We start from the raw sequence: 57,671 nt of genomic DNA on the forward strand, positions 1-57,671 counted from the left end.
ACACTTCTTCTCTTTTTTCTTTTTATTTTTAAAATCAATAGCTAATTTTTAATTAATTCAGAATTTTTCCATCATACCTTCTTAATCCATAATTTTTTATATTATTCCTAACTGGGTTGATAACAGGTAAATTCCTGCAATTACAATTATAATACCGGCTAACATCCTTATCCCTGATGAATATTTTATTATTTTTTCTAAATTCATTTTTGATAGTACAAATGCCAAGATCAGCAGGGTAAATGAGAATCCAAGGGAGAATAACAGCATATTAACAATACTGTAAATTATATCACCAGTAGATGCACTGTAAGCTGCTACTGCCACTATGTAAGGTCCAAAACAGGGAGACCAGGCTAAACATGTTATTAATCCTATGATAAATGAGCTTGAAACATTTTTATCCACAGGGGTGGAATGGCCGACGCTAAATCGGTTGGGATATAAAAGGATGACTACTCCCAGGATAATCAGAAAGATCGATGCTAATATTCTAAAGTAGAACAAGTAATGATTTATTGCCGCAGTAAAAAGTACCGTCAAAATGGTTATGATGGCAAATAACAAAAAAAATCCACCGACAAAGGAAATGGTGTAACTGAGCTCCTTTCTTAAAAGAGAATGCCCCACCACTATTGGGATCAGTGGTAAAACACAGGGAGATAGCACTGATACTATTCCGGCAGAGAAAGAAATTAAATAATCAAGCATCTTTTTAATCCTATATTCTGTTTACTTAGTTATATCATTTTTACGAAGTTTTCGGGACTTTGATATCCGGAAATGGTTTTTACCAGGTTTCCACTGGAGTCTAAGATTAGTATAGTGGGATAGCTGTAGATCTGATATCTTTTCATGAATTCTGGATTTTCATCACCGTTGATTTTTAAAAGCACATAGTTTGAAAGTTTCTGTGTTACCCTGGCATCCTGTAGGGTGTTTTTATCCATCTCCTTGCAGTAACCGCACCATGGAGCATGGACATCTACCATAATCAATTTATTGGTATTTTGGGCTGTATTTAAAGCCGAATTGAAATCTGTTTCCCATTTGAGGCCATCTGATGATGATGCATCATTATCAGTTGACGTCAACAGGTAAGCTCCCAGTACACCAGCCAGAATCACTGCAATTATGATAGCAATAAATCCAATCTTCATGATATCTCATTTAAAAATTAGTTTATAATATAGTTACTCTAATCATCTCTACTTTTTTATATCTATTACTTTAATCTAGATTATTTTACTTTTAATATCGTATTTCCTACATATCCTCTCAGATCTTTTGTGGAGAGCTGCTTGATAATCCCTGGAAGGGGCAAACGAATCCTTGAACATCCTTTTTGTCTTTTCTAAAACTTCAGGGAAGTATTCTTCCAGGATTTTGTAGTAGCGAACCTTACAGTCTTTTGGTTTGTCCCCAAATAATGTTAAACCAGCAACCAATACAAAATTAGCCCCATATTCCTTTATCTTACCAATCGCTTCATCCAGGTGCTCTTCTGAATCCGATAAAAATGGGAGCACTGGCATGAGATTGGCACCCACCAGGAACCCCTCATCACTGAACTTCTTCATGGCCCCGAACCTTTCTTCTACAGTAGAAGCCCCTGGTTCGAAGATATCAACCAGAACCGGATCTACCGTAGAAAATGAGAAAGAAACTATCATCCCGTGGTCCAATTTACCCTGGAATCTCTTAGGCAGAACCGCCTTTTCATCTATCTTTTTTAAAAGTTCCATATCTCTTAAGATCAGGGTGGATTTGGTGTTGACGTTTACTGGAAACTTGAAACGGTAAATTATCTTCAAAAGCTCCCGGGTAATCTCCAGTTCCTCTTCAATGGGAGGATAAGGATCGGTAGAAGATCCTAAACCTATAAAACCATACTCCCCCTTACGGGCCCGGTTTTTAAGCTGTTTATATAGAACCTCCGGTGCATTGGTCTTCACCTGCAGAACACTGGTCTCCTCACCACCATATACACTACCATGGATATAGCAATAGGTACAGTTTAAAGCACAGCCCATGAAAGGATTCACAGTATAATCTACTAAAAACCAGTCGTCATGACTTTTAAGCTTGTTTAGAACGGATTTAACCTTTACTTCTTTGAAAAAATTAAATCACCTACATTTCAAACGATACTTCTGGATATCCTACACCAGCTTCAGGTAATAGAATGTGTTGTGTATTCAGATATAAAGACCATTGATATGTATAGCTAAAGAATGTCATAATACATCCAAGCCACACAGTAAATCATTGGGTTCACATCCCCCTGAACGGTTTTTTTTATCGACATACTATTATCACTCATAGACCATAATTATATTAAATGAAATAATTTTTTTTTTGAACTCCCTGAGATCAAGTTCAGATGGATTAATAAATTATGAAACTAAACAGATAATTATAATTTTCCTATTGTAAACAAGAAATAGAGATAAAATGGTTAAAATAGAACCTTTTGAAAGTTATTCATTGAAATATGATGCCTGGTTTGACGAAAACATATTTACTTATAAATCAGAACTGCAGGCAGTTAAAGAGTTGTTACCTCAAAGTAAAAATGGTGTTGAAGTTGGTGTAGGTAGTGGGCGCTTTGCAGCACCACTTGGCATCAAATTAGGCCTCGATCCTTCCAAAGAATTAGGAAAAATCGCAACAAAAAGAGGTATAAAATTCGTTGAAGGAGTTGCTGAACTACTTCCATTTAAAGATTCACAATTTGATTTTGTTTTAATGGTTACTACAATATGTTTTCTGGATGATGTTGAAAAAGCCTTTAAAGAAGTTAATAGAGTTCTAAAATCTGGAGGCTGTCTAATAATCGGATTTATAGATGCTAATAGTCCACTAGGGCAATTTTATGAAAAACATAAAAATGAAAGTACCTTTTACAAGGATGCAACATTTTATTCAGTAGAAGAAGTCATATCCATTATGAAAAAAGCCAATTTTAAAGATTTTAGTTTTAGACAAACATTGTTCCAACCAAAGGAAAAATTAAAAAACATAGAATCTGTAAAAAAAGGATTTGGAGAAGGCTCCTTTGTAGTAGTTAAGGGGATTAAGCAGGAAAAAAGAAGATAAGAATAATATAAACTATTTAATACTCACTTGTCTTTCTATAAGTGGGGGGTGAAAAATTTATGAAAAAAAGGACATCAAACAGATCCTTTAACCTGGGTAACATAGGAAGCAAAATAATCACAGTAGACTGGGTCAACGGCCTCGCCACCGCGATCTTAAGGGGGTGATGAAGGACCAGGCATAGCCACGGTAACTGCATCAGATTACCAGACAGTACAGACCTTCGTAACCATCCTGGAAGCACCCACTGATGTCATAGGTATGAAAAACACAGGAACACCAGTAACCTACCTGTTAACGGCTTTAATACTGCTTATAGGTGGGTTAGGACTGGCGAGGAGGAAATAACCCCTCTTATTTTTTATTTCTTCAAGTGATCTTAAAAGAGGATAATATGACCAATATAGAATACTTTAAAGACAAGATTTGTATAGTAACCGGTGCTAATTCAGGTATCGGATATGCACTGACCGAAGAACTCTTAAAAAGGGGAGCCATAGTATATATGGCCGGGCGCAACCCAGAAAAGGTTTAAAAAGCTGCCGAACAGCTCTCCAATTACAGTGATCAAATCCACACCATCATCGTGGATGTTACAATCCAGAAACAGGTGCAAAAGGCTATAGAGGATACAGCAGAGGAAGCAGGTAGGCTGGATTTCTTATTTAACAATGCAGGAATAGGCGGTACCATGCCATTTGAGACAGCTACTCTGGATGATTGGAAAAGGATCATAGACGTCAACCTGTGGAGTGTTATCTACGGAGTACACACCGCCGTGCCCATCATGCTCAAACAGGGATCTGGCCATATAGTTAACACATCATCACTTGCGGGTTTAGTTCCTTATCCCATGCAGGTTATCTACGACGCTACTAAGTATGCTGTGGTAGGTCTTTCTGAAAGTTTACGATACGAGTATGCTGAGAAAGGGATCAGTTTTTCCGTGATATGCCCTGGTGACATCGCCACCCCCATATTCAGTAAGATAGTTGGTAGTGAGGGTGGTGGTGCGGAAATCCCGGAAGGAGCATATCCTGTGGATGAAGCAGTAGCTTACAGTCTTGATAAGGTTAGTGAAGGTCACGGGCGGATAATAGTACCTGAACAGCCTAATAGCGATATATATGGGGGATACATCCTGGGAAATGAGCAGGTGGAAGAATTCCTCCTAAAACATGCCCACGACCACCGGATAAAATTTGAAAAAGAGGGCCGGTTTATTTAACTTTCTAAAATTTATTAGCTCTCTGAAAAAATCCAAATCATAATTTAGAAAAAATATAGGTGTCTTAAGCAAGCTTACAATTGTTGGGAGTAAAAATTAATAATATTGATAATAGGGGAATATTTCCGTGGAAAGCTTAGAAGTAGTGAAATTATTATTCAGGGATTGGAAGGGTTCCTATAGGTGGCTGGTTTTTTCATTGTTTTTAGTGGTGATAAGTGTCTCTGGAACACTTTTAATACCTTACTTCAGTTCCTTTTTGATAAATGATGGTATAACAGCGGGGAACAGTGATGTCATGGTAAGGTATGGTATTTATATGCTTATCATGGCGGTTATCGTAGGGATCTGTGAATTTTTAAATGTAGCTATTGCCGTTTCCTTTTCAGAGAGAAGCTGCCATGGACTGCGAAGTGGAGCATTTGCCCATATTCAATCATTCTCCTTCGGTGGTCTGGATAAATACAGTTCCAGTGATCTTCTGGTACGTTTAACCACCGATATCCAGAACATAAAAATCGGGATCCAGCAGACATTACTCAACGTGTTCAAGTCCCCTCTACTCTTAATAGTGTCACTGTTTTTCCTTTATATTACAGCTCCCGGGCTTATGTGGGTAGCTGCGATTTTAGTTGTTGTAGAATGTCTAATACTGGTAGTATACTTATGGTTTTCCACTAAAGCTTATGAAAAAAAACAGGTTAAATATGACAGGCTCAATGAGGTTCTGAGGGAAAGTATGTCTGGTGTAAGAGTGGTGAAGGCCTTTGTAAGACAGGATCTTGAAAATCAGCGTTTCCAACAAGCATCAGAGGAACTTCGTGAATCTGCCTTAAAACCTCAATATTACTATGCTTTCATTACACCCACCCTTATGATGCTGGTTTACCTGGGTTCAGCGGGAATATTATATATTGGAGGAACAGGATTGCTTCAAGGCACTGGTTTAACCCTGGGTGGTGTAACCGCTGCCATGACATATTTAATCATGGCATTAATTCCCATTACAACTTTAGGATACATGATCCCCTTCCTCACCGCTGCCATATCTTCTCTAGGACGTGTTTACGAAATAATAAATGAAGAAACTGATATTGTAAACGTAGAAAACGTAAACCCAGTTGACACCGATAAGTAAAGGGTGGTGTAACCTTCAAAAACGTGAGTTTTAGATATCCTGTTAAAGATGAAAATCAACCCACCATGGCCTTAAAAAATATAAATCTTAACATCGAACCAGGAGAGGTTGTTGGAATTTTAGGGGCAACCGGTTCTGGAAAATCAACACTGGTGAATCTTATACCACGTTTTTATGATGTAACCGAGGGTGAAATAACAATAGATGGGATTGATGTGCGTGAAATGCCACTGGAAACCCTCCGTTACGTTGCCGCTGTTTGCCTCCAGGGCAGTAACTTCTTCTCGGGTACCATCCGTGACAATTTAATTTCAGGAGTTATGGATGTCGATGCCGTGGCACAGGCTGCTCTAGATTTTGGTGTCCATATCAATCGTGACAATCTATTTCCAGGACCTATAGATTCCAGTTATGATGCCATGGTACGGGCAGCTGAAGCTGCAGATGCCCATGAATTTGTAAACGCCATGCCTCAAAAATATGATAGCGTTATAGCTCGAGGAGGCGCAGACTTATCTGGTGGACAGCGTCAAAGACTTTCCATAGCCAGGACCCTTATGATAAATCCTAAAATTCTTATCTTAGATGATTCTACCAGTGCCGTTGATGTGGCCACCGAAGCCCGCATCCAGGACTCTATACGGGACTTAATGAAGGGCACAACCCAGATCATAGTGGCCCAGCGTATAAGTGCAGTTATCACCGCAGACAAAATAGTGTTAATGGATAACGGTGAAATAACTGCCGTAGGAAGTCATGAAGAACTTTTAGAGTCTAACAAACTCTATCATGACATATATGCTTCTCAGTTTGGTGTTGAAGTTCAGGGACAGGGGGTGGTAGGATGAACAACAATAACAAAGAAGCAAAACCTAAAGGCATGATGACCAATTTAAAGAGACTTCTAGGTTATCTCACCCGTTACAAGGTTCGTTTCACGTTGATGATTGCCATTATGCTGGGATATTCCATCATGCTAGCCATCATCCCCACCATATCCGGAGTACTTATGAACATTCTTTCCGGAAGTTCAGGGTCACTAACAGAGCTTCAAAATACAATCCTCGTCTTAATTGGTGTTGTAATATTGTTCTGGGTTTTTGGAAATGTATCTCAGAGGATACTGGCAGTTATAGCTCAGAAATCACTTTATAATCTAAGAACGGAACTTTTCAGTAAGATACAAAAGTCCTCCCTCAACTTTTTCGATAAACGACCGATAGGGGAATTAATGAGCAATGTAACCAACGATTTAGACTTAGTGGACCAGTTCTTAAGTGTAAGCTTTATGAACGTGCTTCAGGGGATGATTACCATCATCATAGCCACCATCTTCATGATACTCATAAACCCCTACTTCACCATCCTAACTTTTATAACTATCCTGGGTATGCTGGCCATTTCAGGGCTTCTGGCCAGGATAGCTGGAGAAGCCTTCGGACTCTTGCAGGAGCAGATGGCCGAACTTAACGGATATGCCGAGGAAAGGATGTCCGGCCAGAAAACAGTGGTGGCCTTCAATCAACAGTGGCCATTCATACAAAAATTTGATAAGATGAGCCAAAATGCAGATGAAATAGGTGAAAAGGCACAGCTTTCTTCCATGGCCAATACCGCGGTTGCCCTGGTTTTCCAAAACCTGCAGAACATCATAATATTCGTAGTGGGCGGATACCTGGTGCTCCAGCAACAGGCCGCCTTCGGGGATTTAGTAGCCTTTATCGGTTTTAGCTCAGTTTTGATGCAGCCTTTAACTCAGATATTCGCCTTCTACAACCAGATCATATCAGCAGTAGTAGGTGCCGGCAGAGTGTTCCAGATAATGGATGAAGAAACAGAATTACCTGATAAAGAAGACGGCCCACCAATGCCCCCAGTAGAAGGCCATGTGGAATTTATAGATGTTGATTTCAGCTACGTGTCCGGCCATAAGATACTTAAAAACAACAGCTTCACTGCCAACCCCGGCCAAATCATAGGCCTCTGCGGACCCACCGGGGCAGGAAAAAGTACCATCATGAACATCCTCACCAGGTACTACGACATAGATTCCGGCGAAATAAGGGTAGACGACCACCGCGTCGATGAAGTCCAGCAGGACACCCTCCGGATCCAGATAGCACAGGTACTCCAGGAACCATTCCTCTTCACCGATACCATCATGAACAACCTCAGGTACGCCAGAGAAGGAGCCACCGATGAGGAATGTATCCACGCGGCAAAACAGGCCAACGCCCACGACTTCATAATGAGACAGCCCCAGGGATATGATACCATACTACGGGCTGGGGGAGCTGACTTAAGCCAGGGACAGCGACAGATGCTCACAATCGCCCGGGCAATGGTAGCCGACCCACGCATGCTCATCTTAGACGAGGCCACGAGTAACGTAGACACCCGGACCGAGAAACTCATCCAAGAAGGCCTACTCAAACTACAAGAAGGCAAAACATCGTTTATAATCGCCCACCGACTATCAACCATACAAAACTCTGACCAGATACTCGTGATCAACGATGGAGAGATAATAGAAAGAGGCAGCCACCAGGAACTACTGGATATGAAGGGGTTCTACTACGACCTTTATATGAGTCAGTTCCGGGGTAAAATAGATGACATATGTGCAAGTAAATAAAATACCACTGTAATAATATAGTTTATTGAGTCTAATCCATGGTATATCTTATTATTTTCTTTCCTTTTGTTTTAATAAGTCCAATTCTAGCCAGGTCTTTAATAATAAGCTCTACAAAGTCAGAATCAAGACTGAATTCAACATCAAGTTCATCATAATTAAAAATTTTATCGTTAAACAGTTCAGTTGCATCAAAAATAAATTTCCTGTATTTAACTTTCCTATGCTTCTCAAGGGTTGACAGAATTCCATCTGCAATTACTGAAACCATCTGAATCTCTTCAATAACATCCTCATTTACCACAGGTAATTCGGAAAGAGAATCTATTAAATCATTCTTCTGTAAAATGAATTCCAAGCCCAAATTTAAATTATATGTTACATAGATATTGGATGCAAATTTCAATCTGAAATCAGCACCAAAAAATAGATCCTCCGCGTGAGTAACATTCAGATACACGCCATACATAAATCTGGCATAGGGATCCTCAGAATCGCTGTGAAAATTAACACTTTCTATTATAGGAGTGATTAAGAACTGTCTTTTCCAGTTGAAATCAAGCAATTTAGCAAAGTTATCTCCGGGATACTTAGAGTTTACAATATCATTAGGATCATCAGAATCTCCTTGAAATGAATCATCAGGTCCATGTTCATCTGGTTTATTTGATATTGGCAAATCTGACTCTTTTGTATCGTTTTCATCATCCGGCTTTTGAAATATTTCAGAATCTAAAACTTTTTGAAATATTTCATTGGTTTCTTCCTTTAATACCTTTATATCTCTAAATTTTTCATTTAAATCCATTTCTGCGTCAATTTCGAAAAGTCTATCCTCAGCTTCACTGGGATTTTTATTTACCAGTTCTTTAAATTTTCCACTTTCAAAAAGCTTTTTTAAAACAGTTAATGCGATGTACAAATAATCCGCAGGATTTTCTTCAACATATACATTATTTCTATATTCCTTATTAGTTTCAAATATCTTTTCAGCATTTTTTAATTCATCCAAAGCCTTTTCATATGCTGAATTTAGATAATAATGCTTTGAAACATCATGGTGAATTTTTTTTTCTATTTTAGCCCTTCCCAAATAGTGAAGTTCCCTCACAGCCTCTGTTGCGTCTTCTACTGAATCAAATTCTATTTCGATCATATATCCACCTGATATAAAAGTAGGGTTTCAAAGATATCAATCTATCTATTTGTTTAAAAACCAGATTATTTTCATTTTTTAAATAACTCCAACCAATATCAACTGGCACTCATTATATTTTTTTATCCAGTAATTTTTATAGTTATACAACTATAGCTTATAACAAGATTTACTAATTTTTTACAGGACTAAATCATGAAAATTAAAGAACTGACCCATGAAATCCGGGAAAAATCCCTGAGAAAGATAGATAAAAAATCACCACGAGAACTATCAGCCAGTTGGTTCGGAGAAGACCTGCTTTACTCCGGGAAAGGAAACGCCATTTTTATTATTTTACCAACTACGGGATGTGCCCATGCACTTTCTGAGTCTGGTGGGTGCACTATGTGCAGTTATATCGCTGATTCGCCCCTTGAAAAGGTTTCTTCTGATGAATTAATTGATATATTTAAAAATTCAATTGAAAGGCATGAAATTAAACCTAAAACCGTGGTTAAAATCTTTGTCTCGGGGAGTTTCCTCAACGAAGATGAAATTCCCCGGGAAGCCCGGGATGAAATCCTGAAACTCCTAAATAAGGAAGAAAACGTGGAGGAAGTGGTGGTTGAATCCAGGCCAGAATACGTTAATGAAGAGGTAATGAAAGCCTGCTGCAGCCTGATACCAGATAAGATATTTGAAGTAAGTATTGGACTCGAGAGCAGCAGCGATTACATCAAAGAATATAAGATAAACAAGGGATTTTCCAATGAAGACTTTGAAAGGGCTGTTAATGTAGTTAAAAGTCTGAAATCAGATTATAAAGTAACATCTAAGGCATACTTATTTGTTAAACCAATTCTAACCTCTGAAAAAGATGCTATTGAAGATGCTGTTGCCTCTGCTGAATACGCTGTAGAAGTTGGTGTTGATCGGATATCTTTTTGTCCTGCCACTATTCATAAGGGAACTTTGATGGAAGTTCTCTGGCGCAGAGGTTCATACCAGCCTCCGTGGATTTGGAGTATTCTAGAGATAATTAAAAGAGTCCGAAGTTCCATTAAAATCCCAGTGATAATGGATACCTCTGGTTTTGGGACAAGGAGAGGGCCTTTTAATTGTAAGAAATGTAATAAGAAACTTAAAAATTTAATAATCGAGTCTAACCTTGATCAGTCTATTCCTGATGAGTTTGATTGTGAATGTAAGGTGAAATGGGAAGCAGATGTTGAATATTCTGATTTATCAAGATCAAACACCCTTTTAAGTGATAAAATCTAATTTTAATCTCAAAAATATGATTGGAATAAGCGCAGACTTCGACCCGGTCCACAAAGGCCATGCGAAGTTGATAGAAAAAGCCCGTGAGCTAGCAGATAAAAAGGGAAGTGAAGTTGTAATCTACCTCAACAAAGGTTACAGTGCCAACCACGCCCCATTCTTTTCTAGTTTTGAAGCCAGATCCCGGATGGCCTTGGAAGCTGGTGCCGATAAGATAGTTCCCATTGAAGGTCTGCACCACAGATTAACTCTGGCATACACCGTGCCCATCAGGATAGCCATGATGATCGAAGACGGGGTAAGGGATTATGTTGATGCAGCTGATATTTCAACCCCCCGGGTGGAAAAACTCTCAGCAGAATACGCCAGGAAGGGGATATTCAGTGGTATTCCCCGTAACCTGCCAAACAGGAATGTAATCAGATGGTTTGCAGTGAACGATTTCCTTTACAAGAAATATCACAGGAAGATGAAGTTTCACATAATCCCCGAGTATAAGATGGATGGGGAGAAGATCTCTGGACGGAATATCCGCCAGGAGATACTGAGAAATCAGTTAACAATACCTAAAAATATTAAACGTCTTTTACCGGATTCTACTGTGGAAATCCTGGAGCAAGAATTTGAAAACCACCATCTACCTGGTGAAAGGAATATGGATGTCCTTACACAGAGATTAAATAATTATTCACGGTCTAAACTTCTAAATATTGCCCATATCAATGCTGATGCAGCTGATGAACTGGTTAAAGGCAGGAAGTACAGACTGGAAAACCAGATCTGGGCATCTCTAAGGAAAGCAGGTTACGGTCCTGTTTTAAGCAGACTGGCCACAAGTGCCGCGGAAGAAGATGTAACCAAACAGGAAGTCTTCCAGTTAATCAGGGATTACGAGAAGGAAGGAATCATCCCCCCGGACATGACCACTGGTAAAGTAATTGAAAGGGCCTGGTTCGTTGCTTCAAAGGCCAATGAAGGCCTAGCATCTTCAGAGGCCCATAAGATGTTCCGGAAGGGTAAAACTATAAGAGATCCCCCACTTTACACCCTTGATGGGGGTTTGCACCTTAGAACCTTTGAGGTGGATTCCATTAAAGCAGGTATGGAGGCGGAATTATTCGTGGACAAGCGGGGTGCGATTGCCTGCCAGATCCGGGCTCCGGATCGTAAGATAAAAAGCCCCCTCAAACTTCCAGCTAAATTTGCAACATATCTACGTCTTCTTGTTGATTCTCAATTCATTCCCTTAAAGGCCCAGATTGTAAAGAAAAAGGAAGGTTTCAGGGTTAGAATATCCATTACAAAGTAGTTTTTCTTATTCTGAAATTTTCTTTAAAAACAAGTCTGGATGGCTAAAAATTTCACCCTTGTATAGACCAGTAAAAACCATTCTGCATGATGGCCTGCTCACAGAAGCTCTTAAAATAAATTTTATGGATATATTAGCTGATAAAGGGATAAAATTGCCAAAGAAATTGAGAAGAGCAAGATGATCATGAAGTACTAGTTATCAGCGACTTAGATATTTATTTTTGTATCATTTTTCTTTTTTTTATAAATTTATATACCTTCTTTTGGAGATATTCCCGCCCAATTAATGGTCGGTCTAATTTTAGACAAAAAATTCTATTTCTGTACTACTTTCAGAATTTAAAACCGAAAATATTAAATATGAAAGAATTTAATTAATCGATAGAATTATTAATAATATTTAGGCGGGATTAAGTGTTAAACAAGTCAAGAACTGGTTGGATGGCCCTTTTTGTCATTTCTTTATCTTTATTTATCATCGGTTTGGATAGCACTTTTATGAATGTAGCTATGATTTACCTGGTAAAAGACTTGAACACCACCCTAGGATCTGTACAATCCATAATAGCCATCTACACCCTAATAATGGGTTGTTTCGTACTTTTCGGAGCAAAATTGCAGGATGTGATGGGTAGAAAAAAGACATTCCTTACTGGAGCTATAATCTATGGAATAGGGACCATAATAGCTGCTACCAGTATTACCAGCAGTATGCTGTTACTGGGATGGTCTGTGATCGAGGGATTTGGAGCCGCATTAATGCTACCTGCTACAACAGCAATAACCACTGCAACCTACTCTGGTAAACAGCGGACCTTTGCACTGGGAATTATAGCAACAATTTTCACCATATCAGTGGCCATAGGGCCATTATTAGGTGGTTTCCTTACCACATTTTACTCCTGGAGATGGGGTTTTGCACTGGAAGCTATAATTGTTCTCATCATACTTCTTTTATCAAAGAACATCCTGGAATCAAAGCCCACCTTAAAATGGTCTGATATAAATATTAAAGGGGTTATTCTCTCTGCATTTGGAATTTTACTGATAGTTATCGGATTATTACAGTTGAATACTCCGGCTGCATGGGTTAATTATGCAGGAACAATCATAAATCCTGTAGGATTTACAGTAGCCATAGCCATGATATTAACTGGGTTTTTACTTCTAATAATATTCTTTTTCTATCAAAGAAAGCTTATTAAACAAAATAAAAAATCATTTATGGATGTTAATATTTTAAAGGTTCGTCCATTCACACTGGGTGTTATCTCCGTTCTAATTACATCTTTGATTATGGCGGGAGTATTCTACATTACGCCCCTCTATGTGCAGACCAGATATGATGCCAATGCTCTGATGACGGGTTTATTGCTACTGGCAGCCGCTGGAGGAAGTTTGATCTTTGCACTAAGTGGAAGTAAACTAGCCCAGTACATTAAACAAAATCACCTGGTATCCTTAGGATTTATAGTTTCTATTATTGGTATTTTAATGTTGTATTTCTCATTCTTAAACTATATAAACTTGAATATGTATGATTTGATTCCCGGGTTGTTCATTTTAGGCGCAGGCCTGGGATTGGCTCTTCCCAACCTTAACAATATTGTTCTCAACAGTTTAAAAGAGACCCAGTATGCTGACGGTTCTGGTATACAAAGCACCTTTAATAATGTGGGTTCTTCACTTGGAACTGTTCTAATTGGATTGATTTACTTTATAGCCGTTTATTTCAGTATAATATCTTCACTTCCTGTTGAATATCCCCAATATCAAAATCAACAGGCTTTGAACCAGGATATATATTCCTGGGTGGATAAAATATTACATCCTAACATGAGCACCCTTAAGGATGATCCTAATCTTGCTGTTATAACATTACATTCCAGTGCTCAGGGAATGCAGATGGCATTTTTAGTTTCAGCCCTCCTGCTGTTTGTAGGACTATTAATGTCCATTTTCATCAAACCGCCCCCATTACAGTAAATTATTTAAATTTGTCGATCTATTTTTATTAATTTTATAATGTGTTTTGTTGTAGCTATATCAGGATGTTCTTTCAGTAATACAGCTTACAATGTTACCAATAGTCCATATGGTGGGCTACTGCAGTTGCCTCGACATTCGAGAAATTCATAAAATTTTTATCAATTCTTCATATTTCTCTCTGTCTTGATTATCCATCTTTTGAAAAATTTCTTTAAAAGCTGCCCTTTTATATTCTGACATTTGACGTACAAAACTTTCTGCTTCTGGCCTATTAAGGACATAACATTTCCATAAGTTCTCATAAGGTTCCTTTGGTATAACTATAATGCCCTTATGCTCTGCAACAGCATTTAAAATATCTACCGCTGCTTTGTCAGCAGGGTAAGCATTATCAGGGATTTTAAGATCTCCAATGGGTTTGCCGTCCAGTCCTTTATTAAAGATGGGTGTTGCAACATTAGCTGGGCATATTGTTGAGAAGTAGAGGCCATTATCTCTATACTCATATCTTAAACTTTCAGTGAGGCCAGTGACCCCAAATTTTGTAAGAACATAAGGTGACTCAAAAGGAGTTGGAAAAATACCTGCAAAGGAGCCTGTGTTAACAATATGACCAGATCCCTGTTTTAACATAATAGGCACAGCAGCATGGACGCCATAAATAACACTCCAAAGATTGGTATCAATTATTGTTTTCCAATCCTCGAGGGTGGCAGCTGTAAATGGAAAACCAAAACCTACTCCTGCATTGTTGAATAAAAAGTCAATCCTACCACTTTCTTCGGCAGTATCTTCGATTGCCTTTTGTACCTGATCCTGTTTAGTTACATCCACTATAACAGTATGAATGCGATCTTCATAATCAGAAAGATGTATTGAAGCTTTTTGAACTTTTTCAGGATTACGCCCTGCCATATAAACAATACTTCCCCTTTTTAGAAGCTCTTCAGTTAACGCATATCCAATACCGGAATTTGCACCAGTTACAATACAAATCTTATCCTTATAATACTTTGATTCTACCATTTTCTCCCTCCAATTATTAAATATTATTTTATTAAAAAATATTATATATCTTTCCAAAATAGTGCTGACAGTACTCCTACATCCTGTGAATCTAAAACTACTAAAAATCTATTAAATTTCAATTTGAAAGAAATAATTTTTAATTATGCTATGTGCTGGATTTCTTAAAATACCCTGAAAATAGAAATTGATTTATATTAAAATATTTTATTTTTTACTATCGTACATTTTTAACTTCGTTATGAATGAAATAAAAATTACTAAAAACGATATTTTTGTAAAAAAAGAGAGAAACAAGTGGGGAGATTAAAAATGAAAGTTATTGTTCATGATCTGGATCCGGAAGAATTTCTTAAGGCATTTCCTAGTTTAAAAGATAGAGGGGATGTTAGGATAATAGCCGAAACAAAGGGTCCAATTAGAAAATGTATCGGTTGTTTCAGTTGCTGGATTAAAACCCCGATGCATTGCATCATGAAAGACGGCTACCAAGATATGTCAACGCAATTTATCGGAGAAGAAATTATTGTCATCAGCAGATGTGTATATGGTGGCTATAGCCGGTTTGTAAAAAACGTCTTTGACCGCTCAATCGGTAACGGTACCCCTTTTTTTGAGATACGTAACGGTGAATTAAAACATGTCTCAAGGGAGAATGGATCTCCTAATTTTGATGTATACATTTACGGGGAAAAAATCACTGATCTGGAAAAAGAAATGATGAAGGGGCTTTATATTGCAAATAAAGCAAACATGGGACAGAATACAACTGGTGAATTGCACTTCGTCAACGACATCTTTAAGGAGGTTATATTATAAATCTCGCCATGATTATGGGTAGTCCTAAAAAGAAGGGAAGCATCTCCGCTTACCTGATTGAAGAAATGGTAGAAGCAATCAGGGACAAAGGGGAAGTTTTTGTCTTCAATGCAGTGAAACCTGAGAAATTTGAACAAATCCTTTCCTGTGACCGCCTGGTGTTTGTGTTCCCCCTCTACTTCGACAGTCTACCTTCACATGTAGTCTCGTACTTGGAAGAGTTGAATGAGTTTATCAAAGACCATCCCCCCAAAAAGAAGCCATCGGTGTACGCAGTCTGCAATCTGGGATTCTATGAAGGATACCAAACCAAATGGGCACTCGGGAGAATCCGGTGCTGGGCTGAGGCAGTTGGTCTTCCCTGGAAAGCAGGTCTTGGTATAGGCGCAGGTCCTTTTACCCCCCACCTACCGCCAGAGGCACGGAATAAAACTGATAAAGGAAAAGAACAGTTCATGCAGCTGCTTCTTTCAGATACCGCCAGTGATAACATCTTTACTGAACCAGATATTCCCAAGGAGATGTATGTAGAAATTGCCAATGCCCAATGGATACCTAAGCTTGAAGCAAACGGTCTCACTGTGGATGATATCATGCATCCCTAGCAACGTTCAATGCATAGCTGGGCACATTACTTTCTCTCAACCTTTTTTAATATTAAAAATACATTTTAAAACTATTCTTAGATGTTAAATTTCATAAAAAAATGGAATATTATAATTAATTTAGATGTAGACAAAATCAATATGAACAGGTTTAATAAATATATTTATTTAATGATCAATCTGAATTTTTTTATTTTGGTTTCCTGTATTCAACTACAGGACAGGGCCAATCCCTGCAGAATGTCATGACTATCCTTCCCTGATCTGTATCTATGTGCATTCTCCAGCAGTCCTCATTATAAGATTTGAATCTTACGCTAATGATTTTTTTACCAATGAGTTTCTCTAAATCCTCTTGACAGATTTTCTCCAGGTCCGGCTTAGCCATTGGAAACCTCCTTAATGAAGCCCTATATATAATTTGATTTACAAGCAGATAATTCTTACTAATTTCTCAATCCTCAATTGATTTGAAGAGCTCTTTTAAACTATCTGGTTTTTTATCAAGCTCTATTATCCTGGAAATATATTTAAAATATTCACCTGAAGCTTCTATCATGGAAGGATGTTCATCTTCCTCTGTTGATCCCAACTGACTTTGTTCCTTCATGAATTTTAGAACTTCTTCCATCTCCTGTGATTTTCTCTGGGCATGATAGGCGCTGTTTTTTACTCGGGAAAGGGTGGATTCTCTAAAACCCGGACACTCGGTGCTCTCTAAGCATTTCATTAATTCTTCATCCAAACCCATCTGGTAGGCTAAATAGAGTGATTCAAATAACAGTGCAGAAACGCCCTTGGTATAGGAACTTCTAAACATCTTCAGGGTTTTGGCCTTACCTAAATCCGGAGATATCACTTTTATATTCAGTCCATACTGTTTCAGACTGGAAAACTGTTCCGCGTAACTTCCTGACGCTACAATCTGCACTTGTATTCCTTCCTTCTTTATACCCCCTATTATGGCTGCATCAACGGTTTTACCATTTTCAATGTAGCCCAGTGCCTCCTTAGCTGTCCCGGGTGAGATGTTATTTACATCTACGTAGATTCCCTTCACATGTTTACCCACTTCCCTAGCCACATTTACAGCTTCAGCCGGTGTAACAGCTGATATCAAAATATCAGAAATCTCTGCCAGGGTTTTATTATCTTTACACGTATTAACCCCACAATCTTCTGCCAGGACCTGTGTTTTGACGCTTCTATTTTTCAGGGAGGTGTAAACTTCCACCCCTGCATCTTTAAGCCATCCGGAAAGGGTCGATGCCACTTCTCCAAAACCTAAAAACCCTACTTTCATATTTCACCCACCATTTTGTTTAGATTAAAGTTTTAACACAACGTTATCTCCAACTTCCACGCCAATATTCAGGGCTATTGGCCGGCATTTGGCATTTAAAAGACAGAATATTGGTTTAGCACCCGGTTCTATTTCGCCCAGCCCTTCATAGTTACCCAGTCCCTTGGCAATTACCAGATCCGCTTCCTGGAATCTCTCCACAAATTCTGGTGAAAAGTCCTCGTAAATAACTCCTATGGAGTCTGTACCTATGGTTGTTAACTCAGCAACTTCATCTAAACCTATTTCCAGGGCATCAGGGATGCAGGCGTCGTTGAGTATGGGTTTTTCCTTCACCGCCACCGTAACTTCCACCTGATAGTCCTCCCTGAGTTTCTCGATTAGTAACTTGTCAAAGACGATTTCCCCAATGTTATCCACCAAGTACAGGACCTTCCCTGCTTTCTGTAACTCTTCTTCCAGTAGATCAGAGTGATCCACTGCCAGGTCCTTCTGCATGGTCTCGGTGATCAGGGCTTCTATATCCCTATCGAGTCCCAACGCACCGAAATCTATTATATTACCAGTGATAGCTGCCTTAAGATAGTTTATAAGGGAGTTATCTTCTTCCAGGAGCTTTTCGATTGCCGGTAAGAATTGCTGGGCTATCTGGTTACACTTTTCCTTCTGGATCAGGTAGGGATCCTCATTTCCAGTCCTCTCCTTTATAGTTCGGTGGATTCTGGTTCCTATCTTATTGGAAACTGCTCCTTTACGGAAATTCTTCCCTACAATACTGGTTAGCTCTTCCATTATCTCCAGTTTCAGTTCATCATCTGTTGTCGCCATATCCAGGGCCTCCCGGGCCTGCCGGAGGAAACACGGTGCGCATTCGTAGTAAACTTTCATTAAAACGTGCCTCTATTAACTTTTTAAACATTCTTTAGATTTCAAATTTTAAATTGACTACCATATATTATATATATGAAGGGGCTGGTGCCAGGCATAACAGTAAAACCAGCACCAGTGCCACAGATAATATTTTACGGTTTCTGCTTAATTTTCCCACGTTGTCCATGGCTCCGGGGTGTTCCCGGGACAGGAACAATATGATGGCCATTAAGACGGCCATGGGTATCCAGCCTAAAATCACAGTCACTATTATACCTGCAACGGAGACGATTTTATGGAATTTCCGTTTGAAAATTGACCGGGAGATGTGTCCACCATCTAAAAAGGAGACAGGCATCAGGTTGAGCATGGTAATCACTATGCCCACCCAGCCGGCGAAGGCCACTGGATGGATGCTGAGCATATACCCCTCAGGGACCACCGGGGCTGCGATGTAGGCTATAATACTCATTAGCAAGGGTGGGTTGAATATGACTGACCCGGCCTGTAAGGGCTCCACTGTGGAGAGGTATATCCCAATAAATAATACAGGGATGGTGATGATAAGCCCTGCCAGGGGACCGCTAGCCCCCAGGTCAAAGAGGGCGTTTTTATTGGGTATGGGTGATTTAACATTTATCACCGCTCCAAAGGTCCCGATGAGTGTGGGTGCCGGTATGAAGTAGGGTAGAGTGGCTTCTACATCATATTTCCTGGCGGCGAAGTAATGGGCGAGCTCATGGGTACCGAGTATGGCCATGATGGCAGCTGAGAAGGCTATTCCGTCTATGATACTGCCACTGCCAAAGTAATACCCAGCGAAAATGGTGGTTGCTATGGTGACGATGAAGAGTATAATCTGGACATGGTACCTTGATTTCCCCCTGGGGGGTGATTTACCTAATCGGAGATAGTAGTTTCCTTCAACTTCCCCCAGCCATGGTGTGTATCCTATCCCTTCCAGTTCCCTGGTTAGCTGGGCAAATCTGTCTGTATCATAATCTCCCAGTATAAAATAAGGATTTTTTGGGTCTGTTGAGTAGTTTATTATGGTGAAATACCGGGATATATGTTCTTCTAAGATTTCTGTGTTTTCCATTTACGCCCTACCCTACGTTTTCATCTACGGTTATTCCAGGCACTGTATCCTAGGCTTTCAACCACCGAATATAACCTTTATAATCTCCAGGGTGTCTCCTTCCTGGATCAACTCTTCCTCGATGACGATCGCTTCATTTTTCTTAACCACCACTGTTTCTGATGGTATCTCCAATTTCTTCAGGAACTCTTTTATGGTGTAATCCTCAGGAACATCTTCTGTTAAGTTCTCTTCTCCAAATATTACCTTGACCTGCATATTATTGTCCTCAAATTTACCAAATTAATCCCCTATTACTAAAATATTTATTTATTATAATTTATTCCCATCCCTCTAAGAAGCTGCACGCTTTACACAGTTCTCCTGCCGACGGCTCTCCGCATCTTCTACATTCACCCGTGTTTCCTTTGGGAGTTAATTCCTTCTTTAGGATAGGTTTTATCTTATCGAATCCCCGTAGAGTGGAATACATGATGGTGGGATGATCTCGAGACAGTTCCTTTATAAACTCACCTATTTCTCTCCGGAATGACTCGCCTGCATAGGGACATCCGGCAAGGTGCACATTTAAGTCGGCTGCTATGGCATAAAGCCCTATCTCCTTTTCAGGTATCTCCCGTAATGGTTTGATTTTCACGGTGAACCTTTCATCCCGGGACTCTGATTTGGGTCCGATGCGGATGAGGTTGTTGATGTTCCCTTCCAGGTAGTTCATGAGTATGGACTGGGTCTCATCGTCCAGGTTATGGCCGGTTGCTATCTTGGTGGCCCCTTCTTCCTGGGCCACCCGGTTTAAGATCCAACGGCGGAATACTCCGCAGTAGGTGCAGGCGTGCCTTGGCTCAGTATCACCCTGGCGTCTTGTATCATCCTGCCTTGTATCATCCTGCCTTGTATCATCCTGGCCCATCATCTCATCCAAGGTCCGGCCGAAGTATTCCTTGAAACTCACAACTCTATGCTTTATTCCCAGCGTTCTGGTATTAGCTTTGGCGATTTCTATTCCTTCCTCACGGTAACCCTTTATTCCTTCATCTATGGTTACCGCGACTATGTCGATGATGTTCTTCTCCCGGAGGGAGTTCAGGATATGTAAAGCCACGACACTGTCCTTTCCACCGGATAGGGCCATTAAAACCTTGTCGCCTTTTTCTAGAAGCTTGTACTTCCTTGTGTCTTTTAGAACCTTTTCGTTGATGGATTCTATGAAGCATTCCTGGCAAAGATTCTGGCCGGAATGTTTTTTTTGGATTATGATCTGCTGGTTACCGCATTTACTGCATGTGTTCATTTTAAACTCCGTGAAGATATGACATATGATTTTTTTTTATTGATACAATGGAGGTTTATTAATAAATGAATATGTTGTACTTAAATAGACAACCAATTAATATCTATATAATATAGAAGAACTTCATTGTGTTTATGTATATATTACGATACTTCGAATTACTAAAATCAGTTTAAGTTAACAAATGATAGATATTAATATAGATAGTAATCAATATAATTACTCAATAAATTATATAACAAAAGGGGATTTTCATGGCAACTCCAATAGCTACAACCCCAATACTTAAAGGTAAGGATGCTCTAAGATTTTTAAAGAAAATGGAAGAACCTCCCACTAAAGAAGAGGTTGAATTCCTGAAAAAAGCCATAGAAACCTATAAAAAACATCCTTTCTAATTTACTAGATAGTACTTAAGATTTCTCTAATTTAAGTATATCTAAATACATTGGGACAGTTTTTCTTCTTTTATCATGTATAAATTCAGCGAAATATTTCTTTTTATAAAAACCTACTGAATGTTTATACGCATCCACTGAAACATAACGTATACCAATTTTTTTACTTAATCTGACGGCCTGGCCAATTATAAGAAGTATAAGATGGGTACCTATATTTCTTCCCTGATAAGGATTACAAACACCTAAACGGCCAATCTTTAAAGCTGGAAAATCTTTATAATGAATGTCTTTATCTTTAAATTTCTCCAAATCATCGAGGTTTATTTTTATAGCATCAGCTGATAATGTAAAAAATGCTACAATTGCTCTTTTATACTGGCATAGATAAGTCACACTTATTTTTGCATTCATCTGATTGAGAGCATCTTCCCTTATAAATTCATTTAGATCTTCATCTTCACAGTCAAAATATCCTATATCATCATCAGGAGTCATCTTGTGAATATCAATATCAGATAAGTTAATTGCTTTCATCTGTGGATAATTATTAAATTAAGTAATTTAAAAATATTACTATTTATTAAATAATTATTATAAAATAATTTTCACTTCAAAACAAGGGAAAATCCTGGGTATAATTTTTACCCAGTTTGGCTGCTATCTCGGCCTTCTGGAGTTCTGCCCCCAAGTAGGTGGCGTGTTCTATTCTGCTGATTAATCCCTCTTTTATGATCATGTCATATAGGGCTTTTGCTGTTTTTCCCTGGACAGATACAGTTGGCTTCATTTTCTTGTAGTGGACTGCGTTTATCATGCCGTCTTTTACTATTATCTTGAAGCTGCCGAGGGGATCCTGGGTGAATGCGTAGTCCTCCACCCCATCTATTATGGGGACGTCGATATCTTCCTCCACTATTTCGCCCTTCCGCTTATCCTTCAGTACCAGTAAGTTGATCCCCAGATCCTTGGGGATGGAACCTCTGCTTTTAGCGAGGAACATCATCTTGGAGGAGACGTTGAGTTCATGCACACTTCCCAGTGTCTTCCCGCTTTCTTCAACGGTGAACAGTACGCTTGCTCCTAATTCCATGGCTATTCCGGATAGTAGTGCGTTTGCTCCTACTGAATCTGTGTCCAGGAGTTCTGTGACGTTGCCCACTCCCATGAAGAGGGGTATCCTGTTCCTTTTTTTGAAGTCGTGGCAGGCTATCACTGAATCCACTATGCTCTTACTGTTTATAGGGTCCAGTATTAAATCGGCTATGACGTCGATGCCCTTACATTTTATCATCAGATTTTCCAGGGAGTTGATCCTCTCTTCAATGGTGGCTGGTGTCCAGTTTCTGCTGAAATCCGTGGGGAGTATCACCGCGGGTATTTTATGATCCTGTATTGAAGGTAAAACTTCATACAAGTTACCGTGGTCCAAGCTTAAAACCAGGTCAACCCCGGATTCAATGGCCACTTTTAACTCCTTAGAGTTCAGACTGTCTATGCTCACCGGTACGTCTCCCAGGTTGTCCTTCAACAACCTAACCATACCCGGTATTTTCTCTTCCAGGGATTCTCCGGCTATCATCCCGATGTCGATCATGTGCGCCCCGTTTTCCAGGTAGTACTGGGCTCTTTTGAGGAGTTCCTCCTCTGTTAGCAGGGGGGCGTTGGCTATCTCGGCGAGCACCCTCATGGGGAAGTCTTTCCCCACGGGCAGGTTTCCCACCCGGATATTTTCCGGCTTTTTCAAGAGCTTTTTAACATTACTTTTATCATTTTCGAAGTCTTCTATAAATTGTAAAGCCCTTTTTCTAAGTTCGTCCTCGATGAGTTTGTCAGCGGGGATTTTTGGACTTAATTCCAGTTTTTCAATCATCTCCAGGACCACCGGGAGATCTGCAGCGTCTTTAGGACCTTTATATGTGGGAATACCTGTTTTCTCCTCCACGGGACTTACGTCTTTTCTTATAAGCCCGGGGGTGATTATCATTTCAAAGGAGGTGAGATATTCCAGTTCAAGCTTCTCCAGTTCCTGGATGATTCTTTTGGGCGTTAGAAAGGCAGCTATGGGTGTGTTTATGGTCAGTGTATGGACCTGGTGTTCAGATTCGGATGTTACTCTCCCCACTATTCCGCTTGCCAGTTTTCCAGTGAGAATTAAGATTTTCATCTTTTTACCTCTGATCTTTACATTGACCATCACGTATAAATTAAGATTTTCATCTTTTTACCTTAAACTTCACATTGACCATCACGTATATATATTACAATTTATAATGATTAAATATGATTACTATTTATAATGATTAACTATGAGGAATGAGTTGATCGTACTATAATATATAGATCAGTATAGGAATGGAGGAATAAAAAAAATGATCGAAATTCGTTTTCACGGACGTGGCGGACAAGGTGCCGTAACAGCTGCTGAGATACTTGCAAAGGCAGCTTTTGAAGATGGAAAATACTGCCAAGCATTCCCATTCTTCGGTGCTGAGCGAAAAGGCGCCCCAGTTATGGCTTTCTCAAGAATATCTGATAAACCCATAAGAAGAAGGTATCAAGTTTATAATCCCGATTATGTTGTTGTTTTAGATGAAACACTTCTAGAAGCTGTAGATGTATTATCTGGACTTAAAGAAGATGGAAAAGTAATAATAAATTCCACTGATGATGTTGATCTTATAAAAGACGTGGAATCCTATAACATCGATGCCACTGGAATTGCCCTGAACATATTGGGCGTTCCCATAGTAAACACGGTTATGCTAGGGGCGCTTGCCGGTGTCAGCGGTATAGTTTCAGTGGATTCCATTGAAAAGGTTACTAAAGAAACATTCCCTGGTAAAATAGGTGAAAAGAACGCCAAAGCCATCCAAGTTGCATATGAAAAAGTTAAAAAGTAAGGTGATCACATGACATCCGTAGGAGCTACTGTTAAAGAACCTGGAAACAGTGTAAAAAATAAAACAGGTAGCTGGAGAACATTCAAACCCATTTTAGACAAAGAAAAATGTATAGATTGTGGAAATTGTATTTTATTTTGTCCAGAAGGCTGCATAAATAAAGATTACGATATAGACTATGATTACTGTAAAGGCTGCGGTATCTGTGCCGAAGAATGCCCGGTAGAAGCGATTAAAATGGAGAGGGAATGAATATGATTAAGGTTATCTCTGCAAACAGGGCCATTGCCGAAGCAGTTAAAATGTGCAAACCGGAAGTAGTCCCGGTTTTCCCCATAACACCCCAGACAACCATCTCAGAATACCTGGCCCAATTCGTGGCCGACGGAGATCTTAGAGCCGAGTATATAATGGTAGAATCAGAGCACAGCTCCATAAGTGCCGCGGTAGGCGCCTCAGGCGCTGGAGTGCGAACCTTCACCGCCACATCATCCCAGGGCCTGGCCCTGATGCATGAAATATTATTCGTGGCCGCCGGTATGAGAACACCCATAGTAATGGGAAACGCTAACCGGGCATTATCTGCACCGTTAAGTATCTGGAACGACCAGCAGGACTCCATCTCTGAAAGAGATACTGGGTGGATGCAGTTTTTCGCTGAAAATGCCCAGGAAGCCCTGGACTTTGTAATTCAAGCTTATAAAATATCTGAAGACCATGAAGTACTCCTTCCCAGTATGGTCTGTGTAGACGGTTTCATATTAACCCATACGGTTGAACCGGTGGACATCCCCTCACAGGAAGATGTGGATAAATTTTTACCCCCATACGAACCGATATCCTACCTGGATCCCAAGGATCCCATGTCCCTGGGAACCTTCACCGACCCGGACTACTACATGGAAGCCAGACACGACATGGAAGTGGCCATGGAAGGAGCCAAAGACATTATTAGAAGAGTTAATAAAGAATTTGAAGAAGTTTTCGGACGAAAATACAACCTGGTTGAAAAGTACAAGACCGAAGACGCTGAAATCATCCTGGTAGCCATGGGATCCATCTGCGGAACCATAAAAACCGTGATAGACCGCCTCAGGGAAAAGGGAGAAAAAGTAGGTCTCCTAAAGGTTATCTCCTACCGGCCCTTCCCCCAGGAGGATATATACGAAGCAGTTAAAGGAGCCCGTAGAATAGCCGTTTTAGATAAAAACATCTCCTTCGGAATTGGAGGAGTCCTGTTCAACGAGATTAAAGCCAAAATGGATGTAGATGCATCTGGATTCATCCTAGGACTGGGAGGACGTGAAGTCTCCCCCGACGATATAATCGGCATAGTCGAGAAAACCAGAAATCCAACGACCGAGACTAACCAGATCAACTGGATCGGATTAAAGGAGGAGGAATAAACATGGATATACCAGAAAAAGAATTTCTAGCACCAGGACACAGAGCATGCGCTGGATGCGGTGCCACCATAGGGGTTAGACTGGCCCTGAAGATGCTGGGAGAAAACACAGTAGCCGTATCGGCCACCGGTTGCCTGGAAGTTATAACCACCCCCTATCCAGAAACTTCCTGGAAGATTCCCTGGATACACGTTGCCTTTGAAAATGCCGGTGCAGTAGCCAGTGGAGTTGAAAAGGCTCTTAAAGCACAGGGAAAAGATGATGTTACTGTAGTGGCCTTTGCCGGAGACGGTGGAACCGCGGATATCGGTTTACAATCCCTCTCAGGAGCTATGGAGCGAGGTCACAATTTAATATACATCTGTTACGATAACGAAGCATACATGAACACCGGGGTCCAGAGAAGTGGAGCCACCCCCTATGGTGCGTCAACCACTACATCACCCCATGGAAAAGAAAGTTTCGGTGAAAACAAGCCCAAAAAGAACATACCCATGATCATGGCCGCCCATGGAGTACCCTACGTAGCCACGGCATCCATCTCCTACCCAGAAGACTTCATGAAAAAGGTCCAGAAGGCCAAGGAGATAGAAGGACCGGCCTATATCCACCTCCACCAGCCATGTACCACCGGATGGGGATACGACCCCTCAAAAACCATAGAACTCGGGAGACTAGCCGTGGAAACCGGTTCATGGTTACTCTATGAAATTGAAGAAGGAGAATTTAAGATAACCTACCGACCTTTAGAGCGAAAACCAGTTAACGTTTACCTGGAGGCCCAGAAAAGATTTAAACACCTGGCCGATGAAGAGAAGGAGAAAATCCAGAACTACGTGGACCAGGTTTGTGCGGAACTCAAAATATAAATGGGGATACAGTTTTGAAGAAGATACTAACTCAACCAGATGTCTGTGACGGCTGTCTGGATTGCGAAAAGGCCTGCGCCGGATTATACGGCACTTCCCGGATAACCATCAGGGAAGTCGATGATTCATACTATCCCATAGTCTGCCAGCACTGCGAAGATGCACCCTGCGAGCTTATCTGCCCCACAGAAGCCATCAATGAAGAGGGAATCACAGATAGCAAGTGTATCGGCTGCGGCCTGTGTATGATGGTCTGCCCCTTCGGAAGCATCACCATCCACGAAAGGAAAGCCCACCGATGTAATCAGTGCCCTGACCTGGACACTCCAGCCTGTATTAAGGCCTGCTCAAAACGGGCCATAGCACTGGTGGACACTGAAAAACTTAAACTGGAAAAACAGAAACAACACATCGAGAAACTCACAGGACTGGGTAAGAAGAGGAAGAAAACCCAATTCATCAACATATTGACCTCTAAAACCCGGGCGAGGAAGGCACTGTACAGGGAGGAATCGAAATGACATTGTACAGGGAGGAATTCAAATGAAGGAACTGATATCCACCCCAGAACTATGCGAAGAATGTTCCCGGTGTGAGAGGACCTGCCCCCAGAACGCCATCCGGGTTATAAACGGAGTGCCCATATTCTGTCTGCACTGCTCACCAGAGAGAGCACCCTGTCTCACGGTTTGCCCAGAAGACGCTATAGAGGAGATGGACGGTGCCATAATAATAGATGAGGAAGTATGCATTGGCTGTGGCCTCTGCAGAGATGCCTGCCCCATAGGAGCTATACATATCAATGAATCAGGGGTAGCTAAAAAGTGCAACCTGTGCATAGACCGTGAAAAACCCATCTGTGTGTTAACCTGTCCTACAGAAGCTCTTAAAATGGACTCTGAGGACGTATTATCTGAAAAAAGGGATAAAATTGCTAAAGAACTAGAGAAAATTAAGATGATTATGAAATATTAAGCATCGGTTTTTTAGGTTAATTTCTGCATAGTTTTTAAGTAAAAATCCCTAGCTTAGCTGATTTTTTACTTCACATGCATCAGGATGTCTTAATTTATAAGATGTCATATTAACAATTAATAATATATGGTGATTGATCTTGGAAAACAAATCAAAAGCAAAGGAACTCAAGGATGATTTCTGGAAATCAAAGAAGCTTCTAGTGACCACTGGAAAGATAGCCGATGATATCCAGGGAGACTCTTCCGAGTCCAAGGGACCGACTTTGAAACCCTCCGTGACTGATTTACGAGAATGGGATATGAAGTTACTGAAAAGGTACACGCCTTTCTATGCGCCGTTTTGTGACATGTGCTGTTTATGCACCTATGGGAAATGTGACCTGACTGGAGGTAAAAAAGGAGCCTGCGGTATTGACATAGAAGCCCAACAGGCAAGGATTGTACTTCTAGCATGTTGTATAGGTTCAGCTGCACATGGAGGGCATGCCCGGCACCTTCTGGAATATCTTATTGCTGAAAAGGGTGAGGACTTCCCCATAGATATGGGAACCAACATCGATATCGAAGCCCCCATCATGAGGGTGGTCATAGGTAAAAAACCCCGCAACCTGGGAGATTTAAAAGAAGCCCTTGATTATCTGGAAGAACAGATGGTACACCTACTATCAGCATGCCATACTGGACAGGAAGGTAAAAGCATTGATTTTGAATCAAAGGCACTCCATGCCGGATTGATGGACGATTTAGGAAAAGAAATTGGAGATCTAGCACAAATTGCAGCTTTAAGCATGCCTAAAGGAGAAGACGCCCCCCTGGTGGAGCTGGGACTGGGCACCATCAACCAGGAAAAACCGGTTATACTCTGTATAGGGCATAACGTAGCCCCTGGGGCAAGTATCATCGATTATCTCGAAGATCACGGGCTGGATGATGATGTTGAAGTTTGTGGTATATGCTGCGCTGCCATAGATATCACCAGATACAAACCCGGGGCGAAAGTGATAGGACCACTCTCAAAACAGCTTAAATTCGTCAGAAGCGGTGTTGCAGATGTGGTGGTTGTTGACGAACAATGTGTAAGGACCGATGTTCTGGAAGAAGCCCGTAAGAACAAGGCCGCGGTAATTGCCACTACTGATAAGATATGTTTAGGACTTCCAGATCTCACGGGTGTAAATACTGATAAGATCGTGAAAAAACTGGTTAATGATGAAATAGAAGGAGCTTTAATCCTTGATCCGGATAAAGTCGGTGAAGTGTCCACCCGGGTCGCCAGGCAAATTGCAGAAGAACGAAAATCCCTTAAAAAACTGCCAAATCTCCAGGAAATACAGGAAATGGCCAAGGAATGTACTGAGTGTGGTTGGTGTGTACGGGTATGCCCCAACAACCAGCCCATGATGGAAGCAGTTACGGGGGCGGCTGAAGGTGACTTTTCCAAGTTCATAGAATTGTATAAATACGATGTCTGCTACACCTGTGGTAGATGTGAACAGGAATGCGAAGTAAACCTGCCCCTGATATCCATGCTAACTAAGGTGGGAGAACACTACGTCAAAGATGAAAAATTCAATATCCGGGCCGGCAGAGGACCAGTACAGGATGTGGAAATAAGGCGTGTAGGAGCCCCTATTGTTTTAGGTGATATACCTGGAGTTATAGCCTTTGTGGGATGTAGTAATTATCCGGAAGGCGGAGAAGATGTGGCTAAGATGGCAGAAGAATTCCTGGAGAGAAACTATATAGTGGTGACCAGCGGATGCGGAGCCATGAGCGTGGGAGAATACCGTGACGGGGATGGTAAAACACTTTACGAAAAATACAGCGGTGATTTCGATGCTAAGGGACTGGTGAACGTCGGTTCATGTGTATCCAACGCTCATATCCCGGGTGCGTGTATTAAAATTGCCAACATATTTGCTAAAAAGCCCCTGGAAGGAAACTTCGAAGAAATAGCCGATTACATCCTCAACCGTGTCGGGGCCTGCGGGGTGGCCTGGGGCGCCTATTCCCAGAAAGCAGCTGCAATTGCTACTGGTGTTAACCGATGGGGCATACCAGTAGTGGTTGGTCCTCATGGAACAAAATACAGGCGCCTATTCCTGGGAAGGGCTGATAAACCAGAAAATTGGAAGATAAATGATTTACGTACTGGAGAAGTAGTTCAAGGTGAACCAGCACCAGAACATTTACTATACGCTGCTGAAAACCGTGAGGAAGCAACGGTGATGATTGCCAAACTATGCATCAGGCATACTGACACTCCAAAAGGGAGGCAGATTAAACTTAACCACTATTTAGACATCCATAAAAAGTACTTCGGCATTCTCCCAGAAGATGTTTATAAATTCGTGAGGAATGAGAAGGATATCCCTATAACCTACAAGAAGGAGGTTACCAATATTCTTGAAGAGGTAGGGTGGGAACCACGAGCACTTCCCCAGGAGCCGTCCTTGATGAAATTTAGAGAAGAAAAAGCAAGTGATAAGGGTGATTCAAATGAATGAAAGGGTAATCCCCTGGCAGCCAACGGTGATAGCCGGGCCAAAACAGGCACTACTGGTTACACCAGAGACAGCGGAGATGATGATAGTAAAAGCAAAAAGACCCCTAATAGTGGTGGGCCCTCTAATTAACGACAACCCGGCACAGGTTTTAGTTTCCAAGATTGCAGAAAAATGGAACATCCCCATTGTAAGCACCGGAGATGCATTCAAATCCCTTACTGAAGCAGGTGTTCCCAGCAAGTCATATGGGCTGGTGGAGATAGTTAACCTCCTGAAAGACCCGGAATGGAAGGGTGTTAGTGGTGAGGGTAACCATGACCTGGTCCTCTTCATCGGAGTGATATATTATATGGGATCCCAGGGACTTTCCACGTTAAAACACTTCGCACCCCATTTGAAGACATTGACCCTGTGTAAATTTTTCCATTCCAATGCAGATGCTTCATTCCCTAATATGAAAGATGAAGAATGGCTTAAGTACCTGGAGATGTTAGCAAAAGTAGATTAGAAATTTATGATCATCAAAAAATTAACCTAAGGAGTCAAATGGAGGAATATTATGTTTGAAGATATACCTGTTGATGTCAGCCCCATGCATGAGGGGGAGCGTATAAGAGCTGCAAACATGTTTGTAGAACTTGCCGGCCCTAAATCCATGGGTGCAGAGCTGATACAAGTGGCAGATGATGTTGAAGACGGGGACTTACAGGTCGTCGGACCAGAGTTATCTGATATGACTGAAGGAGAAATCTATCCCCTGGGAATATCGGTTAAGATACAGGGAGAAAAACTAGAGAAGGAGTTAGAAGGAGTTATAGAGCGGAGAATCCACGAACTCAGTAACTACGTGAAGGGCTTCATGCACCTAAACCAGAGGGACCAGATATGGTGCCGGGTGAGTAAAGAAGCCAAGGAAGCCGGGTTTAAACTGGTGGACTTTGCCAGGGCACTTTCCATTCTCCTGAAGGAGGACTTCCCACTGATAGAGAAAATATCAGTGACCATATTCACCGATGAAAGTGAAGTAGAATCATTCCTGGAGACAGCCAGGGCAGCCTACGATTACCGTGATTCCCGGGCCAGGGAACTGAGTGATGAGGATGTGGATGTGTTCTACGGATGCACCATGTGCCAGTCATTTGCACCCAGCCACGTATGTGTGGTTACACCGGACAGAACCGCCCTCTGCGGGGCTATAAACTGGTTCGACTGCCGAGCCGCAGCTAAAATGGACCCTGAAGGACCGATTTTCGAAATTGAAAAAGGCGATGTACTGGACAGTACCAAAGGAGAATACTCCAACGTCAACACTATTGTCGCTGAAAAATCTCAGGGCGAAACAGACAGAGTATTTTTACACAGCTTGTTTGAGTATCCCCACACTTCCTGCGGATGTTTCGAAGCAGTAGCCTTCTACATCCCGGAATTAGATGGAATTGGAATAGTAAACCGTGACTTCCGGGGCGAAACCCCACTGGGAATACCCTTCTCTACCATGGCCGGGCAATGTTCCGGCGGTAAACAGGTGGAAGGATTCGTCGGGCTGAGCCTGGAATACATGAGATCTCCTAAGTTTTTACAGGCAGACGGAGCATATGAAAGAATAATCTGGCTGCCCAAGGAAATTAAGGAATCAGTGAAAGAATACATACCAGGGGAACTGTACGACAAGATTCCAACTGAAGAAGAGGCAGAAAGCATAAAGGATATTAAAAAATTCCTGAGGGTAAACGAACATCCTATACGGGAAAGGTTAAAACAATCCAAGGAATCAATAGAAACAGAAGTGGAACCGGATTCAGACATCTCCCAGTTAGAAGAAGATTACGAAATAGAAGATAACGATGCCCCAGTTGCTTATCTTCCCCAGATGTCGGTTCCTGGTTCTGACGGAGTACGGATCATACTTAAAAATGCGAAGGTCTATGCCGAAAAGGTGATCATCAAAAAGGAACAGAAATAAGTGGTAAATAACGTTCCGGGATAAATGATGAAGATTCAGTGAATAAAACCAATGAAGATTCACTATAAATCGGTAAAATAATCATAAAATAACTAAACACACGAGGAAATAGCAAAATTGATAATAGCAGTGAGTGGTAAAGGGGGAACCGGGAAAACACTGGTCTCCTCTCTTTTGATAAAATCCCTAATTGATAAGGACCTGGATATCCTGGCCATAGACGCCGATCCAGATTCCAACCTACCAGAGGCCCTGGGAATAGAAGTCGACCGTACAGTAGGTGATATCAGGGAAGAACTCAAGAAGGACACTGCTGAAGGTAACATCCCCCCAGAGGTAAATAAGTGGGACATACTGGATTACAAGATTATGGAATCTATAATCGAAACACCCGAATTTGATCTCCTGGTTATGGGAAGACCAGAAGGCAGCGGATGTTACTGTGCCGTGAACAACATCCTCCGAAAAATTATTGAAAGACTCTCCTCAAACTACGATATCATTGTAATCGACACCGAAGCCGGCCTGGAACACCTGAGCAGAAGAACCACCCAGAACGTGGATTTGATGCTGGTAGTGACCGACCCATCAAAGAGGGGAATATTAACTGCTCAAAGAATCGAAGAACTATCAGAAGACCTTGAAATCACATTTAAAAAGCAATACTTAATCCTCAATCGGGTTAAAACCGGGAACGAAGATGAACTACTCGAAGAAGTGAACAAAATCGGACTGGAAATTGTCGGGATCATACATGAAGATGAACTGATAGAAAGTTATGACCGGGAAGGAACACCCTTAATCAATCTACCTGATGATTCCCAGGCTTTTACATCAATTTTAAAAATTACAGAAGTATTAAAGGAAATTTAAAAATATAGGAATATGTAGGAAGTGTATTTATGGACAAAATGACCAAGCTTCTTAAATTGCTGGAAAAGACAGATTCTATAGAGATAAACGAGTTTCGAATGGACTTTGAAGAACTTGAACTTCAAATAGTGCCTGCTGTCCAGCAAGCAATTAAGAAATCCAAACAACAACGGGAAAAAGAGATGCTGGAGGCTTTAAAATTCGTGCCGCCCATTGAATCCTATCCTGGTAGTGTAACAGAAGTCCAGCTGGGTGCTGGTAAAAGGAAATCAGTATACTTGGGAGGGCAGACAGCACTCTACCGATTTGAAGAACCACAACCCAACCCACCAGTGGTAACCTTCGATGTATTTGATATCCCCATGCCGGGACTTCCCAAGCCAATAAGGGAGCATTTCGAAGATGTGATGGACCACCCTGGAGACTGGGCCAAGAAGGCAGTTAAAGAATTCGGAGCCAACATGGTGACCATCCACCTCATAGGGACCGGGCCCAAAGTCATGGATAAAACACCCCGACAGGCTGCCCATGACATCGAAGAAGTCCTGCAGGCAGTGGATGTCCCACTGGTAATCGGAGCATCTGGTGACCCTAAAAAGGACCCCGTAATACTCGAGGCGGCAGCCCAGGCAGCTGAAGGTGAAAGATGCCTACTGGCATCGGCCAACCTTGACCTGGACTACAAACGAGTGGCCAAGGCAGCGGTTGATTACAACCATGCCGTGTTATCCTGGGCCATCACCGACGTGAACATGCAGAAAACCCTTAACCGGTACCTCATGAAGGAAGGGTTAACTCCAGCAGACATAGTGATGGACCCCACCACCTGTGCATTAGGTTACGGTATAGAATTCTCTATAGACGTTATAACCAGGACTAGACTGGGAGCACTTAAAGGAGACACAGACCTGCAGATGCCCATGTCCTCTGGTACCACCAATGCCTGGGGTTCACGTGAAGCCTGGATGAAAAATGAAAACTGGGGACCAACCGAGTACAGGGGACCCATATGGGAGACCATCACCGGTCTGACCATGATGTTATGTGGAGTGGACATATTCATGATGCTGCACCCTGCATCTGTTAAAATATTAACCGAGATTGGAAACACCTTTACCAAGGAGTATATGACTACAGACCTTCCAGATATATCTGGATGGATCACAGAACTGGAGAACTAATCAATTTACGAGAATTAAAGGAGGATATTAAATTGCGCGCAACTGTAATGGATATCTACAGATTACTTCCCAAGACCAACTGTGGAAAATGCGGGGAAGCATCATGCATGGCCTTCGCCACCAAACTCTCTGAAAAAGAGGCCGACGTGAGCCTGTGTACCCAGATGACAGATAAAGAGAGAGAAAAACTGGATGATGCACTGGCACCAGCTGTAAGGGAAATAGTTATCGGTACTGGAGAAAAAGCCATCACCATAGGCGGTGACGAGGTACTCTATCGTTACGAACTGACCTTCTACAATCCAACACCACTGGTTATAGAGGTAAGTGATGACCTGACTGATGAGGAATTTAAGGAAAAAGTTCAGAGGGTAGAAGAGTTAGAATTTGAACGTACTGGAGAAAAGCTTAAACTGGACGCCGTCGCCGTGAGGAACAAATCAGGAAACACCCAGAAATTCGTCGAGGCAGTGAAGAAGGTTAAAGACTCTAAACTAGCCCTGGTACTCTGTACATTTGACCCTGAAACCATGAAGGCCGCCTTGGAGATAGTGGGTGATCAAAGGCCCCTCATCTACGGTGCAACAGAGTACAACCTGCAGAACATGGCAGATCTGGCACTGGAGTACGACTGTCCCCTCACCCTCTTCGTGCCACACGACCTGGAGAAGATGAAGGAACTTTCATATTCCCTGAGATCAGCGGGAATTAAGGACATAGTCCTCGACCCAGGTACTTTTGTTAAAGGAGGTACTGGAGACACCCTGGATGAATTTAAGATGATTAGGAGACTGGCCGTGGAACAGAGAGACCCTGACTTCCGGTTCCCCATCATGGGAGTGCCCGCCATCTACTGGCTAATCGGTAAGGAAAGCGAGGTGGAAAAAGGAATCAGGGAAGCTGTAACCGCAGCAAAGCTCATGAACTCCTATGCTGATATTTTAATAATCCACGGAACAGAGATATGGGAGTTAATCCCTGTTTTAACCTTAAGACAAAGCTTGTACACTGATCCCAGGAAGCCACAGGCAGTTGAACCGGGATTATATGAATTTGGAGAACTGGATGAAAGCTCACCAGTGATGCTCACCACCAACTTCGCACTGACCTACTACACAGTAGAGGGTGACCTGAAATCTGGAAACGCTAACTGTTACCTCCTGGTACTTGACACCAACGGAAGAGCGGTAGACGTATCTGTTGCTGGAAACCAGTTCACTGGTAAGGCCGTGGCGGAACTGATAAAAGAAGCCGGTATAGAAGATAGGGTAAACCATAAAACACTCATCATACCTGGTCTGGGAGCCCCGGTAAGTGGTGAAATCGAAGACGAAAGTGGTTGGGAAGTTCTGGTAGGACCCAGAGACTCCAGTGCAGCACCTGATTTCCTGGTTAAACTCAAGCAAGAAGCCAAGTAGATTCCCTAAAAAATATTCAAAAGCAGTGATTATATGAAAACGTTGATGGTAGTAGACCCTCAGATGTGCACCGAATGCCAGGACTGTATAAACGCCTGTAAGAAGGAGCACGGAATTAGCAGGGCAAAAAAGACCAGCACAGTACCCATCTTCTGCCTGCAGTGCCACCCGGAGAAGGCGTTCTGCGCCCGCATATGCCCCACCGGGGCTATAAGGGAGAAAAATGGCACTTTGATGGTGGATGAAGATACCTGCATACTCTGCAGACTGTGCCTGATAGCCTGTCCCGTGGGTATGATGGTAATAGACAGTGAAAACAAGACCATGCAAAAATGTACCCTCTGCATGGACTCCGACTGCATCATACCTGCTTGTGTGGAGGCCTGTAAGGACAACGTCCTTAAAGTCTTTTCCATAGAGGAGCTCGAGGAACTTAAAGGAAAAGTGGAATACACTGATTTCTTAAATGAGGTTATGAAGGATTTCCAGGGTAAAAATAATCATTAATTCTTTTTTGGTTATAAAATTAACCTCTTTTTATTATTTTTTTATTAAATAACCCTTTTTTTTACTTTTAATTATTTTATCACCTTTAAGATGGACTCCCTCTTTTTTTAACAGTTCCCTCTTCATCTTCCAACCCCCACCATACTGTCCAATGGTTAAATCCGATTTAACCACCCGGTGGCAAGGCACAACTAAGGGATATGGATTTTTAGCCATTACGGTACCAACAGCCCGGTAGGCCCGGCTTCTGAGTTTTTCTGCCAGGGATTTGTAGGTTACTACCTCTCCGTAGGGGATATTATAAGTTTCAAGGAGTACATCCTTCTGGAAGGTTGATTTAACCGGTAAATTTGTGTTGGATTTATCTACGTCTAATTCTAGCATGTCCAGGTCAAAATCAACTTTTTTTCCTTTATATATCCTGGAAATATCCTTCGCTATATCCTTGTATTCATCTCTTAACTCAAAATCGGGGTAATAATTTGTTATATCTTCTATGGCCTCTGTCTTATCTGTTTTTGGTAGTGAAATTTTCACTACCTTACCCGTTGATTCTGCAACTCCCACTGAAAAATATAGATCACCGTCTCTATAGATTGACACGATAACCTTATTTTTTGGATTCACTGGCAAGAAATATCACTTCCTGATTTAAACATTTATTTACATCAATATACGGAAAGTGTTCACTATTAAATTTATATCTTCTTGGTCCTCTAGAGTAATATCTGACTTCATGGTAAAGTAAAGGTAGTAATAGAAATCTTTGAGCAGGTAACCAGTAACCATGATCATCTTGTTGGTTTTTAAATTATCGCCAAACATCAGGAATGACTGAATATTCCCCATTTTCGACGTATTTCCGCCGTTGAGAATGATGTTCTGGGTTTCGAAGATCTCCTCCCATATCTCGATTAATTCTTCAAATTTGATGCCCTTTAAATTGGATTTCCTGAATATCAATAAATTTATACTGCCATCTGGATTGTTCCCTTGGAATTTTTCATTGGAGACCACGGTTTTAACTGTCCAGTCTTCAGGGTAATAAAAGGATATTGAATTAGTGTTAAATTGATTATAATTACCAGGATAACTTTTTAATCTAATTTTTATAATAGCATCTTCAGCTTTCCTCTTTACAAACAAATCATCATCATCCATAACATCAACAAGTACATCAATCGCCCTTTCATCGCCAATATTACCTAAAGCCTCTACAATCTTACCCCTCACGTGACGATTTCTATCTTCCTTCCTTTTGCTACATAAAGTATCTATAAAATAGTCCACAGCCCGGGTATCACCTATTTTTCCCAGACATTCAGCAGCTTTGCTTCTAATCTGCCAGTCATCACACATATACAAATCCATAAGGGGGTCAAATGCTTCATCACCCATACATGCCAGTACTTCAGTGGTATTTCGTCTTACATCCGCATCCCCATCGTATAACAGTCTTAAAAGTGGTTTAACAGCTTCATCGGACCCTATTTTTCCCAGGGCATTGATTGCCTGTTTTCTAACCCTCCACTCTTTATCTCCAAGAAGAGATATGAGCGGTTCAACAGCTTCTATCGAAGCTAAATTTCCAAGTGATTTAGCAGCATTCTCCCTTACTACCCATGAATCATTATTTAAAGCATCAATAAGCACTTCTGTAACGGAATGGTCTCCTTCACCTATTTTACCCAGTGCAAATACTGATCTCCATCTTACCCCCTCAACTACATCTTCCTTAACTGATTGTATAAGGGCTTCAACAGCCCGCCTGTCACCAATTGCACCTAAAGCTTCGGCAGAAAACTCTCTCACACTGGTTAGAATCGGGCTTTCATCCTGCCAGCTTTCATATTTCAAAGATCTAATTAGAGGTACAACCGCCCTTTCATCACCTACTTTCTTGAGAGATCTAGCGGCCTCCTTACGTACAATATATTTTTCATGTTCAAGTGCTTTGACTAAACCTCCCACATCTCTATTTTCCTCTAAAAGATCAATATCCGGGTAAAAATCTCCGTCAGACAAAATATTCCACTCCCCCAAAATTTAATTTCCAGATGGTATATTGTTTACTCTTTTATTATAATTAATAATTATAATTATCAATGAATCGATCCTTTTTAAATCAGCCAGCTAAAAAAATTCAGATTCACAGAAAATCCTTAATTAACTTCAACAGATTGGGATGTTTTCCCAGGAACTTTATTGCGGAAATCTTTGATAAATTTTCCATCTTATTTTTTTCTAAAAATTCTGCAAGGGCATTCATATCCTTATCAGTTAATTTATCAGCGGCATTTCGATATTTAAGGGATATTTCAAGGTTTTTTCCAAACCTTTCCCTCCATATATCATCGTATTTTTTTAAAACATCAGCGGATGTGTCTTCCTTTTTGGCGGCTTCTGCTGCGACTTGTCCGGCGACTTTAGCACAGAAGGCCGTGGTATGTATTCCTCCCCCGGTGACAGGGTCCACCTGTCCAGCTGCATCCCCTACCACCAGGAAACCATCGGAATAAGTCCTATCAATTGGTCCTGATAGGGGAACTCCACCAATGTTAAGTTCCACCGGGGTTACACCGTCGAACCTGGAGATGAACTGGTTAAGATACTGGTAAGCTGTCTTTTTATTGCTCCTCACCCCTAAACCCACGTTAACCGTGTCTTCTCCCTTGGGAAACATCCATAAATATCCCCCAGGGGCTATTTTCCTCCCGAAATAGAAGTTAAGCCGGTAGGGGTCTATGTCTAAACCGACCAGCTCAAGTTGTGCACATGAACCTATATCTCGGAGTTGGTTAGGACTGGTGAGTCCGGCCAATCGGGTCATGTTGGATTCGACTCCATCGGCGGCTATGACCACGTCGGCCTTTATCTCCATGGTTTTTCCCAGGTGCTTGGCCACCACCCCGCACACCTTACCTTCCTTTCTTATCAGGTCCTTTACGGTGGTCTTCATCATTATATCTGTCCCTGCCTTGGCTGCCTGTATGGCCAGGTGTTTATCAAAGACCTTCCTATCTAAGATGTAACCTTCATAGCCAGCACCATCCAGAAAATTACGACCAGTCATCTCTTCCAAATCAAGAGCCCTACCGTCCGGGGCATAAACAGTAGCACCTTCAATATATGAGTTGATGAACCTTCTAGAAGGCTTCATATCCAGAATCTTAAAAGTGGACAGGGTTGTTCCCTCGGCACACTGTACAGGCGTGCCAATTTCCTGTCTCTTTTCAATCATCAGGACATCCACATCATCTCGAGAAGCAAAAAGAGAAGAGACCGACCCCCCAATACGTCCCCCTACCACCACCACATCATATTTCATGGTTCGTCCTCCTAGGCTATGTCATACCTCATAGCCCTTATCCTCCTGGCCATGTCATTTTCATGGCTCATCCACCATGTGAAGTCATATCTCATGGCCTTATCCTCCCTGGTGAAGGCTCCCATGGGGCATACTATGGTGCAATTACCGCATTCATCACACCCAATACCTTTGGTTACTTCATTTTCAGTTAGTTCCAGAATTTGCTGGGGGCATACCGCTACACAGGCCCCACAATAACCACAATTATCTCGTTGGTATTTTATCAAACCACCAGAACCCCCTATTGCCAGAGAAAAAAATTAAAAGAACAACTCAAATCCTATTATAGGTATGGGTTTATAAATTATTTAATCGTTGTTATACTGGCTATGGTAAGAGATTTTAAGGGCAATTGTTCCATAGATATGGTATAAATACTTGTAATTTAATAATTTAAATCACCGTTAACTTCATATAGTATGTAAACCCAAGTTCGATGTATGCAGGGGTGCCCGAGCTGGCCAAAGGGGGTGGACTTAAGATCCTCTGGCGTAGGCCTACGTGGGTTCGAATCCCATCCCCTGCACTTAAATTAACTTACTCCTATTTTAGGGTTAGGAAAGTATTTTAAATAATAATATGAAGAGTTTATGAAAAATGATTTGTCCATATATAGTTAAGTATAATAGTGGTATCACCTAATAAAAGATAGTCTTCTAGCCTCAGTGGCTCAGCCGGTAGAGCGATGCCTTGGTAAGGCATAGGTCGGGGGTTCGAATCCCCCCTGAGGCTTATTTTTTAAGGAATGTGTTATTTTTATGATTTAGATTTGATTTTAGCCTGGTATTTTCAGGTAACATTTCTAGTAAGAAATACTTCAAAAATAGAAAAGAATAAATTTTCTTTCTGTATAGTAAAGAATATCTATGTAGAATAAATATTGAGATAATCTAAGAAAAAAAGAAATAATAAACAAAACTGGATTTACTTTAGATGATAAGATGTCAAAGACGTTGGATATTTTAATGGCCGGTTTAATCGCCGGTATAGTGGCCTACACCACATCTCAACTGGGTATAGGTGGTACGGTTTTAGGGGCAGTTCTGGGTTCCATGTTGTACCAGTTAATGTCCCATTTTTTAAAGGACCCTGTAGAAAATGTTAAAACACAAAATATAGAGCGGGAAATCGTCTATATTTTTCCGCTTATTGTTATACTGGCTATAGAAGTGATATATCTCTTGTCAAGCATTTATCACACCCCCCAGGAGATATTTTTCACCCTGGAAAGCGCCACTGGAAACAACCTCTTCAAGCTCATGGGCATCGGTTTAATAGTTATGGGTTTATTCCCCATCATTCAGGGTTTCTACCCGTACATTAAACATTACAACATCAAGATGTACGGTTATATCCTGGTGGCTGTAGGTGTGGTAAAGCTCCTGGTGGGCTTTGCGGATGTTAACAACCCGGTAGCACAGCTATACGCACCCCTGTACTACCAGGTAAACGAACTGGTTTCCCTGGTAATTATCGCTGCCATCACCTTCGTGGTTGTGGCCATAGCCCGGGATTCTGTTCAAGTATATTATAAGAATGGTGAAGAGCAAGAAAAAGATATTAGTCTAGAGGAAAAGATAGATAAGTAACTGGATTAATTGATAAATAGGTAACATTAAATTAGTTGATATAATGAATATAAAGGGTAAAAATAACACTTTGAAAGCTGTGCTGGATGTTATACTATATGAAAATCCATCCACACAGGATGAAATTGCCGAAAAATTAGGTTTAACCCGTAGATACGTCACTAAACTATTACAACCTCTGGTTAAACGTGGCGTGGTTAAGAGAGCTTATATCCTTGATCTTAAGAAGTTCGATGAGTTTTCTGAGATGTTCGATGAGGAACCTACCTCCCGGGAGCATGCTGGAACCTTCCTAATCAAGGAGATGCTCAAGAACATGGCTGAACAGGTCTGCAGTCAGTTTGACATGTCCTTCGATGCTTTCCTAAAATACGATGAGGAAATGGCCAATGAAGCCCTTAAATTAGATTTCGTAACCAACAACATGCATGAAAAAATCCGTGCCTCTGTAGACACGGTTATATCCATTAATCCTTATTCTGAATTCAGTAAAACCATGGTTTTTGGTGAAATAGCCTTTGATCTGGAGCGTATAGCTGATCACACCGCCCAAATAGCCAACTTCGTTTTAAGTGGTTGTTATGAAGTTGATGAGGAGATGCTGGATACCCTGAAATCCATGTTTAAAACCTCCCGGAAAATGGTTAATTATTCCATGAAAGCTTTTTTAAATGAGGAATTAGATTATAAGGATAAAATCATGGATTATGAGGAAAGAATTCATGAGTTACAGAAAAAGGCCCTGAACAACATCGCCCTCCAGATGGCGGATGATGATATGGACAAAGACCGTTCCACATATTATCTGTCCTTATCACGGGTGGTTAAGTCATTTGAAAGGATCGGTGATATCTCTGTGGAGATAGTGGATACAGCCGGTGAGTTTTATCGTAACATCCCCAGAACCACTACGCCTGAGCGTTTCAGACGTCAATAAGTTTTTTATAATATTTTAAATATTCACTATTTATTTTAATCTTCTAGTAATTTTTTAAAATCCCCTATAATATTTTATCTTTTTAAATTTTCCACCCACTTTTGAGTTTTTATTAAATCATTTTAATTTTTTAGCACTTCCACGTCAAATAACTTTTCATTTCTAGTTTCTTGGAACTTTTACTTGGTTAGATAAATTACTGGAAAAATAAATATTTATACTATTAGTGTCTTATTTTACACTATAAGTGAAAAAAGGAGAAATTGTAGATGAAAAAGAAAATCGCACAGATGTCTGATTTACATTTTGAAGAATATAAGTTCTCAGAAGAACTTAAAAATAATTTGTTAGAGCAGATCAGTGAAGAAAATCCTGATTTGATAGTAATCTCTGGAGATATAACTGCACAGGGATATGTAGAAGAATATGTTAAAGCAAAAGAATTTATCGATGAATTAAAATCCACTGCAGAGGTATATGTTGTGCCTGGAAACCATGATTCCTGTAATGTTGGATTACGACAGTTTAAAAGGTTGATTGGCGATAGAAGGTTTATACACAACGATATGCACAACAGGATGGTTATCATCGGATTAGATTCTTCAGAACCCGATATTCATGACGGACAGATTGGAATAGACCAGAGAGAATGGTTGGTTCGTGAACTAAGGAAAGTTAGAGAAGATATGCGAATAATCGTGACGTTCCATCACCATATACTCCCCATACCCCGCACAGGACGGGAGAGAAATATTTTACTGGATGCCGGGGATATCCTAAAAATTCTAATGGAATACAAGGTCGACATGGTTTTAAACGGCCATAAACACGTGCCCCATGCCTGGAGGTTGGAAGAACTGGTGACTGTAAATTCAGGAACCGCAACCACCAGAAGGTTACACGGCACCAACGTTCCCTCATACAATTTAATTGAACTGGGTGAAGACGAATTACATGTTAAAATGATAAATACAGAAACAGGAGTTAAAGCAGATTTAGCACATTATCCTCTGGAGTTTAAATTTAAGGGGAAAATATTCAAACCCCCAATAGGGAAAATAGCCAACGCATCGTTGATTTAGGTTTTAATTAATTTCTTTTTCTTTTAAAAAAATAAGTAAATTTCATACCGGCGTATAATTAAGTTTTCATACCGGCGTATAATAAGTCCTTCTCAATTCCCGTAATTTAGCTTCACGGCTTTCATCTTCTCCAATATCAATTTCACAGCACTCAGAAGCTTCTCCATTTTTACAAAAATAGGCTGGTGCTCCCCTTGCTTCCAGGTCGTTCTCTTTCCAGACATCGCAGCCTTTACACTGGCATTCTTCATGGAAATACAGATCCCCGCAGATCGTTTTCCCAGTGGCACAATAAAGTTGGGGTACTTTTTCAGGGTCCACCACAAAACCACTATCGATATCTGCTGAACTTGCTTCCTCCATTTCTTTCCATTGATCTTTTACACACGAACTTTTGGCCTGTACCGGACACTGGGCACACAGACATTTTTCCATATTCTCCGGGTTAAAGTCAATTTCAATCATTCTATCACCATCTTATTTATGTGCCCCCTCCCTATTTATACATAATGTGAAATGGTGTACACTAATAGCAAGATTTATTATGGTGGACTGAAATAAGAGTATTTTATTTAAATTCAAATTTGGAGGGGTTCAATTGAGGCAAACATCTACCCAAAAGTGGCAAATTTTAATAGCCCTGGCACTGGGTACATCCATGGTCCCCATAAATGCCAGTATAGTTAACGTGTCTCTACCCAGTATAACAGAGTTCTTCGGGGCATCTGTGGCTACTTCACAATGGGTTTTAACCGCTTATCTCATAATGCTCCTGAGTCTGGTGCTCTTTTTCGGCAGGTTCGGTGATTTCTATGGCCAGGAAAAACTGTACATGTATGGGGCGGTAGGGTTCCTGTTTTCCTCTGTTCTTTGCAGTTTAGCCCCTTCAATTCATCTCCTGATAATATTCAGGGCTTTACAGGGTATCACTGCAGCCATGATGATTTCAGTGTCTATTGGGATTATCAGAAGGGCATTTCCAGTTGAATATCTAGGGAGAGCACTGGGAATCTATTCCATGGCCATAGCTGCCGGGTTAGCTCTGGGCCCGGCCATCGGAGGATTCCTGGAAAGCGCCGGCAGCTGGACCTATATATTTTTGGTGAACATTCCCCTGGGAATCATCAGTCTGATTATCTGTTACCTGGTCCTGGAAAGAAAGGATGGTGACGAGGTCAAATGGGATTTAAAAGGCACCATTTTGCAGTTCACTACATTATTTACCGTGGTTTATGGCTTGAATCTTGTTCAAACCTACGGGTTGGATCTGAAAATTCTCATAATCGGATCTTTTGCCCTGTTTACCTTTATCCTATTTATCGTTAACGAAAAAAGAGTCGAATATCCCTTATTAAATTTATCACTCTTCAGGAATGCTAAATTTTCAGCCTATAACCTCGCTCTACTCTTCAACTATCTTTCTATGTATATGGTACTCTTCATCATGCCCTTCTATCTCCAGAAGGTTTTACATCTATCGTTAGGTGGTATAGGGCTGCTTTTAACCGTTTCGCCACTGGCCATGATGGTACTGGCACCGTTTTCCGGTTTCCTCTCCGATAAAATTGGATCGAGGTATCTGGCCTTTGCTGGATCCCTTACCTTTGCCCTGGCCCTTTATTCCATGTCTTATCTTACCATATTTGCAAATTCCGGTGATGTGTTATGGAGGTTTGTAGTTCTGGGCCTCGGCGCAGCTTTATTCCAGGCCCCTAACAACCGGTCCATAATGGCCAGTATCTCTCGAGGTGAATCGGGTATGGTCTCCAGTATAATCGTTACCATGCGAAATCTGGGCATGGTATTTGCAGTTTCATTTGCCGGGCTGATACTCTACACCACCATATCACCCGATACACTCCAGTCACCCCTGTTATTTAATCTCCAGGCCTACGATTTCACCACCGGCATGCACAGGATAGTGATTTTTGGTGCGATTTTAAGTGTGATCATGGCCTTTCTATCCCTGATAAAAATTCACAGTACCAAGGTAGCGTTGAATTATATTAAAGATAAGATCAGTTGATGAACTATATTTAAAACAGGAATAGTTAATTGAAATTGATTTAAAAATAAAATCAATCAGTAAAACCCAATCAAAAACAAAATTAGCCGGTGAAAACCCAATCAAAAACAAAAATCAGTCAGTAAAAGCCTGATCAAAAACAAAAATCAGTTGATTTAAAATTAGATTAAAAATCAGATCAAATGGGTACAGGGGAATAGGATCACTTAAAGTACCGACAATTCTTCAAAACTAAAGGTCTTTTTAAAGGGTTTCTCATTTTTCTCTTCTATAACATGGGCTAGTAGACCTGGTAATCTTCCTATAGCGAAAAATCCACATCCTGTTTTCCAATCAAATCCCATATCTGATAATATTGCACCATTTGCCCCGTCTATATTCATTTTTATCCCTTTTCTTGCCCATAGAAGTTCCTGCATGGACAGGGCCAGTTTCATGTGATCGCCGAAACAGTCATATTTGTAGGAAAGTTTGATCAATTTGGAGGCCCGAGGGTCTTCCTTATGATAACGGTGCCCGAATCCTGGGACTTTTTTGCCGTTATCCAGGTAGTGGTTAACCAGTTTATCTGCTAGAAGGTCATGGGTTAAGTCGGAATTGTTTTTGTATTTGATGGCTTCCTGCATCACCTTCATGGAGATCTCTATGGCACCGGCATGATTTTCACCGAAGGCCAGTAACCCCCCGGCTAGGCAGGATGCTACTGGTGAACCTGCTGAAGCCATGGTTCTGGCAGCCTGGGTACTGGGCGGGGTAATTCCATGATCGCAGAATGATACCAGTACTGACTGGAGCATTCGGGCCTGGTTAGGGGTGGGTAATTCACCTTTTATAAGTAGATAAATTAACTCGGGGAGGGTTATATTTTCTATTAAATCCTCCTGTGAGTAACCTCTGGTTAAAAGATGGTTGGGTTCCACTTTTGTTATGGATGTTTTCCATCTGGGATTAACTGGTTGTATTATATCCTTCAGTACTTCCTTAGTTATCATAAATCATTTTATTCTACAATGATAATATTTAAATTTAACCATTAAGCCTATTTTAGTTCACTAATTAGGAAATAATGCGGTTGTGGTGGGTATACTATTTATAGACAAAATCTCATGGTGTAGCATTAAGTCCACATGAGTTCACCAATTAAGAAAGATCGGGTAATAAATATACGTCTTTTTATGACCGAATGACACATTTAGTGTAATTTTAAACACAAATAGTAACACTTATATAGTAATGGGGGGTTTAGTAAAGTTTGAGGTGATTTATTGTGGATACCAAATACATAATCGGAGCTATTGTCATAATAGTAGTAATAATAGGTGTTGCCCTCTATGCCGGAGGTGCCTTTACCAAACCCGAAGGTAAAATAACAATCGTTGGTTCAACTTCAGTGCAGCCAGTTGCAGAGAAGCTAGCCGAAGCTTACCATAATGCAAATCCAGATGTGAACATAACCGTTCAAGGTGGAGGTTCATCTGTAGGACTTAAGAGTGTACAGGATGGTACAGCACAAATCGGTACATACTCTTCAAAACTGTCCTCAGAAAAAGCACCTGGTATAGAACAATACGTGATTGCAAACGACGGTATATGTATCATAGTAAACAAAGATAGTAACGTCACTGATTTAACAGCAGACCAGGTAAAAGAAATATTCGCTGGTAATGATAGTAGTTACACTGTAGTAACCAGAGAAGAAGGATCCGGTACCAGAGACGCATTTATAGACCTGATAATGGGTGGTAAAAACGGTACAAACATAACCAAATCCGCCATTGTACAGAGTTCAACCGACGCTGTTAAACAGGCTGTAGCAGGTAACCCTAACGCAATTGGTTTCATGTCATTAGCCGATGTGGACGACAGTGTTAAAGTTGTAAAAATCGATGGTGTAGAACCATCAGAAGCAACAGTTAAAGATGGATCCTACAAAATCCAGAGACCATTCCTGTTCCTGACTAAAGGCGCAGCTACTGGTGTAACCCTGGAATTCATTAACTGGTGTTTAAGTGCCGAAGGACAGAAAATCGTTCAAGAAGAAGGAGCAGTACCAGTATAACTGAATTCATCTATAAACAAATGAGTGGGTTAACCCCCCACTTTACCCTATTTTTTTAAAGTGAATTTTAATTTAGGTGAATTTTAAATGAAAAAGATTGGTGTGGCTCTTTACAACAATTTTCAAGGTTCACAAGAATCCTTTTTTAATTTCTTACATAAATTAAACGTAGATTACGTGGAAATAGGTAAAGAATGGATCCCGGAGCGTGACAATATCGGGCAGACCAGGGATCTTCTAGATATATATGATTTAAAAGCCAGTCTTCATATCTCTCCCCAGTACAACCTTGCTGAATTTGATGAAAAGAAATGGAAAAGAAACATCCTGGGGGTTTTGGGAGACCTGGGAATTTCCTATGATCTGCAAGTTGAAAACGCGGTCTTGCATTGCGGATGGGTAAACAGGGATGATATAACTCCTACAGCAATGGATGAAGGATTTGAAAGGTTTGCTGAGGCATACCATTTAATTAACGATTATGCAAAGGATTTCTGTTTGAATATTGGTCTGGAAAACCAGTGTACTAACGGATATAAATATTATCTATTCCAGGACACCGATAACGTGAACAAACTGGAGGAACTCGTTGGTAAAGATATCTCTTATATTTTAGATGTGGGACATTTGGGGCGGTTAGGATTACCTTTAAACCAGATGATGGAAAGAATTGAAGATAAACTCATAGGAATACATCTACACGACTACGATGATTTCGGAAGGGATCATCTACCTGTAGGTATGGGTAATTTAAAAGTAAATGAATTATTCACTATGATAAAGGGAAAAGACCTGTTTATTACCATAGAAAACAGGTCAGTCAACCATATTAAATATACTCTTTTACATTCTCCATTAACTGTTTTATGCCATCCAGCCTACAAAGCATAAGATGAATTAAAAAAATTAATTAGTACGACCGACATTAGAATAATTACCATTTATCAAAATTTTCTACTTGAGAGGTGCAAGCGATGGCAAGGAATTGGGAAGAATTTCTAGTGGAGAAAGTGCTGCTTTTGGCGGCGATATCATCTATCATTATAATACTCCTTATAATCGGATTCGTTATTCAACAGGGCCTTCCAGCAATGGAACAGGTAGGTCCTTTAAACTTCATATTTGGAATGGACTGGAGTCCATCCTATGATATTTACGGCGTTTTCCCCATGATCGTGGGATCACTGGGTATGATGGCACTGGCACTGCTATTCGCCGTTCCATTATCCATTTTTGGTGCCATATTCCTGGCAGAAGTTGCACCAAAAACCATGAGAAGGATTTTAAAGCCAACCATACAAACACTGGCCGGTATACCCTCTGTTATTTACGGTTTTTTCGGTTTAATAGTATTGGTTCCCTTCATGAGGATACACTTTGGAGGCAGCGGTTTCAGTATGTTAACCGCCTCCATCATCCTGACGGTGATGGTGTTACCCACCATCCTGAGTATATCTGAAGATGCCCTCAGGTCCATTCCCCTGGAATATAAAGAGGCATCTCTTGCACTGGGAGCCACCCACTGGCAGACCATCAAGAACGTGATATTCCCGGCAGCACTACCCGGCATAGTAACCGGGATAATCTTAGGGATGGGTAGAGCCATAGGCGAAACCATGGCCGTGATCATGGTAGCCGGTAACACACCCATAATCCCCGGTTCCATACTGGAACCTGCCAGGGCCCTTACCTCTAACATAGCCCTGGAGATGGGTTACGCCCTTGGGCTTCACTATAACGCACTATTCGCTACCGGTATAGTGCTGCTCATGATGATCATAGTTCTACTGGTGATCACCAACTACATCAACTACAAACGTAAAGTTACCGTGGGAGGAGGTTACTTATGATATCCATGCCCAGAATCATTTCCCCCCACCATGCCCAGAAAATCATGAACGTAGTTCTCTGGGGAGTGGGCCTTCTAGCCATCGTGATACTCATCATCATAATAGGCTACATCCTTTGGAACGGCCTTCCCCAGTTCTCTCTGGAATTCATCTTTGGTAACCCGGTTGGCTCCGGAGAATCTGGAGGAATCTGGCCTATGATTGTATCCACCTTTTATGTGACCTTCATTGCACTCATAGTAGCCACACCACTGGGAGTACTGGCTGCCATCTGGCTGGCAGAGTATGCTGGAGAGAGTACCTTAGTAAAGGCCATACGGTTCGCCGCCGAAACACTGGCATCCATACCATCCATTGTATTCGGTTTATTTGGACTGACCTTCTTCGTGGTATTCTTACAGATGGGATTTTCAGTCCTTTCAGGAGGTCTGACCTTAGCTCTGATGGCCATCCCCACTATACTGCGAACTGCTGAAGTCTCCATTGAAGCTGTGCCACAATCCTATAAGGAAGGTAGTCTGGCACTGGGAGCTTCTAAGTGGCAGACCATTTATCGAGTAGTTATACCCGCCGCAATACCCGGAATCACCACCGGTATCATTTTGGGTATGGCCAGGGCTATTGAGGAAACAGCTGCTATATTATATACGGTAGGTGCTGCTCTGGCTATTCCTATGTCCATATGGGATCCGGCAAGGCCCCTCCCGTTGCACCTTTATATTCTGGCCACGGAAGGTGTATCACTACCGAATGCTTATGGTACAGCGGCTGTTCTGGTCCTTATAATTTTAATAATAACCATATCCACGAACTATCTAGTGGAAAAATACACTAAAAAGATGATGGGTAGATAGAAATGGAAAATATAATAATTGAAGTTAAAGAATTAAACACATATTTTGATGAATCACACATTTTAAAGGACATATACCTTGACATACCAAGAAATGCCGTAACTTCATTGATTGGGCCGTCGGGATGTGGGAAATCAACCTTTTTGCGAACGTTGAACCGGATGAACGATGTTATTCCAACATTTAAAAAGGAAGGAACCATCCTTTTAGACGGTAAAGAGATTTACGACCCTGATGTAGATGTGGTCGACCTCCGTAAAAGGGTGGGCATGGTCTTCCAGAAGCCAAACCCCTTCCCTAAATCAATCTTTGAAAATGTAGCCTATGGACTGCGAGTTCACGGTAACAACGATAAGAAGGACCTGGAGCGAAGGGTGGAAGCCAGTCTTAAAGAAGCAGCCCTATGGGATGAGGTTAAGGACAAACTTGATGATTCTGCCATGGGACTTTCTGGTGGGCAGCAGCAGAGACTGTGCATAGCCCGGACCATAGCTGTCGAACCAGAAGTAATCCTGATGGACGAACCCTGCTCCGCACTTGATCCCATATCCACCACTAAGATTGAGGATTTGATCCATAAACTCAAAAATGAGTTCACTATAATCATCGTAACCCACAATATGCAGCAGGCTACCCGTGTTTCCAAATATACGGCCTTCTTTTTACATGGAGAAATTGTTGAAAAGGGACTTACCGACAAGATCTTTATTGAACCAGAAGATAAACGAACAGAGGATTACATCACTGGTAGGTTTGGATGAGTTTAATGGTCACATCCCTTTAACTCGGGGGTAATATGTACAACGTGGTATTAGAAAACAAATTAGAATCATTAACCAAGGACGTCCTGATTTACAGTAACCAAACCACCGACCGGATCGATAGAGCAGTAGATAGTTACATAAATGATGATGTGGAACTCGCCAGGAAGATAATCAAATCAACCGATGAGATAAACAAGGATAGTTATAATATAGAAGATGGTTGCCTGAAGGTTCTGGGGCTTCACCAGCCAGTTGCTAAAGATCTCCGTATGGGGGCAGCCATACTTAGAATATCCATAGAGCTGGAGAGGATAAACGACTTATCTGCCTATATTTCAAGGTACACCATAGATTCTGAAGAGAGAAATTTAAAAATCCATAAACCCCCACACCTGATGTTCATGTCCCAGACTGTACAGAACATGCTCAAAGATGGAGTAGGATCCCTGATAAATCAAGACCTACATCTACTGAAACGTTCCACAAAAAATTACAACAATTTACAGGACTTCTACAACCAGATGTTTTCCGAATACAATGAACTTACCCATGGAGGCTCACAGACCTATTTAATCCTTGTTGGGAGAAACTTGCTCAGTATGGGGCATCACGTCATGGGAATGGCTGATAGAATAGCTTACTCTATTGTCGGGAAACGTGTGATGCATACTAAACTTTTCCATAACCTTTTAATGAGGTGAATTTAATATTATGTGGTTTCCTTCCTGTGAACCGGAAATGGTGATAAGAGGCAATTTAAAAAAAACTCACATACCTGATCTAGGTTACATAAGGTTTATAGATAAAGGCAACGAATCCATCCTGTTTATAAGTGAAGAAAAAATAGTGGGAGCATGGTACCTGGACATAGATACACTGGAAGAATATTATGAAACTAAAGCAATGAAATTGATGATGATCAGACCCGAGTCCAAGGTAGAAATTTATAAGATGAATGATAAACTTTTTAATACCATCCTGGAACTGAATGAGGAATGTAAATTATCGTTACCTGTGGAATTAGACTTCATAATTGATAAATATGATGCAAATAATCCGGTTGACCGGGACAAGTTGTTACTCAAATATGGAATACGAGATCCGTCTGAAAATGACTTAGACACTTTAATAAAGGAATATACAAAATAGGAGAAATGGAAGATGGCAAAAAAATCCCCGAGAATATTTTTCAGGAAAAGATTGAAGGAATTAAGAGATTACATGGAAGAAATGGGCAAATATACCCTGGAAGCATATAAAGACTCCATAGATGTCCTGTTTAATTATGATGAAGAGAAGATAGCCACTATCATGGATATCAATGAGAAAGTGGACCGGATGAACTACCTGCTGGAACAGAAAACCATGAGCATAATCGCATCCGAACAACCAGTTGCCAGGGATTTAAGATTCATAGAAGCATCAATAAAGGTAGGAAGTCATTTTAAAAGAATGACTGGACTGGCATCCAACATCGCAGAAGTATCCAAACAGATAAAGGATGAAAAAATCCCGGAAACACCAAAGAAAGATATCGAACATATGGCCGACCTGGTGGGCAGCATGGTCAGCAAGAGTATCACTTCCTTTTTAAACCAGGACGTGGAAACTGTTCGGGAGCTGCACCATGATGATGATGAAGTGGACGACCTGTTCGATACCACCCTCCGGGACATTACAGAAAGCATGTTCGATGAGAAAGATGCCATTTACTACATGGTCTACCTGCTCTTCGTGGCCCGTTTCCTGGAGAGGATCGCCGATCGGTCGGAGAGTATAGGCAACCGGACCGTGTTCATGATCACCTGTGAACAGCCTATATAAATTCTCTAGAAAATTTTTTATTTTTCTTTTATTTCCTCTCTTTTTTTTTGAATTTCAAATCCTTAAAATTATCAAACATCAAACCCTTTTTTATCAATTACAAATTTCAAAAGTTTTTCTAAATCAAAGTACATATATGATAACTGGTAATAAATCATGGCGGAAGATAAATTAACCAAGTACAGGGAAAAACGTGACTTCAACGTTACCCCGGAACCCCACACCAGCAAAAAAACATCCGAAAAACCCAGGTTCGTGGTGCAGAAGCATAAATCCCGGAATCTACACTACGATTTCCGCCTGGAGGTAGATGGTGTTTTAAAATCCTGGGCCGTGCCCAAGGGACCGTCGGTTGATTACACCCAGAAACGACTGGCCATACCCACTGAGGACCATCCCGTTGACTATATAGATTTCGAAGGCATCATCCCCGAGGGAAACTACGGTGCAGGGACGGTTATAGTATGGGATACCGGCACCTATCGCAACTTAAAGGAGAAAGATGGTCAGAAAGTTCCCATGGAGAAGACCATTGAAGATGGTCATGTGGAGTTCTATCTGGAAGGAGAGAAAATCAAGGGTGCCTATGCACTGATCCACACCGGGCGAGAGGGGAGAAAGTTCTGGTTGTTTTTTAAAATGAAAGAATTGAATAGAAATACCAGGGATATCTTAACTGAACGGCCGGAGTCTGTTCTAAGTGGGAAGACCATTGAAGAATTAGAAAAAGGATAATTTATTTTACATTAGGATACTTACGTACTAACCACGACCACTAAGGCTTCAAAACAGCACTGGCGTGCCTGTCAGCCCAGCACTGGATACAAACCCCCACTGGTAGGCCTGCTGTATGTGTATCTGCGTATTCTATTTTAACATCCAGGGCAGTGGTCTTACCACCTAAACCCATGGGCCCAATGCCTGTATCGTTAATTAGTTTTAGTATCTCTTTCTCCAGTTCAGCGATTCTCTCTTCGTTGTGGAGTACACCAACTTCCCGAAGCAATGCTTTCTTTGCAAGCTTCATGGCCATATCAGATGATCCACCAATTCCTACACCTACCACGGTTGGTGGACAGGGTTTTCCACCTGCTTTTATCACGGTATCCACCACGAACTTTTTGATCCCTTCCACCCCATCACCCGGGAGTCCCATCATTAGGGCGTTGTTATTTTCCGAGCCAAAACCCTTGGGAAAAACCGTGAACTCTATGTATTCCCCTTCAACCAGTTCCACGTCAATCTGGGGGATAAGTTTACCCAGGTTGTTACCGGTGTTCACCCGGGTCAGGGGGTCGACTACGTTGGGTCTCAGGGGAATTTCCTTAGTGGCCTTTTCTACACCCTTTCTTACGCCTTGGTAGAGGTTTTCCACTTCCACCTTTCCGAGTTTCACAAATACGATGGGGAGGCCGGTGTCCTGGCACATGGGGATTTCCAGTTCCTCCGCGGCTTGGATGTTCTCGAGAATTGCCTCTAAATTTGTCCGAGCAATATCCTGTTCTTCCCTTTTATAGGCTTCTTCCAGGGCTTTTCGAACATCTGAAGGTAGTTCTATTACAGCTTGCTTGAAAAGGTTGCAGATAACGCCTTCTACTTGTTTTTGGGTGATCATAATTCGTCTTGTATTAAATTAGCTTTAACTACATATTAACTTATTTAATTAATAAAAATTTGTTGTTATAGCCCTTTTAGTAATACTAAATATATAGAAAATATTATATACTAAGAGAACATATCTACCCGTGTAAGCGTGGTTAAACGGTAGTAATACTATTATTACCGAATTTGAAGGTTTTTTATTAACTTAGCCATTGACTCCGAAGTAGGAATCCAAAACCACGCATTGGATTCCTACAACTATTGTGCATATGTTAGGGCATCTAAATCATTTCTTCGCTCAAATGTATCAAAAGATGCCCTACAGAATACATATAATGAAAATTTCCCATCCCATACCTGGACCACATCGAATCAGTGAAGCGTCGTATGAGGCATCACCAATTAGTAAGGGGGCATCAACAAAAAAGACTCTAACTAAAACCACTCTTGATGCCCCCTTACATTATTGATTTCTGGATTTTCTAAATATGTAAAAATATTGTTTTTCTGTTTTCTAAATAGCTATTTCTTATTAATCTTCAGCATTTCATCACTACCCCTGCGGAACTGGTAGTCTACCTTTTCCATGTTAAAATCTGCTTTATCGCCTAATTCATCCATTAAACTGGGCAGAAATGATGATTCAGATTCACCATGGAGCTTTAAAATAGGATAAATTCTAACCTCAGAAGAAGTAATCCTCAACATCTCCAGTATAGAATCCCGGTGAAAATCATAACCCAGCCGATCCTCATATATAAAAAGCAGATGGGAAGATAAAACCAGGTCGAAACTGTTATCACCAAAGGGCAATTCTGGGAGAGCAGCTTTAATGTACCTTTCATCTTTATACTGTGCATAGCTATCTAGAAACTCTTCATAAACCGAAATGCGCTGCTGGACCATGTCCTCCGGGTCCTGGAAAAAACTCCAGTCCACCTTATGGGTTAAACCAGCATGCATCTTCATAAGAGTATGGAAATCATTTACACACTGTTCTTTAGTTTCCTCCACACTTTTACCATATAAAATATCCACAGCCGTGCTATCATAGCCCTTCTTAAGCAGGTGGGGAGTGAATGAACTTGCACCTGCTGCACAGTCTAAAATACGGATATCCCTCAACTCTTCTTCCTTTAAAGAGAACATCTTCACATATTCCTGGTAACTGCGGCCCAGGAACCATATCTTCCCATTTTTACCCTTATGCATTTATATCCATCCCTAAATTCTTTCAAACAACTGCAATCTTCAGAGGGATATGCCTCACATCTGTTTATTGGGTTATTAAATTATCTCCCATATAATAATATATCTTAAGTAAAACTTATTACTGATCAATTTAGCTTGAATTAATGATATTAGACAACCTTTAGAAAAAAATGACGGTGATTGGGCCTGCCGATTTAGATTATTACTTTGATTGGATTTAAGCCCATAAAGTAATAATAAAAAGGAAAAAGAAAAGTATTATATATGAATGAAGGCCATCCAGCTATTAAAAGAAACATTCAGGCTCCCTAAATAAATTTACTAAAAGGACATTCCATAAAAATAATGAAATTTAGAGGTATTAGAAAATGTTAAATACAAAAAAATTCGCTATCCTTGCCATAACACTACTTATAGTAGCCGTAATCTTACTTTCTAATCCTGTATCTGCAGCAGGATTGGCAGACAGTGCTCAACCTAAATTCCATCACGACCAGAACAACACCGGCCAATCAGTTTACAATGGACCCCAGAACAACGAAACCAAATGGAACTACACCACCAATAATATGATCGGTTATTCTTCCCCATCCATCGATAAAAACGGCACGGTATATGTGGGTAGTGGAGATGGCTATTTATACGCCTTCACCTCTGCTGGAAAACTGAAATGGAGATATAAAACTGGCGACGCTGTTCAATCATCCCCCACCATCGATAGTAACGGTAACATATACTTTGGAAGCTGTGATAACTGGTTATATGTAATTACCTCTGCTGGCAAACTGAAATGGAGATATAAAACCGGCAGCGCCGTTGAATCATCCCCCACCATCGATAGTAACGGTAACATATACTTTGGAAGCTGTGATGGTAAAGTCTACGCACTCAACTCCACCGGTAAGATCAAATGGAAATATCAAACCGGTAATTTCATAATATCCTCACCTGCTTTGGGCAGTGACGGCACCATATATGTTGGAAGTGAGGATCAATACTTCTATGCCATTAGTTCAGCAGGAAAACTAAAATGGAGATATAAAACAGGTAAAGCTATATATTCAGATCCAGTTATTCATAATGGTACGATTTATACCGGAAGTGGTGACGGTTATCTTTATGCGCTCACCTCCGCTGGTAAACTGAAATGGAAATATAAAACCGGTAAAGAAATATATTCTCTGGCTGCTGGTAAAAATGGCATCATATACGTCGGAAACAAAGACGGTAAACTGTATGCAATTAACTCCAGCGGAAAACTTCAGTGGACCTACACCACCGGCAACACAATACGTTCTTCCCCCACCATAGGCAGTAATGGCACCATATACTTCGGAAGCTATGATGGCAAATTGTACGCTCTCAACTCCAGCGGGAAGCTGATATGGCAATATCAAACCGGTAGCGGCATAGAAGGATCCCCGGCCATCACCAGTGACGGTACCTTATACTTTGGAAGCCATAACAGTAAGGTTTACGCCATACAGGATGTGTACGTGTATGCCACGCCCAAAGCAGGCAGTTACAATAAAAGTCAAAAGATTACTCTGACCACCAACAGAACAGGCATCATCTACTACACCCTTAACGGTACCACCCCAACCACCAACAGCGCCCAATATACTAAAGCTATCAGCATCACCAACTCTACAACGGTGAAATGCTTTGCAGTAGATACAGCAGGGTATAAATCACAGATATACACCCAGAAATACACCATTGAAACTGTACCACCCACCGTGGTTAGCGTTGACCCCACCAATAACAAGGTAATCAATGTAGCCAATAAAGCATTGGTAATCACTTTCAGTGAGAACATCAAAGCAGGAAGTGCGTTTACTAGTATCAAAGTCACCAACCCCGACGGAGTAGCAGTAAAACCATTATACAAAGTAATAAACGGTAAAACACTAACCCTAACCCGTAACGGCTACTACATTAATGGATTAACCTACACCATCACCTTACCCACGGGCAGCATCACCGACACAGCAGGCAACAACATCAACACCTACACCAGCAAATTCAAAATGGACTTCGTAAAACCCACCGTATCCAGTGTTAACCCCACCAATAACAAGGTAATCAATGTAGCCAATAAAGCATTGGTAATCACTTTCAGTGAGAAAATCAAAGCAGGGAGCGCATTTAGTAATATAAAAGTCACCAACCCCGACGGAGTAAAAGTAAACCCATTATACAAAGTAATAAACGGTAAAACACTAACCCTAACCCGTAACGGCTACTACATAAACGGATTAACCTACACCATCACCCTACCCACCGGCAGCATCACCGACACAGCCGGCAACACACTAAAAACAGCGTTTACCAGCAAATTCAAAATCGACACCACCAAACCCAAAATAACCAGCACCAACCCAGCCAACAAAGCAGTCAACATACCACGCAACAAAGTAATCAAAGTAATCTTCAACGAAAACATCAAAGCAAGCAGCAAATACTGGATCGAACTAAAAACAAGCAATGGAACCTCAGTAACCATCAAAAAATCCATAAACGGCAAAGTCTTAACCATAACACCAACAGCACAGTTAAAAGCCAACACCAAATACTACCTTATACTACACACCGGATCAGTAACCGACACCTCAGGCAACCCACTAGCAGCAAAAACCATAAACTTCACCACCAGAAGAACATAAAA

Annotated in this window: 58 protein-coding genes, 2 tRNA genes and 1 pseudogene; 40 read left to right on the forward strand and 21 right to left on the reverse strand. The window is 41.0% G+C overall.

The window, feature by feature from the left end; all coding sequences use genetic code 11:
- Positions 1-96: 96 nt before the first annotated feature.
- The 3 genes from HVN35_03705 to HVN35_03715 all read right to left on the reverse strand — a co-directional run bounded on the left by HVN35_03705 (position 97) and on the right by HVN35_03715 (position 2,033).
- Positions 97-711 (reverse strand): cytochrome c biogenesis protein CcdA, encoded by a 615-nt coding sequence (locus HVN35_03705; GenBank protein NYB51655.1) that lies wholly within the window; start codon positions 709-711, stop codon positions 97-99.
- A gap of 29 nt (positions 712-740) precedes the next feature.
- Positions 741-1,160 (reverse strand): thioredoxin family protein, encoded by a 420-nt coding sequence (locus HVN35_03710; protein NYB51656.1) that lies wholly within the window; start codon positions 1,158-1,160, stop codon positions 741-743.
- A 75-nt stretch (positions 1,161-1,235) separates the two neighbouring features.
- Positions 1,236-2,033, reverse strand: a complete 798-nt coding sequence (locus HVN35_03715; protein ID NYB51657.1) for a radical SAM protein — start codon at positions 2,031-2,033, stop codon at positions 1,236-1,238.
- A 421-nt stretch (positions 2,034-2,454) separates the two neighbouring features.
- Between HVN35_03715 and HVN35_03720 the strand changes: the two genes are divergently transcribed.
- From HVN35_03720 to HVN35_03740, 5 genes and pseudogenes are all read left to right on the forward strand, one after another.
- A complete protein-coding gene (locus HVN35_03720; protein ID NYB51658.1) occupies positions 2,455-3,099 on the forward strand; it encodes a class I SAM-dependent methyltransferase in 645 nt (214 codons plus the stop codon).
- 394 nt (positions 3,100-3,493) lie between these two features.
- A pseudogene (locus HVN35_03725) lies at positions 3,494-4,327 on the forward strand (SDR family oxidoreductase).
- A 127-nt stretch (positions 4,328-4,454) separates the two neighbouring features.
- Positions 4,455-5,465, forward strand: coding sequence for an ABC transporter ATP-binding protein (locus tag HVN35_03730; protein ID NYB51659.1), 1,011 nt, complete (start codon positions 4,455-4,457; stop codon positions 5,463-5,465).
- Between the two features lie 23 nt (positions 5,466-5,488).
- Positions 5,489-6,313, forward strand: a complete 825-nt coding sequence (locus HVN35_03735) for an ATP-binding cassette domain-containing protein (protein ID NYB51660.1) — start codon at positions 5,489-5,491, stop codon at positions 6,311-6,313.
- The gene (locus HVN35_03740; GenBank protein ID NYB51661.1) at positions 6,310-8,100 is read left to right on the forward strand and encodes an ABC transporter ATP-binding protein; all 1,791 of its coding nucleotides are present in this window, start codon (positions 6,310-6,312) and stop codon (positions 8,098-8,100) included. The genes HVN35_03735 and HVN35_03740 overlap by 4 nt, the downstream gene beginning before the upstream one ends.
- Positions 8,101-8,131: 31 nt before the next feature.
- Here HVN35_03740 and HVN35_03745 read toward each other — a convergent pair whose 3' ends face one another.
- Positions 8,132-9,256, reverse strand: coding sequence for a hypothetical protein (locus HVN35_03745; protein NYB51662.1), 1,125 nt, complete (start codon positions 9,254-9,256; stop codon positions 8,132-8,134).
- Positions 9,257-9,451: 195 nt separating this feature from the next.
- Here HVN35_03745 and HVN35_03750 point away from each other — a divergent pair, with 195 nt between their 5' ends.
- The 3 genes from HVN35_03750 to HVN35_03760 all read left to right on the forward strand — a co-directional run bounded on the left by HVN35_03750 (position 9,452) and on the right by HVN35_03760 (position 13,816).
- On the forward strand, positions 9,452-10,519 hold the full coding sequence (locus HVN35_03750; protein NYB51663.1) for an archaeosine biosynthesis radical SAM protein RaSEA: 1,068 nt from the start codon (positions 9,452-9,454) through the stop codon (positions 10,517-10,519).
- Positions 10,520-10,535: 16 nt separating this feature from the next.
- Positions 10,536-11,828 carry a nucleotidyltransferase family protein gene (locus HVN35_03755; protein ID NYB51664.1) on the forward strand — a complete coding sequence of 431 codons (1,293 nt, stop codon included), beginning with the start codon at positions 10,536-10,538 and terminating at the stop codon, positions 11,826-11,828.
- A gap of 416 nt (positions 11,829-12,244) precedes the next feature.
- Positions 12,245-13,816: an MFS transporter gene (locus tag HVN35_03760; GenBank protein NYB51665.1), complete on the forward strand. Its 1,572-nt coding sequence runs from the start codon at positions 12,245-12,247 to the stop codon at positions 13,814-13,816.
- A gap of 147 nt (positions 13,817-13,963) precedes the next feature.
- Here the strand turns inward: HVN35_03760 and HVN35_03765 are convergent, their stop codons facing one another.
- Complete coding sequence (locus HVN35_03765; protein NYB51666.1) at positions 13,964-14,845, reverse strand: SDR family oxidoreductase; 882 nt, start codon at positions 14,843-14,845, stop codon at positions 13,964-13,966.
- A 312-nt stretch (positions 14,846-15,157) separates the two neighbouring features.
- Here HVN35_03765 and HVN35_03770 point away from each other — a divergent pair, with 312 nt between their 5' ends.
- Positions 15,158-15,664, forward strand: a complete 507-nt coding sequence (locus tag HVN35_03770; GenBank protein ID NYB51667.1) for a flavodoxin family protein — start codon at positions 15,158-15,160, stop codon at positions 15,662-15,664.
- An 8-nt stretch (positions 15,665-15,672) separates the two neighbouring features.
- A complete protein-coding gene (locus tag HVN35_03775) occupies positions 15,673-16,269 on the forward strand; it encodes a hypothetical protein (GenBank protein NYB51668.1) in 597 nt (198 codons plus the stop codon).
- A 190-nt stretch (positions 16,270-16,459) separates the two neighbouring features.
- Here the strand turns inward: HVN35_03775 and HVN35_03780 are convergent, their stop codons facing one another.
- The 6 genes from HVN35_03780 to HVN35_03805 form a co-directional block, all read right to left on the reverse strand.
- Complete coding sequence (locus tag HVN35_03780; GenBank protein ID NYB51669.1) at positions 16,460-16,657, reverse strand: hypothetical protein; 198 nt, start codon at positions 16,655-16,657, stop codon at positions 16,460-16,462.
- A 66-nt stretch (positions 16,658-16,723) separates the two neighbouring features.
- Positions 16,724-17,572, reverse strand: coding sequence for an NAD(P)-dependent oxidoreductase (locus tag HVN35_03785; GenBank protein ID NYB51670.1), 849 nt, complete (start codon positions 17,570-17,572; stop codon positions 16,724-16,726).
- Between the two features lie 24 nt (positions 17,573-17,596).
- Positions 17,597-18,460, reverse strand: coding sequence for a DUF89 domain-containing protein (locus tag HVN35_03790; GenBank protein ID NYB51671.1), 864 nt, complete (start codon positions 18,458-18,460; stop codon positions 17,597-17,599).
- A gap of 67 nt (positions 18,461-18,527) precedes the next feature.
- On the reverse strand, positions 18,528-19,541 hold the full coding sequence (locus HVN35_03795) for a site-2 protease family protein (GenBank protein NYB51672.1): 1,014 nt from the start codon (positions 19,539-19,541) through the stop codon (positions 18,528-18,530).
- Between the two features lie 57 nt (positions 19,542-19,598).
- Complete coding sequence (locus HVN35_03800; GenBank protein ID NYB51673.1) at positions 19,599-19,799, reverse strand: MoaD/ThiS family protein; 201 nt, start codon at positions 19,797-19,799, stop codon at positions 19,599-19,601.
- Positions 19,800-19,860: 61 nt separating this feature from the next.
- Positions 19,861-20,832 (reverse strand): TIGR00269 family protein, encoded by a 972-nt coding sequence (locus HVN35_03805; GenBank protein ID NYB51674.1) that lies wholly within the window; start codon positions 20,830-20,832, stop codon positions 19,861-19,863.
- Positions 20,833-21,086: 254 nt separating this feature from the next.
- Between HVN35_03805 and HVN35_03810 the strand changes: the two genes are divergently transcribed.
- The gene (locus HVN35_03810; protein ID NYB51675.1) at positions 21,087-21,230 is read left to right on the forward strand and encodes a hypothetical protein; all 144 of its coding nucleotides are present in this window, start codon (positions 21,087-21,089) and stop codon (positions 21,228-21,230) included.
- Positions 21,231-21,245: 15 nt separating this feature from the next.
- Here the strand turns inward: HVN35_03810 and HVN35_03815 are convergent, their stop codons facing one another.
- Positions 21,246-21,728 carry a hypothetical protein gene (locus HVN35_03815; protein ID NYB51676.1) on the reverse strand — a complete coding sequence of 161 codons (483 nt, stop codon included), beginning with the start codon at positions 21,726-21,728 and terminating at the stop codon, positions 21,246-21,248.
- Positions 21,729-21,843: 115 nt separating this feature from the next.
- Entirely contained in the window at positions 21,844-23,397 is a 1,554-nt protein-coding gene (locus tag HVN35_03820; protein ID NYB51677.1) for a dihydropteroate synthase-like protein, read from the reverse strand.
- 205 nt (positions 23,398-23,602) lie between these two features.
- On the opposite strand from HVN35_03820, the gene HVN35_03825 reads away from it, so the two are divergent.
- From HVN35_03825 to HVN35_03885, 13 genes are all read left to right on the forward strand, one after another.
- Positions 23,603-24,133, forward strand: a complete 531-nt coding sequence (locus HVN35_03825) for a pyruvate ferredoxin oxidoreductase subunit gamma (GenBank protein ID NYB51678.1) — start codon at positions 23,603-23,605, stop codon at positions 24,131-24,133.
- A gap of 9 nt (positions 24,134-24,142) precedes the next feature.
- Positions 24,143-24,385, forward strand: a complete 243-nt coding sequence (locus HVN35_03830) for a 4Fe-4S binding protein (protein ID NYB51679.1) — start codon at positions 24,143-24,145, stop codon at positions 24,383-24,385.
- Between the two features lie 2 nt (positions 24,386-24,387).
- Complete coding sequence (porA, locus tag HVN35_03835; GenBank protein NYB51680.1) at positions 24,388-25,539, forward strand: pyruvate ferredoxin oxidoreductase; 1,152 nt, start codon at positions 24,388-24,390, stop codon at positions 25,537-25,539.
- 2 nt (positions 25,540-25,541) lie between these two features.
- Positions 25,542-26,408, forward strand: a complete 867-nt coding sequence (locus tag HVN35_03840; protein NYB51681.1) for a pyruvate synthase subunit beta — start codon at positions 25,542-25,544, stop codon at positions 26,406-26,408.
- 14 nt (positions 26,409-26,422) lie between these two features.
- Positions 26,423-26,929, forward strand: coding sequence for a 4Fe-4S dicluster domain-containing protein (locus tag HVN35_03845; protein ID NYB51682.1), 507 nt, complete (start codon positions 26,423-26,425; stop codon positions 26,927-26,929).
- 22 nt (positions 26,930-26,951) lie between these two features.
- Positions 26,952-27,383, forward strand: coding sequence for a 4Fe-4S dicluster domain-containing protein (locus tag HVN35_03850; GenBank protein ID NYB51683.1), 432 nt, complete (start codon positions 26,952-26,954; stop codon positions 27,381-27,383).
- A gap of 133 nt (positions 27,384-27,516) precedes the next feature.
- Positions 27,517-29,892: a CO dehydrogenase/acetyl-CoA synthase complex subunit epsilon gene (gene cdhA / locus HVN35_03855; protein ID NYB51684.1), complete on the forward strand. Its 2,376-nt coding sequence runs from the start codon at positions 27,517-27,519 to the stop codon at positions 29,890-29,892.
- Positions 29,885-30,400: a CO dehydrogenase/acetyl-CoA synthase complex subunit epsilon gene (cdhB, locus tag HVN35_03860; GenBank protein ID NYB51685.1), complete on the forward strand. Its 516-nt coding sequence runs from the start codon at positions 29,885-29,887 to the stop codon at positions 30,398-30,400. The genes cdhA and cdhB overlap by 8 nt, the downstream gene beginning before the upstream one ends.
- Positions 30,401-30,451: 51 nt before the next feature.
- Entirely contained in the window at positions 30,452-31,855 is a 1,404-nt protein-coding gene (gene cdhC / locus HVN35_03865; protein ID NYB51686.1) for a CO dehydrogenase/CO-methylating acetyl-CoA synthase complex subunit beta, read from the forward strand.
- Between the two features lie 117 nt (positions 31,856-31,972).
- Positions 31,973-32,728 carry an AAA family ATPase gene (locus tag HVN35_03870; protein ID NYB51687.1) on the forward strand — a complete coding sequence of 252 codons (756 nt, stop codon included), beginning with the start codon at positions 31,973-31,975 and terminating at the stop codon, positions 32,726-32,728.
- A gap of 29 nt (positions 32,729-32,757) precedes the next feature.
- Positions 32,758-33,909, forward strand: coding sequence for an acetyl-CoA decarbonylase/synthase complex subunit delta (locus tag HVN35_03875; GenBank protein ID NYB51688.1), 1,152 nt, complete (start codon positions 32,758-32,760; stop codon positions 33,907-33,909).
- Between the two features lie 32 nt (positions 33,910-33,941).
- Entirely contained in the window at positions 33,942-35,327 is a 1,386-nt protein-coding gene (locus HVN35_03880; GenBank protein ID NYB51689.1) for an acetyl-CoA decarbonylase/synthase complex subunit gamma, read from the forward strand.
- Positions 35,328-35,360: 33 nt separating this feature from the next.
- On the forward strand, positions 35,361-35,834 hold the full coding sequence (locus tag HVN35_03885; GenBank protein NYB51690.1) for a 4Fe-4S dicluster domain-containing protein: 474 nt from the start codon (positions 35,361-35,363) through the stop codon (positions 35,832-35,834).
- A gap of 33 nt (positions 35,835-35,867) precedes the next feature.
- Here the strand turns inward: HVN35_03885 and HVN35_03890 are convergent, their stop codons facing one another.
- The 4 genes from HVN35_03890 to HVN35_03905 all read right to left on the reverse strand — a co-directional run bounded on the left by HVN35_03890 (position 35,868) and on the right by HVN35_03905 (position 39,431).
- Positions 35,868-36,218, reverse strand: coding sequence for an MGMT family protein (locus HVN35_03890; protein ID NYB51691.1), 351 nt, complete (start codon positions 36,216-36,218; stop codon positions 35,868-35,870).
- Positions 36,219-36,497: 279 nt separating this feature from the next.
- On the reverse strand, positions 36,498-37,859 hold the full coding sequence (locus HVN35_03895; GenBank protein ID NYB51692.1) for a HEAT repeat domain-containing protein: 1,362 nt from the start codon (positions 37,857-37,859) through the stop codon (positions 36,498-36,500).
- A 124-nt stretch (positions 37,860-37,983) separates the two neighbouring features.
- Positions 37,984-39,162: an NAD(P)/FAD-dependent oxidoreductase gene (locus tag HVN35_03900; GenBank protein ID NYB51693.1), complete on the reverse strand. Its 1,179-nt coding sequence runs from the start codon at positions 39,160-39,162 to the stop codon at positions 37,984-37,986.
- Positions 39,163-39,173: 11 nt separating this feature from the next.
- The gene (locus tag HVN35_03905; protein NYB51694.1) at positions 39,174-39,431 is read right to left on the reverse strand and encodes a 4Fe-4S dicluster domain-containing protein; all 258 of its coding nucleotides are present in this window, start codon (positions 39,429-39,431) and stop codon (positions 39,174-39,176) included.
- A 215-nt stretch (positions 39,432-39,646) separates the two neighbouring features.
- Here HVN35_03905 and HVN35_03910 point away from each other — a divergent pair.
- From HVN35_03910 to HVN35_03930, 5 genes are all read left to right on the forward strand, one after another.
- A tRNA-Leu gene (locus HVN35_03910) sits at positions 39,647-39,730 on the forward strand.
- Between the two features lie 133 nt (positions 39,731-39,863).
- Positions 39,864-39,936 (forward strand) — tRNA-Thr (locus HVN35_03915).
- Positions 39,937-40,145: 209 nt separating this feature from the next.
- Positions 40,146-40,793: a hypothetical protein gene (locus tag HVN35_03920; GenBank protein ID NYB51695.1), complete on the forward strand. Its 648-nt coding sequence runs from the start codon at positions 40,146-40,148 to the stop codon at positions 40,791-40,793.
- 43 nt (positions 40,794-40,836) lie between these two features.
- Positions 40,837-41,730, forward strand: a complete 894-nt coding sequence (locus tag HVN35_03925) for a winged helix-turn-helix transcriptional regulator (GenBank protein NYB51696.1) — start codon at positions 40,837-40,839, stop codon at positions 41,728-41,730.
- 269 nt (positions 41,731-41,999) lie between these two features.
- Positions 42,000-42,812 carry a metallophosphoesterase gene (locus HVN35_03930; protein ID NYB51697.1) on the forward strand — a complete coding sequence of 271 codons (813 nt, stop codon included), beginning with the start codon at positions 42,000-42,002 and terminating at the stop codon, positions 42,810-42,812.
- Positions 42,813-42,878: 66 nt separating this feature from the next.
- Here the strand turns inward: HVN35_03930 and HVN35_03935 are convergent, their stop codons facing one another.
- On the reverse strand, positions 42,879-43,277 hold the full coding sequence (locus HVN35_03935) for a DUF2769 domain-containing protein (protein ID NYB51698.1): 399 nt from the start codon (positions 43,275-43,277) through the stop codon (positions 42,879-42,881).
- 193 nt (positions 43,278-43,470) lie between these two features.
- On the opposite strand from HVN35_03935, the gene HVN35_03940 reads away from it, so the two are divergent.
- Positions 43,471-44,838: an MFS transporter gene (locus HVN35_03940; protein NYB51699.1), complete on the forward strand. Its 1,368-nt coding sequence runs from the start codon at positions 43,471-43,473 to the stop codon at positions 44,836-44,838.
- A 206-nt stretch (positions 44,839-45,044) separates the two neighbouring features.
- Here HVN35_03940 and HVN35_03945 read toward each other — a convergent pair whose 3' ends face one another.
- Positions 45,045-45,830, reverse strand: coding sequence for a citryl-CoA lyase (locus tag HVN35_03945; protein NYB51700.1), 786 nt, complete (start codon positions 45,828-45,830; stop codon positions 45,045-45,047).
- 275 nt (positions 45,831-46,105) lie between these two features.
- On the opposite strand from HVN35_03945, the gene HVN35_03950 reads away from it, so the two are divergent.
- The 9 genes from HVN35_03950 (at position 46,106) to HVN35_03990 (ending at position 52,924) form a co-directional block, all read left to right on the forward strand.
- Positions 46,106-46,897: a phosphate ABC transporter substrate-binding protein gene (locus tag HVN35_03950; GenBank protein ID NYB51701.1), complete on the forward strand. Its 792-nt coding sequence runs from the start codon at positions 46,106-46,108 to the stop codon at positions 46,895-46,897.
- Between the two features lie 87 nt (positions 46,898-46,984).
- Entirely contained in the window at positions 46,985-47,788 is an 804-nt protein-coding gene (locus tag HVN35_03955; GenBank protein ID NYB51702.1) for a sugar phosphate isomerase/epimerase, read from the forward strand.
- 83 nt (positions 47,789-47,871) lie between these two features.
- Positions 47,872-48,747 carry a phosphate ABC transporter permease subunit PstC gene (gene pstC, locus HVN35_03960; GenBank protein ID NYB51703.1) on the forward strand — a complete coding sequence of 292 codons (876 nt, stop codon included), beginning with the start codon at positions 47,872-47,874 and terminating at the stop codon, positions 48,745-48,747.
- A 5-nt stretch (positions 48,748-48,752) separates the two neighbouring features.
- On the forward strand, positions 48,753-49,601 hold the full coding sequence (gene pstA / locus HVN35_03965) for a phosphate ABC transporter permease PstA (GenBank protein NYB51704.1): 849 nt from the start codon (positions 48,753-48,755) through the stop codon (positions 49,599-49,601).
- Between the two features lie 2 nt (positions 49,602-49,603).
- Positions 49,604-50,362, forward strand: coding sequence for a phosphate ABC transporter ATP-binding protein (locus HVN35_03970; GenBank protein NYB51705.1), 759 nt, complete (start codon positions 49,604-49,606; stop codon positions 50,360-50,362).
- 35 nt (positions 50,363-50,397) lie between these two features.
- Positions 50,398-51,066, forward strand: a complete 669-nt coding sequence (locus tag HVN35_03975; protein ID NYB51706.1) for a phosphate uptake regulator PhoU — start codon at positions 50,398-50,400, stop codon at positions 51,064-51,066.
- Between the two features lie 10 nt (positions 51,067-51,076).
- Complete coding sequence (locus HVN35_03980; protein ID NYB51707.1) at positions 51,077-51,514, forward strand: DUF2226 domain-containing protein; 438 nt, start codon at positions 51,077-51,079, stop codon at positions 51,512-51,514.
- 12 nt (positions 51,515-51,526) lie between these two features.
- Positions 51,527-52,189, forward strand: coding sequence for a phosphate signaling complex protein PhoU (phoU, locus tag HVN35_03985; protein NYB51708.1), 663 nt, complete (start codon positions 51,527-51,529; stop codon positions 52,187-52,189).
- A 156-nt stretch (positions 52,190-52,345) separates the two neighbouring features.
- Positions 52,346-52,924 (forward strand): DNA ligase, encoded by a 579-nt coding sequence (locus HVN35_03990; protein NYB51709.1) that lies wholly within the window; start codon positions 52,346-52,348, stop codon positions 52,922-52,924.
- A gap of 40 nt (positions 52,925-52,964) precedes the next feature.
- Here the strand turns inward: HVN35_03990 and HVN35_03995 are convergent, their stop codons facing one another.
- Together HVN35_03995 and HVN35_04000 are read right to left on the reverse strand one after the other, a co-directional pair.
- Positions 52,965-53,804 carry a fumarate hydratase gene (locus HVN35_03995; protein NYB51710.1) on the reverse strand — a complete coding sequence of 280 codons (840 nt, stop codon included), beginning with the start codon at positions 53,802-53,804 and terminating at the stop codon, positions 52,965-52,967.
- A gap of 509 nt (positions 53,805-54,313) precedes the next feature.
- The gene (locus tag HVN35_04000; GenBank protein NYB51711.1) at positions 54,314-55,003 is read right to left on the reverse strand and encodes a methyltransferase domain-containing protein; all 690 of its coding nucleotides are present in this window, start codon (positions 55,001-55,003) and stop codon (positions 54,314-54,316) included.
- Between the two features lie 368 nt (positions 55,004-55,371).
- Here HVN35_04000 and HVN35_04005 point away from each other — a divergent pair, with 368 nt between their 5' ends.
- Positions 55,372-57,669 (forward strand): PQQ-binding-like beta-propeller repeat protein, encoded by a 2,298-nt coding sequence (locus HVN35_04005; protein ID NYB51712.1) that lies wholly within the window; start codon positions 55,372-55,374, stop codon positions 57,667-57,669.
- The last annotated feature ends 2 nt before the right edge of the window (positions 57,670-57,671 follow it).

It is taken from the genome of Methanobacteriaceae archaeon (assembly GCA_013403005.1).
Taxonomy (GTDB): domain Archaea; phylum Methanobacteriota; class Methanobacteria; order Methanobacteriales; family Methanobacteriaceae; genus Methanobacterium.

What these genes read in the sequence shown, in the direction of transcription:
- HVN35_03705 (NYB51655.1), bottom strand. Translation starts at nt 711, where the DNA reads ATGCTTGATTATTTAATTTCTTTCTCTGCCGGAATAGTATCAGTGCTA.
- HVN35_03710 (NYB51656.1), bottom strand. Translation starts at nt 1,160, where the DNA reads ATGAAGATTGGATTTATTGCTATCATAATTGCAGTGATTCTGGCTGGT.
- HVN35_03715 (NYB51657.1), bottom strand. Translation starts at nt 2,033, where the DNA reads ATGGGCTGTGCTTTAAACTGTACCTATTGCTATATCCATGGTAGTGTA.
- HVN35_03720 (NYB51658.1), top strand. Translation starts at nt 2,455, where the DNA reads ATGGTTAAAATAGAACCTTTTGAAAGTTATTCATTGAAATATGATGCC.
- HVN35_03740 (NYB51661.1), top strand. Translation starts at nt 6,310, where the DNA reads ATGAACAACAATAACAAAGAAGCAAAACCTAAAGGCATGATGACCAAT.
- HVN35_03745 (NYB51662.1), bottom strand. Translation starts at nt 9,256, where the DNA reads ATGATCGAAATAGAATTTGATTCAGTAGAAGACGCAACAGAGGCTGTG.
- HVN35_03750 (NYB51663.1), top strand. Translation starts at nt 9,452, where the DNA reads ATGAAAATTAAAGAACTGACCCATGAAATCCGGGAAAAATCCCTGAGA.
- HVN35_03755 (NYB51664.1), top strand. Translation starts at nt 10,536, where the DNA reads ATGATTGGAATAAGCGCAGACTTCGACCCGGTCCACAAAGGCCATGCG.
- HVN35_03765 (NYB51666.1), bottom strand. Translation starts at nt 14,845, where the DNA reads ATGGTAGAATCAAAGTATTATAAGGATAAGATTTGTATTGTAACTGGT.
- HVN35_03770 (NYB51667.1), top strand. Translation starts at nt 15,158, where the DNA reads ATGAAAGTTATTGTTCATGATCTGGATCCGGAAGAATTTCTTAAGGCA.
- HVN35_03775 (NYB51668.1), top strand. Translation starts at nt 15,673, where the DNA reads ATGATTATGGGTAGTCCTAAAAAGAAGGGAAGCATCTCCGCTTACCTG.
- HVN35_03780 (NYB51669.1), bottom strand. Translation starts at nt 16,657, where the DNA reads ATGGCTAAGCCGGACCTGGAGAAAATCTGTCAAGAGGATTTAGAGAAA.
- HVN35_03785 (NYB51670.1), bottom strand. Translation starts at nt 17,572, where the DNA reads ATGAAAGTAGGGTTTTTAGGTTTTGGAGAAGTGGCATCGACCCTTTCC.
- HVN35_03790 (NYB51671.1), bottom strand. Translation starts at nt 18,460, where the DNA reads ATGAAAGTTTACTACGAATGCGCACCGTGTTTCCTCCGGCAGGCCCGG.
- HVN35_03795 (NYB51672.1), bottom strand. Translation starts at nt 19,541, where the DNA reads ATGGAAAACACAGAAATCTTAGAAGAACATATATCCCGGTATTTCACC.
- HVN35_03800 (NYB51673.1), bottom strand. Translation starts at nt 19,799, where the DNA reads ATGCAGGTCAAGGTAATATTTGGAGAAGAGAACTTAACAGAAGATGTT.
- HVN35_03805 (NYB51674.1), bottom strand. Translation starts at nt 20,832, where the DNA reads ATGAACACATGCAGTAAATGCGGTAACCAGCAGATCATAATCCAAAAA.
- HVN35_03810 (NYB51675.1), top strand. Translation starts at nt 21,087, where the DNA reads ATGGCAACTCCAATAGCTACAACCCCAATACTTAAAGGTAAGGATGCT.
- HVN35_03815 (NYB51676.1), bottom strand. Translation starts at nt 21,728, where the DNA reads ATGACTCCTGATGATGATATAGGATATTTTGACTGTGAAGATGAAGAT.
- HVN35_03820 (NYB51677.1), bottom strand. Translation starts at nt 23,397, where the DNA reads ATGAAAATCTTAATTCTCACTGGAAAACTGGCAAGCGGAATAGTGGGG.
- HVN35_03825 (NYB51678.1), top strand. Translation starts at nt 23,603, where the DNA reads ATGATCGAAATTCGTTTTCACGGACGTGGCGGACAAGGTGCCGTAACA.
- HVN35_03830 (NYB51679.1), top strand. Translation starts at nt 24,143, where the DNA reads ATGACATCCGTAGGAGCTACTGTTAAAGAACCTGGAAACAGTGTAAAA.
- porA (NYB51680.1), top strand. Translation starts at nt 24,388, where the DNA reads ATGATTAAGGTTATCTCTGCAAACAGGGCCATTGCCGAAGCAGTTAAA.
- HVN35_03840 (NYB51681.1), top strand. Translation starts at nt 25,542, where the DNA reads ATGGATATACCAGAAAAAGAATTTCTAGCACCAGGACACAGAGCATGC.
- HVN35_03850 (NYB51683.1), top strand. Translation starts at nt 26,952, where the DNA reads ATGAAGGAACTGATATCCACCCCAGAACTATGCGAAGAATGTTCCCGG.
- cdhB (NYB51685.1), top strand. Translation starts at nt 29,885, where the DNA reads ATGAATGAAAGGGTAATCCCCTGGCAGCCAACGGTGATAGCCGGGCCA.
- cdhC (NYB51686.1), top strand. Translation starts at nt 30,452, where the DNA reads ATGTTTGAAGATATACCTGTTGATGTCAGCCCCATGCATGAGGGGGAG.
- HVN35_03875 (NYB51688.1), top strand. Translation starts at nt 32,758, where the DNA reads ATGGACAAAATGACCAAGCTTCTTAAATTGCTGGAAAAGACAGATTCT.
- HVN35_03885 (NYB51690.1), top strand. Translation starts at nt 35,361, where the DNA reads ATGAAAACGTTGATGGTAGTAGACCCTCAGATGTGCACCGAATGCCAG.
- HVN35_03890 (NYB51691.1), bottom strand. Translation starts at nt 36,218, where the DNA reads ATGCTAGAATTAGACGTAGATAAATCCAACACAAATTTACCGGTTAAA.
- HVN35_03900 (NYB51693.1), bottom strand. Translation starts at nt 39,162, where the DNA reads ATGAAATATGATGTGGTGGTGGTAGGGGGACGTATTGGGGGGTCGGTC.
- HVN35_03920 (NYB51695.1), top strand. Translation starts at nt 40,146, where the DNA reads ATGTCAAAGACGTTGGATATTTTAATGGCCGGTTTAATCGCCGGTATA.
- HVN35_03925 (NYB51696.1), top strand. Translation starts at nt 40,837, where the DNA reads ATGAATATAAAGGGTAAAAATAACACTTTGAAAGCTGTGCTGGATGTT.
- HVN35_03930 (NYB51697.1), top strand. Translation starts at nt 42,000, where the DNA reads ATGAAAAAGAAAATCGCACAGATGTCTGATTTACATTTTGAAGAATAT.
- HVN35_03935 (NYB51698.1), bottom strand. Translation starts at nt 43,277, where the DNA reads ATGATTGAAATTGACTTTAACCCGGAGAATATGGAAAAATGTCTGTGT.
- HVN35_03940 (NYB51699.1), top strand. Translation starts at nt 43,471, where the DNA reads ATGGTCCCCATAAATGCCAGTATAGTTAACGTGTCTCTACCCAGTATA.
- HVN35_03945 (NYB51700.1), bottom strand. Translation starts at nt 45,830, where the DNA reads ATGATAACTAAGGAAGTACTGAAGGATATAATACAACCAGTTAATCCC.
- HVN35_03955 (NYB51702.1), top strand. Translation starts at nt 46,985, where the DNA reads ATGAAAAAGATTGGTGTGGCTCTTTACAACAATTTTCAAGGTTCACAA.
- pstC (NYB51703.1), top strand. Translation starts at nt 47,872, where the DNA reads ATGGCAAGGAATTGGGAAGAATTTCTAGTGGAGAAAGTGCTGCTTTTG.
- pstA (NYB51704.1), top strand. Translation starts at nt 48,753, where the DNA reads ATGCCCAGAATCATTTCCCCCCACCATGCCCAGAAAATCATGAACGTA.
- HVN35_03970 (NYB51705.1), top strand. Translation starts at nt 49,604, where the DNA reads ATGGAAAATATAATAATTGAAGTTAAAGAATTAAACACATATTTTGAT.
- HVN35_03975 (NYB51706.1), top strand. Translation starts at nt 50,398, where the DNA reads ATGTACAACGTGGTATTAGAAAACAAATTAGAATCATTAACCAAGGAC.
- HVN35_03980 (NYB51707.1), top strand. Translation starts at nt 51,077, where the DNA reads ATGTGGTTTCCTTCCTGTGAACCGGAAATGGTGATAAGAGGCAATTTA.
- phoU (NYB51708.1), top strand. Translation starts at nt 51,527, where the DNA reads ATGGCAAAAAAATCCCCGAGAATATTTTTCAGGAAAAGATTGAAGGAA.
- HVN35_03990 (NYB51709.1), top strand. Translation starts at nt 52,346, where the DNA reads ATGGCGGAAGATAAATTAACCAAGTACAGGGAAAAACGTGACTTCAAC.
- HVN35_03995 (NYB51710.1), bottom strand. Translation starts at nt 53,804, where the DNA reads ATGATCACCCAAAAACAAGTAGAAGGCGTTATCTGCAACCTTTTCAAG.
- HVN35_04000 (NYB51711.1), bottom strand. Translation starts at nt 55,003, where the DNA reads ATGCATAAGGGTAAAAATGGGAAGATATGGTTCCTGGGCCGCAGTTAC.
- HVN35_04005 (NYB51712.1), top strand. Translation starts at nt 55,372, where the DNA reads ATGTTAAATACAAAAAAATTCGCTATCCTTGCCATAACACTACTTATA.